This is a genomic window from Winogradskyella litorisediminis (genome assembly GCF_042675765.1).
Classification (GTDB): Bacteria; Bacteroidota; Bacteroidia; order Flavobacteriales; family Flavobacteriaceae; genus Winogradskyella; species Winogradskyella litorisediminis.
Genome location: NZ_JBHTJL010000016.1, coordinates 461374 through 519044, shown reverse-complemented (window position 1 = coordinate 519044; position 57671 = coordinate 461374). Strand labels below are relative to the sequence as shown.

General features: G+C 32.7%; 60 protein-coding genes, 1 other RNA gene and 1 riboswitch (2 of these 62 only partly in view). Of the genes, 33 read left to right on the top strand and 28 right to left on the bottom strand.

Annotation, left to right across the window (positions count from 1 at the left end):
• On the top strand, positions 1–1042 hold the 3' portion of the coding sequence (locus ACFQ1Q_RS13530) for a TlpA family protein disulfide reductase (RefSeq protein WP_386132567.1). It extends 407 nt beyond the left edge of the window; 1042 of the gene's 1449 nt are visible here — the last part of the coding sequence; the start codon falls outside the window, past its left edge; its stop codon occupies positions 1040–1042.
• A 32-nt stretch (positions 1043–1074) separates the two neighbouring features.
• Here ACFQ1Q_RS13530 and fsa read toward each other — a convergent pair whose 3' ends face one another.
• The 4 genes from fsa to ffs form a co-directional block, all read right to left on the bottom strand.
• Positions 1075–1728, bottom strand: a complete 654-nt coding sequence (gene fsa / locus ACFQ1Q_RS13525; RefSeq protein ID WP_386132564.1) for a fructose-6-phosphate aldolase — start codon at positions 1726–1728, stop codon at positions 1075–1077.
• 172 nt (positions 1729–1900) lie between these two features.
• Positions 1901–2314 (bottom strand): hypothetical protein, encoded by a 414-nt coding sequence (locus ACFQ1Q_RS13520; RefSeq protein ID WP_386132561.1) that lies wholly within the window; start codon positions 2312–2314, stop codon positions 1901–1903.
• Between the two features lie 44 nt (positions 2315–2358).
• Positions 2359–3162: an SDR family oxidoreductase gene (locus ACFQ1Q_RS13515; protein WP_386132558.1), complete on the bottom strand. Its 804-nt coding sequence runs from the start codon at positions 3160–3162 to the stop codon at positions 2359–2361.
• Positions 3163–3245: 83 nt separating this feature from the next.
• Positions 3246–3344, bottom strand: an RNA gene (gene ffs, locus ACFQ1Q_RS13510) — signal recognition particle sRNA small type.
• 88 nt (positions 3345–3432) lie between these two features.
• On the opposite strand from ffs, the gene ACFQ1Q_RS13505 reads away from it, so the two are divergent.
• The 5 genes from ACFQ1Q_RS13505 to ACFQ1Q_RS13485 all read left to right on the top strand — a co-directional run bounded on the left by ACFQ1Q_RS13505 (position 3433) and on the right by ACFQ1Q_RS13485 (position 8174).
• Positions 3433–4458 carry a glutaminyl-peptide cyclotransferase gene (locus ACFQ1Q_RS13505; RefSeq protein WP_386132555.1) on the top strand — a complete coding sequence of 342 codons (1026 nt, stop codon included), beginning with the start codon at positions 3433–3435 and terminating at the stop codon, positions 4456–4458.
• Positions 4459–4461: 3 nt separating this feature from the next.
• Complete coding sequence (locus ACFQ1Q_RS13500) at positions 4462–4845, top strand: acyl-CoA thioesterase (RefSeq protein WP_386132553.1); 384 nt, start codon at positions 4462–4464, stop codon at positions 4843–4845.
• 83 nt (positions 4846–4928) lie between these two features.
• A complete protein-coding gene (locus tag ACFQ1Q_RS13495) occupies positions 4929–5684 on the top strand; it encodes a hypothetical protein (protein ID WP_386132551.1) in 756 nt (251 codons plus the stop codon).
• A gap of 63 nt (positions 5685–5747) precedes the next feature.
• Complete coding sequence (locus tag ACFQ1Q_RS13490; protein WP_386132548.1) at positions 5748–7325, top strand: hypothetical protein; 1578 nt, start codon at positions 5748–5750, stop codon at positions 7323–7325.
• Between the two features lie 360 nt (positions 7326–7685).
• Positions 7686–8174, top strand: coding sequence for a hypothetical protein (locus tag ACFQ1Q_RS13485; RefSeq protein ID WP_386132545.1), 489 nt, complete (start codon positions 7686–7688; stop codon positions 8172–8174).
• A 278-nt stretch (positions 8175–8452) separates the two neighbouring features.
• On the opposite strand, the gene ACFQ1Q_RS13480 is transcribed toward ACFQ1Q_RS13485, so the two are convergent.
• Positions 8453–9727, bottom strand: coding sequence for a serine hydroxymethyltransferase (locus tag ACFQ1Q_RS13480; protein WP_386132542.1), 1275 nt, complete (start codon positions 9725–9727; stop codon positions 8453–8455).
• Positions 9728–9839: 112 nt separating this feature from the next.
• Between ACFQ1Q_RS13480 and fahA the strand changes: the two genes are divergently transcribed.
• The 6 genes from fahA to ACFQ1Q_RS13450 all read left to right on the top strand — a co-directional run bounded on the left by fahA (position 9840) and on the right by ACFQ1Q_RS13450 (position 17418).
• Positions 9840–11129, top strand: a complete 1290-nt coding sequence (gene fahA, locus ACFQ1Q_RS13475; RefSeq protein ID WP_386132684.1) for a fumarylacetoacetase — start codon at positions 9840–9842, stop codon at positions 11127–11129.
• 105 nt (positions 11130–11234) lie between these two features.
• On the top strand, positions 11235–12410 hold the full coding sequence (locus ACFQ1Q_RS13470) for a hypothetical protein (RefSeq protein WP_386132540.1): 1176 nt from the start codon (positions 11235–11237) through the stop codon (positions 12408–12410).
• A gap of 36 nt (positions 12411–12446) precedes the next feature.
• A complete protein-coding gene (locus tag ACFQ1Q_RS13465; RefSeq protein WP_386132538.1) occupies positions 12447–13022 on the top strand; it encodes a non-canonical purine NTP diphosphatase in 576 nt (191 codons plus the stop codon).
• A 150-nt stretch (positions 13023–13172) separates the two neighbouring features.
• Positions 13173–14279 (top strand): hypothetical protein, encoded by a 1107-nt coding sequence (locus tag ACFQ1Q_RS13460; RefSeq protein ID WP_386132536.1) that lies wholly within the window; start codon positions 13173–13175, stop codon positions 14277–14279.
• Between the two features lie 389 nt (positions 14280–14668).
• On the top strand, positions 14669–16498 hold the full coding sequence (locus tag ACFQ1Q_RS13455) for a DEAD/DEAH box helicase (RefSeq protein WP_386132533.1): 1830 nt from the start codon (positions 14669–14671) through the stop codon (positions 16496–16498).
• Between the two features lie 128 nt (positions 16499–16626).
• Positions 16627–17418, top strand: a complete 792-nt coding sequence (locus ACFQ1Q_RS13450) for a carboxypeptidase-like regulatory domain-containing protein (protein WP_386132530.1) — start codon at positions 16627–16629, stop codon at positions 17416–17418.
• Positions 17419–17448: 30 nt separating this feature from the next.
• Here the strand turns inward: ACFQ1Q_RS13450 and ACFQ1Q_RS13445 are convergent, their stop codons facing one another.
• Positions 17449–18108: a TrmH family RNA methyltransferase gene (locus tag ACFQ1Q_RS13445; protein ID WP_386132527.1), complete on the bottom strand. Its 660-nt coding sequence runs from the start codon at positions 18106–18108 to the stop codon at positions 17449–17451.
• Positions 18109–18141: 33 nt separating this feature from the next.
• On the opposite strand from ACFQ1Q_RS13445, the gene ACFQ1Q_RS13440 reads away from it, so the two are divergent.
• Together ACFQ1Q_RS13440 and ACFQ1Q_RS13435 are read left to right on the top strand one after the other, a co-directional pair.
• On the top strand, positions 18142–19335 hold the full coding sequence (locus ACFQ1Q_RS13440; RefSeq protein WP_386132524.1) for a tetratricopeptide repeat protein: 1194 nt from the start codon (positions 18142–18144) through the stop codon (positions 19333–19335).
• Positions 19335–20027, top strand: coding sequence for an SIR2 family NAD-dependent protein deacylase (locus ACFQ1Q_RS13435; protein ID WP_386132521.1), 693 nt, complete (start codon positions 19335–19337; stop codon positions 20025–20027). Before ACFQ1Q_RS13440 ends, ACFQ1Q_RS13435 begins: the two co-directional genes overlap by 1 nt.
• A 28-nt stretch (positions 20028–20055) precedes the next feature.
• On the opposite strand, the gene ACFQ1Q_RS13430 is transcribed toward ACFQ1Q_RS13435, so the two are convergent.
• The 5 genes from ACFQ1Q_RS13430 to ACFQ1Q_RS13410 all read right to left on the bottom strand — a co-directional run bounded on the left by ACFQ1Q_RS13430 (position 20056) and on the right by ACFQ1Q_RS13410 (position 23192).
• Positions 20056–20256, bottom strand: coding sequence for a helix-turn-helix transcriptional regulator (locus tag ACFQ1Q_RS13430; protein ID WP_386132518.1), 201 nt, complete (start codon positions 20254–20256; stop codon positions 20056–20058).
• A complete protein-coding gene (locus tag ACFQ1Q_RS13425) occupies positions 20256–20702 on the bottom strand; it encodes a hypothetical protein (RefSeq protein ID WP_386132515.1) in 447 nt (148 codons plus the stop codon). Before ACFQ1Q_RS13425 ends, ACFQ1Q_RS13430 begins: the two co-directional genes overlap by 1 nt.
• Before the next feature lie 79 nt (positions 20703–20781).
• Positions 20782–22023, bottom strand: coding sequence for a glycosyltransferase family 4 protein (locus ACFQ1Q_RS13420; protein WP_386132512.1), 1242 nt, complete (start codon positions 22021–22023; stop codon positions 20782–20784).
• Positions 22024–22089: 66 nt separating this feature from the next.
• Positions 22090–22785: a helix-hairpin-helix domain-containing protein gene (locus tag ACFQ1Q_RS13415; RefSeq protein ID WP_386132509.1), complete on the bottom strand. Its 696-nt coding sequence runs from the start codon at positions 22783–22785 to the stop codon at positions 22090–22092.
• The gene (locus ACFQ1Q_RS13410) at positions 22782–23192 is read right to left on the bottom strand and encodes a hypothetical protein (RefSeq protein ID WP_386132506.1); all 411 of its coding nucleotides are present in this window, start codon (positions 23190–23192) and stop codon (positions 22782–22784) included. The genes ACFQ1Q_RS13415 and ACFQ1Q_RS13410 overlap by 4 nt, the downstream gene beginning before the upstream one ends.
• 164 nt (positions 23193–23356) lie before the next feature.
• Between ACFQ1Q_RS13410 and ACFQ1Q_RS13405 the strand changes: the two genes are divergently transcribed.
• The 3 genes from ACFQ1Q_RS13405 to ACFQ1Q_RS13395 all read left to right on the top strand — a co-directional run bounded on the left by ACFQ1Q_RS13405 (position 23357) and on the right by ACFQ1Q_RS13395 (position 25609).
• Entirely contained in the window at positions 23357–23929 is a 573-nt protein-coding gene (locus tag ACFQ1Q_RS13405; RefSeq protein WP_386132504.1) for an adenylosuccinate lyase, read from the top strand.
• A gap of 106 nt (positions 23930–24035) precedes the next feature.
• Positions 24036–25379: an adenylosuccinate lyase gene (gene purB, locus ACFQ1Q_RS13400; RefSeq protein ID WP_386132501.1), complete on the top strand. Its 1344-nt coding sequence runs from the start codon at positions 24036–24038 to the stop codon at positions 25377–25379.
• A complete protein-coding gene (locus ACFQ1Q_RS13395) occupies positions 25379–25609 on the top strand; it encodes a hypothetical protein (protein WP_386132498.1) in 231 nt (76 codons plus the stop codon). The genes purB and ACFQ1Q_RS13395 overlap by 1 nt, the downstream gene beginning before the upstream one ends.
• Positions 25610–25637: 28 nt before the next feature.
• On the opposite strand, the gene ACFQ1Q_RS13390 is transcribed toward ACFQ1Q_RS13395, so the two are convergent.
• The 4 genes from ACFQ1Q_RS13390 to ACFQ1Q_RS13375 are packed head-to-tail and all read right to left on the bottom strand — an operon-like array spanning position 25638 to position 27815.
• Entirely contained in the window at positions 25638–26156 is a 519-nt protein-coding gene (locus tag ACFQ1Q_RS13390) for a DUF4252 domain-containing protein (RefSeq protein ID WP_386132496.1), read from the bottom strand.
• A gap of 34 nt (positions 26157–26190) precedes the next feature.
• Positions 26191–26766 carry a DUF4252 domain-containing protein gene (locus ACFQ1Q_RS13385; RefSeq protein ID WP_386132493.1) on the bottom strand — a complete coding sequence of 192 codons (576 nt, stop codon included), beginning with the start codon at positions 26764–26766 and terminating at the stop codon, positions 26191–26193.
• A 43-nt stretch (positions 26767–26809) separates the two neighbouring features.
• Positions 26810–27316 carry a hypothetical protein gene (locus ACFQ1Q_RS13380; RefSeq protein ID WP_386132490.1) on the bottom strand — a complete coding sequence of 169 codons (507 nt, stop codon included), beginning with the start codon at positions 27314–27316 and terminating at the stop codon, positions 26810–26812.
• The gene (locus ACFQ1Q_RS13375) at positions 27303–27815 is read right to left on the bottom strand and encodes an RNA polymerase sigma factor (protein WP_386132488.1); all 513 of its coding nucleotides are present in this window, start codon (positions 27813–27815) and stop codon (positions 27303–27305) included. Before ACFQ1Q_RS13375 ends, ACFQ1Q_RS13380 begins: the two co-directional genes overlap by 14 nt.
• Positions 27816–28057: 242 nt before the next feature.
• Here ACFQ1Q_RS13375 and ACFQ1Q_RS13370 point away from each other — a divergent pair, with 242 nt between their 5' ends.
• On the top strand, positions 28058–29566 hold the full coding sequence (locus ACFQ1Q_RS13370; protein ID WP_386132485.1) for a S41 family peptidase: 1509 nt from the start codon (positions 28058–28060) through the stop codon (positions 29564–29566).
• 53 nt (positions 29567–29619) lie between these two features.
• On the opposite strand, the gene ACFQ1Q_RS13365 is transcribed toward ACFQ1Q_RS13370, so the two are convergent.
• Entirely contained in the window at positions 29620–31488 is a 1869-nt protein-coding gene (locus ACFQ1Q_RS13365) for a TonB-dependent receptor plug domain-containing protein (protein WP_386132482.1), read from the bottom strand.
• A 63-nt stretch (positions 31489–31551) separates the two neighbouring features.
• Positions 31552–31825: riboswitch (cobalamin riboswitch) on the bottom strand.
• Between the two features lie 108 nt (positions 31826–31933).
• On the opposite strand from ACFQ1Q_RS13365, the gene ACFQ1Q_RS13360 reads away from it, so the two are divergent.
• From ACFQ1Q_RS13360 to ACFQ1Q_RS13340, 5 genes are all read left to right on the top strand, one after another.
• A complete protein-coding gene (locus ACFQ1Q_RS13360) occupies positions 31934–33040 on the top strand; it encodes an ABC transporter substrate-binding protein (protein ID WP_386132479.1) in 1107 nt (368 codons plus the stop codon).
• The gene (locus ACFQ1Q_RS13355; protein WP_386132477.1) at positions 33030–34058 is read left to right on the top strand and encodes a FecCD family ABC transporter permease; all 1029 of its coding nucleotides are present in this window, start codon (positions 33030–33032) and stop codon (positions 34056–34058) included. Before ACFQ1Q_RS13360 ends, ACFQ1Q_RS13355 begins: the two co-directional genes overlap by 11 nt.
• Before the next feature lie 5 nt (positions 34059–34063).
• Positions 34064–34858 carry an ABC transporter ATP-binding protein gene (locus ACFQ1Q_RS13350; protein WP_386132474.1) on the top strand — a complete coding sequence of 265 codons (795 nt, stop codon included), beginning with the start codon at positions 34064–34066 and terminating at the stop codon, positions 34856–34858.
• A gap of 115 nt (positions 34859–34973) precedes the next feature.
• Positions 34974–36296, top strand: coding sequence for a DNA recombination protein RmuC (gene rmuC / locus ACFQ1Q_RS13345; RefSeq protein ID WP_386132471.1), 1323 nt, complete (start codon positions 34974–34976; stop codon positions 36294–36296).
• Between the two features lie 9 nt (positions 36297–36305).
• On the top strand, positions 36306–36842 hold the full coding sequence (locus ACFQ1Q_RS13340; RefSeq protein ID WP_386132468.1) for an acyl-CoA thioesterase: 537 nt from the start codon (positions 36306–36308) through the stop codon (positions 36840–36842).
• Between the two features lie 256 nt (positions 36843–37098).
• Here ACFQ1Q_RS13340 and ACFQ1Q_RS13335 read toward each other — a convergent pair whose 3' ends face one another.
• The 3 genes from ACFQ1Q_RS13335 to rpmH form a co-directional block, all read right to left on the bottom strand.
• The gene (locus ACFQ1Q_RS13335) at positions 37099–37728 is read right to left on the bottom strand and encodes a T9SS type A sorting domain-containing protein (protein ID WP_386132465.1); all 630 of its coding nucleotides are present in this window, start codon (positions 37726–37728) and stop codon (positions 37099–37101) included.
• Between the two features lie 68 nt (positions 37729–37796).
• Positions 37797–40652 carry a carbamoyl-phosphate synthase large subunit gene (carB, locus tag ACFQ1Q_RS13330; RefSeq protein WP_386132463.1) on the bottom strand — a complete coding sequence of 952 codons (2856 nt, stop codon included), beginning with the start codon at positions 40650–40652 and terminating at the stop codon, positions 37797–37799.
• 101 nt (positions 40653–40753) lie between these two features.
• Positions 40754–40915, bottom strand: a complete 162-nt coding sequence (gene rpmH, locus ACFQ1Q_RS13325; protein ID WP_155089503.1) for a 50S ribosomal protein L34 — start codon at positions 40913–40915, stop codon at positions 40754–40756.
• A 156-nt stretch (positions 40916–41071) separates the two neighbouring features.
• Between rpmH and ACFQ1Q_RS13320 the strand changes: the two genes are divergently transcribed.
• Complete coding sequence (locus ACFQ1Q_RS13320) at positions 41072–41650, top strand: DUF2892 domain-containing protein (protein ID WP_386132460.1); 579 nt, start codon at positions 41072–41074, stop codon at positions 41648–41650.
• Between the two features lie 103 nt (positions 41651–41753).
• Here the strand turns inward: ACFQ1Q_RS13320 and ACFQ1Q_RS13315 are convergent, their stop codons facing one another.
• Together ACFQ1Q_RS13315 and ACFQ1Q_RS13310 are read right to left on the bottom strand one after the other, a co-directional pair.
• Entirely contained in the window at positions 41754–42683 is a 930-nt protein-coding gene (locus ACFQ1Q_RS13315; RefSeq protein WP_386132457.1) for a lytic transglycosylase domain-containing protein, read from the bottom strand.
• 44 nt (positions 42684–42727) lie between these two features.
• On the bottom strand, positions 42728–43384 hold the full coding sequence (locus tag ACFQ1Q_RS13310; RefSeq protein ID WP_386132454.1) for an alpha/beta hydrolase: 657 nt from the start codon (positions 43382–43384) through the stop codon (positions 42728–42730).
• A 182-nt stretch (positions 43385–43566) separates the two neighbouring features.
• On the opposite strand from ACFQ1Q_RS13310, the gene ACFQ1Q_RS13305 reads away from it, so the two are divergent.
• On the top strand, positions 43567–43866 hold the full coding sequence (locus ACFQ1Q_RS13305; RefSeq protein ID WP_386132452.1) for an N-acetyltransferase: 300 nt from the start codon (positions 43567–43569) through the stop codon (positions 43864–43866).
• Between the two features lie 71 nt (positions 43867–43937).
• Here the strand turns inward: ACFQ1Q_RS13305 and ACFQ1Q_RS13300 are convergent, their stop codons facing one another.
• Together ACFQ1Q_RS13300 and mtaB are read right to left on the bottom strand one after the other, a co-directional pair.
• The gene (locus ACFQ1Q_RS13300; RefSeq protein WP_386132449.1) at positions 43938–44423 is read right to left on the bottom strand and encodes a hypothetical protein; all 486 of its coding nucleotides are present in this window, start codon (positions 44421–44423) and stop codon (positions 43938–43940) included.
• Between the two features lie 31 nt (positions 44424–44454).
• Positions 44455–45768 (bottom strand): tRNA (N(6)-L-threonylcarbamoyladenosine(37)-C(2))-methylthiotransferase MtaB, encoded by a 1314-nt coding sequence (mtaB, locus tag ACFQ1Q_RS13295; RefSeq protein ID WP_386132446.1) that lies wholly within the window; start codon positions 45766–45768, stop codon positions 44455–44457.
• Positions 45769–45897: 129 nt separating this feature from the next.
• On the opposite strand from mtaB, the gene ACFQ1Q_RS13290 reads away from it, so the two are divergent.
• On the top strand, positions 45898–47526 hold the full coding sequence (locus ACFQ1Q_RS13290) for an ABC transporter substrate-binding protein (RefSeq protein ID WP_386132443.1): 1629 nt from the start codon (positions 45898–45900) through the stop codon (positions 47524–47526).
• Here the strand turns inward: ACFQ1Q_RS13290 and ACFQ1Q_RS13285 are convergent.
• The 4 genes from ACFQ1Q_RS13285 to ACFQ1Q_RS13270 all read right to left on the bottom strand — a co-directional run bounded on the left by ACFQ1Q_RS13285 (position 47480) and on the right by ACFQ1Q_RS13270 (position 50480).
• The gene (locus ACFQ1Q_RS13285) at positions 47480–48382 is read right to left on the bottom strand and encodes a hypothetical protein (RefSeq protein ID WP_386132440.1); all 903 of its coding nucleotides are present in this window, start codon (positions 48380–48382) and stop codon (positions 47480–47482) included. The two genes, ACFQ1Q_RS13290 and ACFQ1Q_RS13285, sit on opposite strands and share 47 nt — an antisense overlap.
• Positions 48383–48477: 95 nt before the next feature.
• Positions 48478–48831 (bottom strand): hypothetical protein, encoded by a 354-nt coding sequence (locus ACFQ1Q_RS13280; RefSeq protein WP_386132438.1) that lies wholly within the window; start codon positions 48829–48831, stop codon positions 48478–48480.
• Between the two features lie 2 nt (positions 48832–48833).
• A complete protein-coding gene (locus tag ACFQ1Q_RS13275; RefSeq protein ID WP_386132435.1) occupies positions 48834–50009 on the bottom strand; it encodes a GlmU family protein in 1176 nt (391 codons plus the stop codon).
• 219 nt (positions 50010–50228) lie between these two features.
• The gene (locus ACFQ1Q_RS13270) at positions 50229–50480 is read right to left on the bottom strand and encodes a type B 50S ribosomal protein L31 (RefSeq protein ID WP_386132433.1); all 252 of its coding nucleotides are present in this window, start codon (positions 50478–50480) and stop codon (positions 50229–50231) included.
• Between the two features lie 217 nt (positions 50481–50697).
• Between ACFQ1Q_RS13270 and ACFQ1Q_RS13265 the strand changes: the two genes are divergently transcribed.
• The 7 genes from ACFQ1Q_RS13265 to ACFQ1Q_RS13235 all read left to right on the top strand — a co-directional run bounded on the left by ACFQ1Q_RS13265 (position 50698) and on the right by ACFQ1Q_RS13235 (position 57565).
• A complete protein-coding gene (locus ACFQ1Q_RS13265) occupies positions 50698–51228 on the top strand; it encodes a DUF4199 domain-containing protein (protein WP_386132430.1) in 531 nt (176 codons plus the stop codon).
• A gap of 43 nt (positions 51229–51271) precedes the next feature.
• Complete coding sequence (locus ACFQ1Q_RS13260) at positions 51272–52222, top strand: glycosyltransferase family 2 protein (protein WP_386132428.1); 951 nt, start codon at positions 51272–51274, stop codon at positions 52220–52222.
• 65 nt (positions 52223–52287) lie between these two features.
• A complete protein-coding gene (locus ACFQ1Q_RS13255) occupies positions 52288–54015 on the top strand; it encodes a phospho-sugar mutase (protein ID WP_386132425.1) in 1728 nt (575 codons plus the stop codon).
• Positions 54016–55839, top strand: a complete 1824-nt coding sequence (locus ACFQ1Q_RS13250) for an ABC transporter ATP-binding protein (RefSeq protein WP_386132423.1) — start codon at positions 54016–54018, stop codon at positions 55837–55839.
• Between the two features lie 160 nt (positions 55840–55999).
• On the top strand, positions 56000–56542 hold the full coding sequence (locus ACFQ1Q_RS13245; RefSeq protein ID WP_386132420.1) for an RNA polymerase sigma factor: 543 nt from the start codon (positions 56000–56002) through the stop codon (positions 56540–56542).
• A 53-nt stretch (positions 56543–56595) separates the two neighbouring features.
• A complete protein-coding gene (locus tag ACFQ1Q_RS13240; protein WP_386132417.1) occupies positions 56596–57099 on the top strand; it encodes a hypothetical protein in 504 nt (167 codons plus the stop codon).
• A gap of 10 nt (positions 57100–57109) precedes the next feature.
• The gene (locus ACFQ1Q_RS13235; protein WP_386132414.1) at positions 57110–57565 is read left to right on the top strand and encodes a sensor of ECF-type sigma factor; all 456 of its coding nucleotides are present in this window, start codon (positions 57110–57112) and stop codon (positions 57563–57565) included.
• 41 nt (positions 57566–57606) lie between these two features.
• On the opposite strand, the gene ACFQ1Q_RS13230 is transcribed toward ACFQ1Q_RS13235, so the two are convergent.
• On the bottom strand, positions 57607–57671 hold the 3' portion of the coding sequence (locus ACFQ1Q_RS13230) for a WD40/YVTN/BNR-like repeat-containing protein (RefSeq protein ID WP_386132412.1). 988 nt of this gene lie beyond the right edge of the window; only the last 65 of its 1053 coding nucleotides appear in the window; its start codon lies off the right edge, out of view — the gene reads right to left on this strand; the stop codon is at positions 57607–57609.

Below are 57671 nucleotides of genomic sequence, written 5' to 3'. Positions count from 1 at the left end.
TAAATATAGCCAGCAAAAAGACCCTGAAGAATTTGATGCTTTTATTAAAGTTCGCCATAATCAGGAGCTCGAAAATTTTAGACGTTTTAAAGAAAAAGCAAATATTTCTGACTATGCGACTTCAATAATTAAGGCAAATATCGATTACCATAACTATGCTGATAAAGAAATTTATCCGTTTGCATATTATGGCGAAAATAAGCTTGTTCACATTAAAGATTTACCTGAGAATTTTTATGATTTTAGAAACAACGTTGCTTACAACGCATCAGAATTAAGTGAAATTTTTGCTTATAGCAGATTTCTATTTTTCCATTTCGATAACATTGCTGTAACTGATTTTTATAAAAACAATGAGTTTCATAGTAAGTTTAATCGTTATGAATTGTCATACAACAAATCAAAACTAGCATTGGTGGATAGTTTGGTAAAAGACAAAACTATTAAAAACAACCTCCTAAAATATAAAACAAGAGAGTTTATAAATAATAGCAAAAGCCAAGACGAAATCAATGACATGATGGCGTCTTACCTTTCAAAAACAACTAGTGAAGAAGATATAAAGTACATGAATAAGCTTATTGCTTCTCTAGATAATTTAAAACCAGGCAAAGGATTACCAGATTTAAAACTGATAGATATTAATAATAATGAAGCTACCATTGCCGATATAGTTGACAAACCTACACTAATGTATTTTTGGTCTGCAAACACCAAAACACACTACAAAAATAGTCATTATCGTGTTAAAGAGTTACAAGCAAAATTTCCTAAAATGGGATTTATGTCTATAAATATAAACGACAATCCTGAAAAATTCTGGAAAGAAACTATTAAACAATACAACTTTAATTTAGACAACGAATATCGCTTCGAAAATCCTAAAGAAGCACTAGAAACATTAGCTGTTTATGATTTATACAAAGTAATTATTGTTGATAAGGACGCTAATATAATACATCCAAAAGCAAACATTTTTAGCAAGGATTTTGACCGCGTAATGGAAAATTTAATAATAAGAAAGGAGCTCGTATTAAAATAGAGCTCCTTTTATTTTTTAAGATATTTATACTCTTAATTTCCTTTTTTGTAATCCGCTAAAAACTTTTCTAAACCAATATCTGTTAATGGATGTTTTAACAATCCAGAGATAGAGCTTAAAGGTCCAGTCATGACATCCGCACCTAATTTAGCACAATCAATAACATGCATTGTATGACGTACTGAAGCTGCTAATATTTCAGTTTCAAAGGCATAGTTATCATATATATGACGAATCTCTGCAATTAGGTTTAAACCATCAGTAGAAATATCATCTAAACGCCCAATAAATGGAGACACATATGTTGCGCCAGCTTTCGCTGCTAATAAGGCTTGACCTGGAGAAAACACTAAAGTTACATTGGTCTTAATTCCTCTATCTGAAAAATATTTACAAGCTTTTACACCATCTTTTATCATTGGCAATTTTACCACGATTTGGTCATGTAGTTCAGCCAAAGCTTCGCCTTCTCTTATCATACCATCAAAATCTGTTGCAATAACTTCTGCAGAAACATCGCCATCTACAATATTGCATATGTCTACGTAATGTTTCATAATATTGTCATGGCCTGTAATGCCTTCTTTTGCCATCAAAGACGGATTGGTGGTTACACCATCTAAAATACCCATGTCTTGTGCTTCTTTAATCTGCTCAAGATTGGCTGTATCGATAAAAAATTTCATAAAAGTTAAGTTTGAATTGTTGAGTTTCAATTTTGATGCAAGTTACAATAATTGAATACGTTTCGGTTTAATAAAAATGAAAAGTAATTCACTATTCGTTAACAGCTAAAAAATTACAATTTTGTATCAAATTTTAAGATAAAATGTTCTTTCGCATGCCAAACTTTGAAGATTACTCAAAAACTTCAATAGTAAAATTCTTACTCACTTCGTTTGAGCATGTTGGACTTCGGTCATAAAAACCTGTTTCAAAATCGAAACGTTCAACAGATAAAAAGACTCTAAAATTAAAACGACCAGTTTCTATTGGGCGACCAGAAAATTCTATTTCTCTGGGATAGAAGAAAATATCAATTCCCGCAGGAATATCGCCTTCAATTCTAAAGAAATAATCGTAAGCATTATCATTGGCGGCATTATCTACCTCAGCGGTTATTAGTTGAAAATACTCTTGATCTAATTGCGCATTGGCAACAGAATTTTCATTGATTTCTGGGTCAATACCAAAGGCACATTCTAGCGCATTATCACAGGAGAAGACAGTAATTAAAAGAAGTAATACTAATTTGATGTAATTTGATTTCATGATCAAAGGTTTAAAATCTCTATTCACAAAAAACATACCAAATGCTAAAGATTGTAATGATTCATTAGTAATTTTTCGTACATCTTATCTGGAAGAATTCGTTTTAAAACCACAGAAAATTTTTGCATAAATGCTCCAACTTTATAATGAATTTTAGGATGTTTCGTTTCAATAATTTTTGCAATCACTTTAGCAACGTCATCAGGATTTCCACCTTCATCAACGTGCGCGTCCATGGTTTTTAAAGACTCACTATAACTTTTCTCATAAGCCGAACCGCTTAAAACTGGCGCATGATAACGACCCGCAGCAATATTGGTTGCAAAATCGCCCGGCGCCAAATTACACATCTGCACATTAAACGCTTTTAATTCCATTCTAAAAGCTTCCGTCACCAATTCTAAAGCACCTTTGCTGGCGCTGTAAACACCACGATACGGTAAACCCATATAACCAGCAATCGATGTAATGTTAATCACCAAACCTGATTTTTGCTCTCGCATGGTTGGTAAAACGGCTTTTATGACGTTTATTGGACCGAATAAATTGGTTTCGAAATTTCGTTTTATTTCTTCATCAGGAATTTCTTCCATCGGACCAGTAATTCCAGCACCTGCGTTATTGATTAACACGTCTAATCGGCCTTCTTTTTCTAAAACTTTGGCAACACAACTTGTAATGGTTTCTTGCTTTGTTACATCTAAAGCGACTAATGGAAATTTACTATCAGAATAATTATCAGGATTTCGGCTTGTACCATAAACAGTATAGTTTTTATTAGAAAGGTACTCACCAATTGATTTTCCTATTCCTGAAGAACCGCCAGTAATTAAAACAACTTTAGACATAATGTAATTAAATTCAGTGGTGCTAAAATACAAATTCCAAAAACTAAAGTTATTAGAAGAAAACCTTGACTTTTGGGTACAAAAAAAGGCAAGCTACCTACATCACACCGCTACGACCATTTACCTTTGCTTCGTTCCCGACCTGGAGGATTCAACAGGAGCTGGTTGTGTAGGACTTGCCGGCTGCAAAGATACAACCTTTTAATACTTTCACAATATTTTTTTAATCCTATTTTTTATAAATATCTTGCAGCAAATTCAATTGATATTATGATTAGAATTAAACATATAATTTTCACAAGTTTAGCGGTTTTTTTATTGAATTGCGGAAGCGAAAAACCTCAGCTTAGCATAAAGACCTCAGCAAAAAACAATACGGCAATTGTTGGAGAGAGCGTAAAATTATCACTTAACAATCCTGATGGCGTTTCTATAAATTCTATTACATACTTATTAGAAGGCGAAAAAGTTTCAGAAAATTTAAGTTTGAAGAATGTAAAACTCGGCAAGCAAGACTTAGTTGCTGAAGTCATTTCAGGAAATGATACCATAATTGCTGAAAGTAAACTTATTGTTTTAAACGATAAACGACCAGAATTGTACACTTTTGAAATTATAAACACTTATCCGCACGACCCAACATCTTACACGCAAGGTTTAGAGTTTTATAAAGGCGAATTATACGAAAGCACAGGACAGTTTGGCGAATCTAAATTGCGAAAAGTCGATTACAAAACTGGAGAAGTATTAAAGAGTATCGATTTAAAAAACGGCTATTTTGCTGAAGGTTTAACCATTCTAAATGATAAGATTTACCAATTGACTTGGCAAGCCGACACAGGAATTATCTACGATGCTAACACATTTGAAAAACTTGGCATCTTTAGATACAATCAAAGTAAAGAAGGTTGGGGTTTGTGTAACGATGGTAAAAATCTCTATAAATCTGACGGAACCGAACAAGTTTGGACACTCAATACAAACACATTTACCGAAGATGACAAAATTGAAGTTTATACCAACAAAGGAAAACTTGGTCGTTTAAATGAATTGGAATGGGTTAACGGAAAAATCTACGCCAACATTTACGAAAATACAGGTGTTGCCATTGTAAATCCTGAAAATGGTGCTACAGAAGCTGTTATCGATTTTACGCCATTAACAGAACAAATTGCAAATTACTCATCTAACGACAATGTACTTAACGGCATTGCTTACAATCCTGAGACCGAAACGCTTTTTGTTACAGGAAAACGCTGGGATAAGTTGTTTGAGGTACGTGTTTTTAAGAAGTAGAAATTGCAGATTTTCACTAAAGAAATAATAGTTTCAGAATCTGATTTAGACCAGCTTAATCACGTGAATAATGTCACTTACGTGCAATGGGTACAGGATATTGCTGAAGCACATTGGCTTCAAAACGCTTCCGATTCAATTTTAGAAAACTATTTCTGGGTTTTAGTAAAACACACTATTGAGTATAAAGGGCAAGCATTTCTTGGCGATAGCTTAATCGTTAAGACCTTTGTAGAATCTTCCGAAGGCGTGATTTCTGTTCGTAAAGTTGAAATTTTTAAAGACGAAAAGCTTATCATTTCTTCAGAAACCAAATGGTGTTTTATGGACATGAAAACCAAACGTCCCACACGAATTACTCCACAAATAGCAACACTTTTTAATTAACAAAGTCTTAGGTTAAAGTTTTTTTAATTTGAGACTGCACTTAAATAAAAAAAGCTTTATTGCAGTTTACCTAACTATCAATCATGTTAAAAAAAGGACTTCTACTCGCTTCTATTCTAGTAGCTCAACTTTCAACTTCGCAAGACGTATCTGGAATTGTATACGATGCCGAAGCTAGAGTCAGCGGCGTTAAGGTTTTAAATATTTCAAAAAAAATATTAACTAAAACTAATGAGCAAGGCGAATTTCAACTTAAAGCAAATATTGGAGATACGCTCTCATTTCAATCTATATTTTACAAACCTATTTTTAGTATCGTAAAACCTAAATATTTTGAAGGTACTTATGTTTTTGAATTGCAAAAAATTATAAACGAACTCGATGAAGTCAATGTTAAAGGTAAAACCAAAGAAAAACTTTTTGGAAAAGCTGCCTTTAATGCAAACCTTAAAGAGATAATTGCCATTGATAAAAAGAAAGAACCGCAAAAGTATACTCCTGCTCCAAAATACGGACTTGATTTTATTTATGTTGCTAAACTTATCGGTAAACTTTTTAAAAAGAAAAAAGTAGAAATCCCAAACACGCTTAGCTACAAGCAATACGAATTGCTCTTTGAAAAAAACAATTTTTTTACAAAAAAAATGCTGACTTCAGATTTAAATATTCCAGAAAAATACCATTCGCTGTTTTACGAATTTTTGGAAGAAAAACAAATCCCAGAATCAAAACTTAATTATAACCAACGTTTACAACTGCTTAATGATTTTACGACCTATAGCCAAGAATTTCTTCTTATTGTTGAAATGGCTGAGGAAGAAGTAAAAAACAAGAATTGAAGGTGAGATACTAAATCATAATTTGAAAAGTTATATTTTTAACCTCTAAACTATTTTCATTTTATGAAGCGCCTCTTATACTTTTTTGTTTGTTTTGGATTGCTGATTTTTTGGAGTTCTTGTCGTAATGATTTTGAATTTTCTCCAAGCACAGGAAATCTAGAATTCGCTAGAGATACTGTTTATTTAGACACCGTTTTCAACAACATTGGTTCTAGTACGTATAACCTAAAAGTTTATAATCGTAGTGATGAAGATATTGTTATTCCGACCATACAATTAGAACGTGGCATTAACTCTTTTTATAGATTAAATGTTGATGGTGGAACAGGAGACGAAGGCACACCGCAAGAAGGCAAAATTTTTGAAAATGTTGAATTACTAGCCAACGATAGTTTATTCATCTTTATCGAAACCACAATAGATATATCAACTCAGCCGTCAATGGACAACGAGTTTTTATATACAGACCGTATTTTATTTGATGCTGGCAGTAACCAACAAGATGTAGATTTAGTGACATTGGTTAGAGATGCTGTGTTTATTTATCCCGATTTTCAAGGAAATAGCACCGTGTTTGAAAATTTAAATTTCGATGTTGATGGTGATGGTATTGTAGATGAAACTTCACTTCCAGGTCGTTTTTTAGATAATACCGAATTAAACTTTACCAACGAAAAACCTTACGTTATTTACGGTTATGCCGCAACACCAGAAGGAGAAACACTAACTATTGAAGCTGGAGCACGATTACATTTTCATGCCGATTCTGGATTGTTAATTACTAATAATTCTACTTTAAATATCAATGGAACAGCAAGTGCAGACCAAGACCTTTTAGAAAATGAAGTAATTATTGAAGGTGACCGATTAGAGCCAATTTTTTCTGATGTTCCTGGTCAATGGGGAACGATTTACCTCTTTAACGGCAGTACAAACAACAGTATTAATTACGCCACAATTAAAAACGCAACAATTGGAATTTTGGTTGAAGGCAACGATGATGCACCAACTGATAAATTGACAATTACAAACTCTCAAATTTACAATACAAGTTCATTTGGTATTTTAGGTCGTGCAACAAGCATTACTGCAGAAAATGTAGTAATAAATAACTCAGGGCAATCTTCTTTTGCAGGTACTGTGGGCGGAAAATACAACTTTACGCATTGCACCATTGCCAATTATTGGAACAATAGTTTTAGACAATTTCCTGCCTTATTGCTAAACGATTTCACACAAGTTGACGAAAGTACAATCGGCACAAATCCGTTGACTGAAGCTAATTTTAATAACTGTATCATTTACGGAAATGATAATCCTGAATTTATATTAGACCAACAAGGCACCGATTTCAACTTTAAGTTTACCAATTGCCTATTACGATTTGATAATCAGAATTTAGAAGGCTCAGAAAACTATATCTTTTCTGATGCAACATTTTACGAAAACAACATTTTTAACGAAGACCCAGATTTTAAAGCACCTTTTGATAATCTAATGAATATTGGTGAAGATTCTGGAGCAAATGGTATTGGAGCAAATCCTTTTGCTAGCCAAGTCCCTTTTGATTTATTGGGTACTTCTCGTACGGCGATGCCAGATGCTGGTGCTTATGAAAGTGTGGTTTTGGATGACTAACCAATGAACAAAAAAGGCCTTAAGCATATTATAATCTTTTTAAGCATTTGGATACTCATACCGATATTTTTTAGGCTAGTTAATTTTCCTTTGGATTCACTAACTATAATTTTTATCCCTGTTTTTTATGTAATTCATCATTTATTCAGAACTTTTGAATATTCTAAGACTTGCACAGTTTCTCTATTTTCAGCCCTTTTATTTTTGTTCATCAGCTTTAAAATTGACTTTAGATTATACAACATAATTTTACACTTAATTTTAATAACATTCAGCATATTTATATACAAAAAGTACCAAAGTAGTTCTGAAAATAAAAAATCTTTTATTTTAAAAAGTTTAATCGCTTTGAACATAATTATGCTTTTAATTCCAAATAAATTGATTCTTGACTCTTTTAATCACGAAAAAGTACCATACACAGGAAGCCTTGAGTGGAAAAACTTCAAAGGTGTGCCTGATGAAAACTATTTTGCTGACGCAATTATTTCTAATGGATATCAGTACAAAATTAATAGAGTTTATAATTTTCCAAAGATTGTAATTGGGAGCTATATGAATCCTTATAAATCTTGGAAAAAAGAAATTAAAAGTGAATTAGGCTCTAAATTACTTTTAAAACATGAGCAAGGACATTTTGATATTAGAGAAGCATTCCGCATTAAAATATTGGATAGTATAAGTTCAAACTATTTTCATAGTGCAGATGAATCCGAAAACATAGTTGAACATTTTTCTGGAATTCAAGTTAAAACTGATGAATTATATGACGAAGAAACCTATCACGGCTCAATATTAGAAAAACAAGAAATATGGAATACTAAAATTGATTCTATGTTAGGCAACTAATATATTTCAATAATCAGCTTGCTCTGCCGTCCGAGTAAGCGCGTTAGCGATTACTCATCGTTTATATTTAGAAAGAAATCGTGATTGTTTCGCAGTTGAGGTTTTGTTGGAGCTCATCTTTGATAGCGACTACCAAAAGCGCGACCAAGACAATGCTTTTGGCATGTCTTGGTAACGCCATAATTATTTTACACATTAAAAAAGTCCTTCAAAAATTCAATTGAAAGGCTTTCTATATTTATGTGACTTGGCTTCGACTGAGCTCAGCCGTCAACTATCTATCCATTAAACAAAGGTCTTCCGCTCATAAGTTTATTCACTTTTTCGGCAACAGCTTTGAGAACAGTTTCGTTTTCGTGATTGGTTAAAACCTCATCGATTAAATCGACGACGTAAGCCATGTCGTCTTCTTTGAGTCCGCGAGTGGTAATTGCTGGTGTACCAACTCTAATTCCTGAGGTTATAAACGGACTTTCGGTATCAAACGGCACCATGTTTTTATTCACAGTAATATCTGCTTTTACAAGCGCTTGCTCGGCAGCTTTTCCTGTGATGTCTTTGTTCCTTAGGTCTATAAGCATCATGTGGTTGTCAGTTCCGCCAGAAATAAGGTTGTAATCTTTAGCTACAAAAGCTTTAGCCATTGCATCTGCATTGGCTTTAACTTGTAGCATGTAATGTAAAAAGTCATCCGTTAAACATTCACCAAAAGCAATGGCTTTAGCTGCTATAGTATGCATCAATGGACCACCTTGATTACCAGGGAAAATTCCAGAGTCTAGTAATCCAGACATCTTACGCAGATTTCCGTTTTTTAATTTTAAACCGAATGGATTGTCAATATTTTCACCCATCATTATTAGTCCGCCGCGTGGTCCACGTAAGGTTTTATGTGTTGTCGTAGTTACTACGTGGCAATGTGGCATTGGGTCATTTAAAATCCCTTTTGCAATTAATCCTGAAGGATGCGAAATATCAGCTAACAAAATAGCACCCACATTATCAGCAACTTCTCTAAACTTGGCGAAATCTATATCGCGAGAATAAGCTGAGGCTCCAGCAATAATTAATTTTGGTTTTTCTTTTTCGGCCACGTCCGATAACATTTCGTAATCTATTAAGCCTGTATCTTTTTTTACGCCGTAAAATGTAGGATTATATAAACGACCAGAAAAATTTACTGGCGAACCGTGTGTTAAATGTCCACCATGAGACAAATCAAAACCTAAAATAGTGTCACCAGGCTTAATGCAGGCATGAAAAACAGCAGTATTTGCCTGACTGCCTGAGTGTGGTTGTACGTTGGCATAAGCCGCACCAAATAAAGTTTTTGCACGGTCAATGGCAATAGTCTCTACTTCATCAACAACTTCGCAACCACCGTAATAACGCTTGCCTGGATAACCTTCGGCATATTTATTTGTTAAAACAGAACCGCAAGCTTCCATGACTTGTGGACTTGTAAAATTTTCAGAAGCAATCAGTTCAATTCCGTCAGTTTGACGTTCTCTTTCAGCTTCAATTAATTCAAATATTTGTTCGTCGCGTTGCATATCGTTAATGAGGTGTTAAATGAATTTCAAAAATACGAATAACATTAGTTTTAATTTGAAAAAACGTGTAGATTTGAAAGTAAATAATCAACATTTAATCAACACAACACTTATGCCTCTTTCAGCAAATAATCCTGACCGTACTTCGTGGTTACACGTTAATAAAGATTCTGATTTTCCTATTCAAAATATACCATTTGGTGTATTTTTAACCAAAGACGATATCATAACTATTGGTACTAGAATTGGCGATACAGCTATAGACCTAGGCGCTTTACATCAGTTGGGTTATTTTGAAGGCATTCCGTTAACGGACGATATTTTTCTTCAAGATACGTTGAATGATTTTATAGCCGATGGTCGTAAAACATGGCGATTGGTAAGAAACCGAATTGCTGAAATTTTTGATGCTGAAAATTCAATTTTAAAAAACAATACGGCGCATAAGGAAACAATTTTATTTCGCCTTGATGAGATAGAAATGCAGCTTCCGATTTTTGTTGGAGATTATACTGATTTTTACGCGAGTAAAGAGCATGCAACAAATGTTGGTTCAATGTTTCGTGACCCAGAAAATGCTTTAATGCCTAATTGGTTACATTTACCAGTTGGCTATCATGGTAGAAGTTCTTCTATAATTCCTTCAGGTATTCCTATACATAGACCACAAGGACAAACCATGCCAGCTGATGCTACAAAACCCGTTTTTGGCCCATCAAAATTGGTAGATTTTGAGTTGGAAATGGCATTCATTACTACAGACGCTAATGATTTGGGAGAACCAATTCCTATTTCAGAAGCAGAAGAATATATTTTTGGACTGGTACTATTCAACGATTGGTCAGCAAGAGATATTCAAAAATGGGAATATGTGCCACTTGGTCCATTTTTAGGAAAAAACTTTGCATCATCAATGTCGCCATGGATTGTAACTTTAGATGCTTTAGAGCCATTTAGAGTTGAGAGTCCTAAACAAGACCCAAAACCATTACCTTATCTTCAATCTAAAGGAAAAAAGAGTTTTGATATAAATCTAGAAGCTTCAATAATGCCAAAAGGCGCTAAAGAAACTACGGTTTGCAAATCTAACTTTAAGTATATGTATTGGAACATGTCTCAACAATTAGCGCACCATACGGTAAATGGTTGCCCTGTAAATTCTGGAGATATGATGGGAAGCGGAACCATTTCTGGCCCAACTGAAGATTCTTATGGTTCCATGTTAGAATTAACCTGGAAAGGCACAAAACCACTTAAGCTTCGAGATGGTTCTGAGCGTAAATTTATTAATGATTATGATACTGTTATCATGCGTGGTTTTTGTAAAAATGACGACGTACGTATTGGTTTTGGTTCTGTAAAAACACAATTATTACCTGTTTTTGAACCGAAGAAAAAGTAATTATTAAATATTAATTTTCAATAAAAAGTCTTGCAATTATGCAGGACTTTTTACATTTGGCACAAGAATTGAAATTGCTTTAATGAAAGCTTAAAACTTACGATTATGAAAAAAATTACTCTATTATTCGTAACAGTTATATTTTTAGCGTCTTGTGGCTCTAAGAAAAAGGTAGAACGCGCATTAACATCTGGCAATTATAATGAAGCGATTGCAACAGCAATTAAAAAGTTAAGTTCTAATAAAGAGGCAAAACGAAAACAAGATTATATTTTACTTTTAAAAGATGCTTATGATAAAGCTAATGCGCGAGATATAAATGCAATTAAAAGTTTAAAAGCGAGTAACAATCCAGAAAATTATAAGCGTGTTTATGAAACTTACATCGCGCTTGATGCAAGGCAGAATGCAGTTAAACCGTTGTTACCCTTAAGCGTTAGAGGTAGAGATGTGTTTTTTAAAAATATTGATTTTTCTAGCAAAATTGCATCAGCTAGAGAAAACGTTTCAGACTATTTGTACAAACAAAGTGAAACTTTATTACAAACATCTGATAAATTCCAAATTAGAGATGCTTATAATACTTTGGCATACATTAAGGATATCAATCCCAATTATAAGCAAACACGAAATCTAATGCAAGATGCGCATAATCGTGGCACAGCTTACGTCATTGTGGCTATTGAAAATAAAACCAATCAAGTCATCCCAAGACGATTAGAAGATGCTTTGTTGGATTTTGACACCTATGGTTTAGACCAATTTTGGACAGAATATCACGCCAATCAAGCTCCTGAAATTAAGTATGATTACGCAATGCAATTGCAATTGGCACGTATTATTATTTCACCAGAACAATTACGTGAGCGCGAAATTTTACGCCAACAACGCATTACCGATGGTTGGGAATATCAATTAGACGCAAATGGAAACGTAGCAAAAGATAGTTTAGGTAATGACATTAAAATTGACAAAATCATTGATGTTAGAGCACGACTTTTTGAAACACAGCAACTTAAACAATCTGAAATGCTAGCAAACGTTGTTTTGACAGACTTAAAATCAAACGAAATTATAGAGCAATTTAATTTAGATAGCGGTTTTATTTTTGAACATTTTTATGCCACTTTTAGAGGCGACAGACGCGCATTAACCCCTGACGACAGAAATCTGTTACGTAATCGTCCGATTCCTTTTCCTACTAATGAGCAAATGGTTTTTGACTCTGGTGAGGATTTAAAAATTAGACTCAAAGATATTATTCAGGATTATAAGCTGTGATAATTAAACTTTCATTTTTTAACTTTTAATTTTAATATGAAACTCGTATTCGCGACAAACAATCTTAACAAACTTAAAGAAGTACAATCTTTAGTACCAAAACATATACAATTATTGAGTTTAAAGGACATTGGATGTTACGAAGAAATTCCTGAAACAACGGGAACAGTTGAAGGTAATGCCAAACAAAAAGCGGAATATTTAGTTAAACATTACGGCTATGACTGCTTTGCAGATGACACAGGTTTAGAAGTTGAATCGCTTAATGACGAACCTGGTGTTGATACTGCGTTTTACGCTGGTCCAAAACGAGACGCTAATGCCAACATGGATAAGTTGTTATTTAATCTAAAAAAAGAGTCTAACCGAAAAGCACATTTTAAAACCGTAATTGCTTTACACCTTAATGGCGAATTGAAAACTTTTACAGGTATTTGTAAAGGTGAAATCACCAAAGAAAAAAACGGTGAAAAAGGTTTTGGCTATGACCCGGTTTTTAAAGCTGAAGGTTTTAATAAAACCTTTGCAGAAATCTCATTGGAAGAAAAAAATAAGATTAGTCATCGTGGAAAAGCGGTGCAACAATTAATTGACTTTTTGAATAAATTATAACACGTGTTAATAAACGTTAGACATCTCAATTACTTAATCTATTGATTTTTAACTATTAAAAAACTAACTTCGCTTAACTATTGATATAGTTCTGTTGCTGAGCGGAGTCGAAGTGTTAAAATGAATCATATCTTTTAAGTTAGCTGCATTATGAATAGATATCTTCAAAAAAGAATTATTGACTATATTTTTAGAAGAAAGTCATTATTAAGCATCTTATATGTTTGTGTTGTATTCTTTTTGAGAGAATTAACAGCGATAAGTTTAAGCGAAAACATTGTGATTCTATGTAATAATATTCAAGAAAATAATGTTGAAAACTGGAAATACTACTCGGCTCAAATTGTTAAAATTTTATTCACTGAAGGTAGTTTAGTAGCCTTAATAACAACTGGATCTTTAATACTATTACTATTAATACTTATTTACAGAGGCAATACAATCAAAGATTCTTTGGACAATCTTAAATCTGAATCAACTAAAGCATCAACTAAAATATCCAAAGATGTTTTAGAATTAAAGGAATTGACCAAAAAAGAACTTTTGCGATTAAAGTATCCTATACCAAGTGAATTATTTCTCACTGGACTTATAATTAAATTGAAGGCTTCAACTTTTCAAGAGTTTTTACCTGAAATAAGAAGTCAATTTAAAGTTGATGAAAGGAAGCCAAAAGACATTAAAAAATTCTCTGCGCATGAACATCAACTACAATACGGAAAATACAATTTAGCACTTCAAAATTTATTTGATAACAAAAAAATACAATTAGGTCTTAGTTTAGGCGATAATCCGTACAAAATTGAAGAATCTCACAAAGCAGTTTTCTTTTGGAACTATAGTGATGTTCTATCATTGGAGAATGATATTAGTCATTTTCATTACAGAATTGAAAATACTGGAAATAAAGAACAATCATTTCGTTTGTTTGTAAATACCAAAGATTCTAATGGCAAACCAAAATTAGGTAATTTAAGGATATTTAATGGATTGTCTTCGGCTTTAGATTTATGTAATAAAAAAGTATGGTTAACATTAGATATTGGTCAAAATATTGATTTAAGACCACCAAATACAACTATTCAATTTATCTCCTTTAGAGATAATAACAGTAAAGATTATGAAATTGAAATAAGTGAACAAAAGACTGTAAAATTGAATTATTTGAAAGATAAGTTTCCAAATCAAGATTTTCCTGATGTTTATATGACTTATATCGGTGGAATTATAAAATGTAGAAGTATGGAAATGCTGTAGCTAATAACCTGTATAATTCATTGCAAGTTCTAGCCTACTTACAAAAATTCCAGCGGATTTTCTATTCGATTTCTATTTGCTAAATTAAGTACTTAAAAAACTCAACAAACCATATACGAACCCATTAAGCGCACCAAAAAAATACCACCAGCTGCTAAAGTCAAATAAAAGTGTATCTTTGCACGCTGAAACGCAAATAGTTAAATTTTAAATTCTGAAATGATTTCGGAATTAATTTAATTAAACTTTGATTTCGCGCTGCGAACTTATAAAAATTGAGTTTCATTAGATTCCTCAGAGTGAGGATGTGTTACAAGCGTCTTAGGTTAAGTATGTCGATTCGCGCTTATGTAACACCACATAACATAATCGAATACTTACAAAAAAGAATGAGCACATTCCAAGAACTCGGTCTTAATAAAGACCTTTTGAGTGCAATTACAGACATGGGTTTTACTACACCTAGTGAAGTCCAAGCACAAGCAATCCCATTATTATTAGAAGAAGAACGCGACTTAGTTGCGCTAGCACAAACAGGAACTGGTAAAACAGCCGCATTTGGTTTTCCGATGTTACAGAAAATTGACATCGATAGCCGCACTACACAAGGTCTTATTTTATCACCAACGCGTGAGCTTTGTTTGCAAATCACCAACGAACTTAAGCAATACGGAAAATATTGTAACGGGTTAAACGTCACTGCCATTTATGGTGGTGCAAGTATCACTGATCAAGCACGCCAAGTAAAACGTGGCGCACAAATTATTGTAGCAACACCTGGTCGTATGAAAGATATGATTAGCCGTAAATTGGTTGATATTTCTAAAATTCAATACAGCGTTTTAGACGAAGCCGATGAAATGCTTAATATGGGTTTTTATGAAGACATTACAGATATTTTGTCTCATACACCAGAAGACAAAAGCACGTGGTTATTCTCTGCGACAATGCCAAGAGAAGTTGCAACCATCGCCAAAAAATTTATGTACGACCCAATTGAAATTACCGTTGGTAATAAAAATGAAAGTACAAGCAACGTGTCACACGAATATTATTTGGTAAACGCTCGTGACAGATACAATGCATTAAAACGTCTGGCAGATGCAAATCCAGATATATTTTCTGTAATATTCTGTAGAACAAAACGTGACACACAAAAAGTAGCCGAAAATTTAATTGAAAGTGGTTATAGCGCAGGTGCTTTACATGGCGATTTAAGTCAGAACCAGCGAGATTTGGTCATGAAGTCCTTCCGTAACAAGCAAATACAAATGCTAGTAGCAACAGATGTTGCTGCTCGTGGTATTGATGTAGATAACATTACACACGTTATCAATTACCAATTACCAGATGAGATTGAAACCTACACACACCGAAGTGGTCGAACTGGACGTGCTGGTAACACTGGTGTGTCCATGGTTATCGTTTCTAAAAGTGAATTGAGAAAAATCAAAAGCATCGAACGCATCATTAAGAAGGAGTTTGAGAAAAAAGATATACCAAGTGGAGCAGAAATAACAGAAGTTCAGTTAATGTCGCTTGCTAATAAAATACATAATACCAAAACTGGTAACGAAATAGACAAGTATTTAGATAGCATTAACGAATTATTTGAAGATACTTCAAAAGAAGACTTAATCAAAAAATTCTTTAGTGTGGAATTTAACCGTTTCCACAATTATTACGAAAAAGCTAAAGATTTAGGTACAGTAGAATCTCGTGGTGGTGAAGGCAGAGATTACGGAAAATCATCTAACGATACACGTTACTTTATTAATGTTGGTCGTAAAGATGGTTACGATTGGATGAAGCTAAAAGATTTCTTAAAAGAACAATTAGACCTTGGTCGTGATGATGTTTTTAAAGTTGACGTAAAAGACAGCTTCTCTTTCTTCAATACTGAAAAAGAAAACCAAGAAAAGGTATTGACATTCTTTACCGATTTTAAATACGACGGACGTTTTGTTAACGTAGAAGTGTCAGAAGATAAAGGTAGAAGTGGCGGTAGTCGTCGCCGTGATGGCGGTGGACGCGGAAAACGTCGTTTTGATGATAAACCTCGTGGCGAAAGACGCTCTAGACGAAGTAGCGACGACAGCGGAAAACGAAGCGAACGCAGAAGTAGATGCTCAGAAGATAAACCAAGAGGAAGACGCTCTGAAAAATCAGAAAGCTTTTCTGGTTCTGATAGACCGAGACGCTCACGCAGAAGAGACTAAATTATTAAAAAGCCTAGAAATATATTTCTAGGCTTTTTTGTAATATTCTTGTTAATATTTAGTCAAATCTAAAACATAAATCGAGATTATGCGTTTTGTTTAGTACCTTTGAATTGTTAAATGATTTCATGAGATTATACGCCGTCTTTATACTTTTATTAATGAGTTTTCTTGGGTTTGCCCAAGAGGACTCAAACGAGCCTACGCGCGTACAAGCTACCATCATAAGCAGCACTACAAAATCACCGCTGGCTGAAGTTAATATTGTAAACTTAAATCAAGTCATTGGCACAACAACAAATGACGATGGTATTTTTGATATTAGAGCAAAAGTTAACGATACTCTACACCTATCCTATTTAGGCTACAAGTCTATTAAGGTTAGAGTTACTAACGACTGGATAAAATTTGGAAACACCGAAATAGAAATGACTGATGAGGCTTTAGCCTTAGAAGAAGTGGTTGTCAATCAATTACAACTTACAGGTTATTTAGAAGTTGATATAAAACAAATCCCTATAACGAGCAACAACCGTTACCGAATTTCTGGTATTCCAAATCAAGGTTATGAAGGCGGACAAACTAACGTTGTCAATAAAGTGTTGGGTGCCATTTTTAATCCTGCAGATTTCCTTTACAAGATGTTTGGAAAAAATCCAAACCAAATGCGGAAGCTCAAGGACATGAAAAAGGATGATGAAATTCGAAATCAATTATCTAAGCGTTTTGACCGTGAAATGCTTACGGTTTTACTTCAAGTAGATAAATACGATTTAGACGAAATAGTTAACCAATGTAACTATTCTCGTGATTTTATTCGTACAGCAAATGACCTTCAGGTTTTAGATGCGATTAGCGAATGTTACGAAGAATACAAAGTTCTTAACCGTAATAATGAACGCAAAAGAAACAAAAGCTAAAATTCTTCTTCTTTATTGCGTTTTCTTGAGTTAAAAATCATTTTCAATATAGTGCTCCACGATGGCATCGTAGTTTTTGATGGTTTTCTTTATCCAATCAAATCGTTTATTAATTTTTTCGGCTTCGTTAAGTTGCCAATCGATATTAGATTTTCGAAGTTTTGAAGTAACGTGTTGTAAAATTATTGCTGCGGAAACTGATATGTTTAAACTTTCGGTAAAACCTACCATTGGTATCTTTAGATAACTATCTGCATGTTCTAAAACATAATCTGATAGTCCTTCAGTTTCGCGGCCGAAGAAAAAACAAGATTTTTGAGTGATATCAAAATCCATCAACTCGCAGTCATTTGTGTGAGGCGTTGTAGCTACAATTTGATATCCTTTTAATTTTAAATCCGTTACACAAGACTTAACGCTATTGTAACGATTTAAATCTACCCATTTTTGTGCACCCATCGCAATCTCGCGGTCAATATTTTTAGAATTTACCTCTTCAATAATATTTAATTGTTGTATTCCAAAAACATCGCATGTTCTCATAACTGCGCTTGTATTATGTAGCTGATAAACATCTTCGGTTGCGACGGTAAAATGGTTTGTGCGCTGAGCTATAACGTCATTAAAACGTTTAATTCTATTTGGAGTTAAATAGCTTTCAAGATAATTTAGAAGTTTTAAATCTTGCATAAAACAGTATATTTATCAAATATAAATATTCTTATGAGATTCCGTTTTTTTAGTACAATTCTTATTTTACAATTATCAATTTTTTCAACAGCACAAAATAAAGAGTGTTTGTGTTCTCTTGTTGAACAGTCCGAAGAAACCGTAAAAAAGATAATTGATTTAGGTACTGAAATTGAAGAATCACTCAACCAACTTAGCACCGAAAAATTTGATAAAAATTTTAACACTGAAGCTTTCATTAAAAACATTTATAAGGACGATAGCATTAATCCTAATGACCCTTTTGTAAAAGGATTTGTCGAAGGTTTGTCAAATTCTGCAAAAACACTTAGCAAAAATTTTGTTGAAGAAATAGAAGCAGGTTCTTACTATAATTTTTACAATTATGAATACAATGTACCTGAGCAAGCTTATTTTATGAGTTTTAGAATTTATTCTGAAGAAACTGGTGTTAATTACCACGATTATAAAGTTTGCTCAGATGGAGAAAAATTAATGTTTAACGATATTTATATTTATTTATCTGGCGAAGATTTGAGCCAAACATTTAGAAGAATATTAAAAGCGGCTGCACCTAAAGAAAATGAAAAGTCTCCATTGTTTAAAAAAGAAGATGGATTTCCAATATTAAAAATTACAAGTGCGCAAAAACTATATCAATCAGGCCTTTATAAATCGGCTTACAACATGATTTCAAAAATTGAAGGAGATTTTGCTAATGAAAAGTTTTTTTTGATACTTAAAGCAAATATTGCTAGCGCTTATGACGCTGACATTTATGAAAAAGAATTAGAAAATTTTGCAAAATTATATCCAAACGACCCAACGTTGTATATGAAGCAAATCGATTATTATTTGATAAAAGAAAATTATAATAAAGCAATAGAAAATATCGACAAATTGATGTTTGAAACTGATGACGATTTTTTAAATCTTTTAAAAGCAAACGTATATTTAATAAAACAAGATTACAAAAACGCCGACTCACATTTTGCCTATATGATTGAAAATTATCCTAACCTAGCAGAAGGTTATATTGGCTTAATTAGCAGTTTTACCTACCAGTCTCAATTTGATAACGCTGTTGAAATCATAGAAAAATTAATTGCAGAAGGTTTTGAAAAGGCAGCATTAACTGAGTTTTTAGAATCTGTTGATGAACAAGGAGATAATGTTCTCAAATCTCTAATAGTTTCAGAAGCATACACCAATTGGAAATATAACTAATGTCAACAAAAAAACACATCGTTATACTTACAGGAGCGGGAATAAGTGCCGAAAGTGGTATAAAGACCTTTAGAGACGCAGATGGACTTTGGGAAGGCCATGACGTTATGGAAGTTGCTTCACCTCAAGGTTTTAGAAACAATCCTGAATTGGTTTTAGACTTTTACAATAAGCGTCGTAAACAACTTAAAGAAGTTGAGCCTAACACTGCGCATTTTACTTTAGCAGAATTAGAAAAACAATTTAAAGTCAGTATCGTTACGCAAAATGTCGATGACTTGCACGAACGTGCAGGTAGTACAAACGTGCTTCACCTTCATGGTGAACTCCGAAAAATTCGAAGTACAGGAAACTATGCAGACATTCAATCTTGGACAGAAGATATTTTTTTAGGTGATTTATGCAAAAACGGATACCAACTTAGGCCACATATTGTTTGGTTCGGAGAAGATGTACCAATGATAGAAAAAGCTGTTGAAATTTGTGAAACTGCTGATATTTTAGTCATTATCGGAACAAGCATGCAAGTCTATCCAGCAGCAAGTTTAATAAATTTTGTAGAACCTAAAACTCCAATTTTTTATATTGACCCAAAACCAGCAGTTATACATAACGCTGATGTTACTGTGATTGCTGAATCTGCGACTATTGGTGTTCAAAAATTAGTTACCGTTTTAAAACAAAAGTTGTAATACAAAAATTACAAATAAAAACACCAATTTAATCATCATTAGAAAGCTTAAAAAATTCGTTTACAGGTTTTGAAAAGACCTTAGATAACTTTAAAGCCAAAACTGTTGAAGGCACATATCTATTAGCCTCAATAGAATTTATAGTTTGTCTTGATACACCAATTTTTTTGGCTAAATCATCTTGAGTTAGACTTAAAATTGCGCGTTCAACTTTTATAGTGTTTTCCATTATCTATTGCGTTTTAAGACCTCAAAAAACAAAATTTGAGTAGACATCATGTAAAACAGAATCTCAAAATAACTGAAGGTATTTTCAGGATTTGGGTCATACACAAAATTATGAACCATCAACTCTGCTAATGGCTGAATTAAGGCATAACCAACACCAAAAATAAACGCTAGAACCAATGACTTGGCGCGTAATGAGGTTATCATTTCGTCTTCAATTTTTTCTTTAGATAAAATGATAATTATTAAACCAAGTAGAATTAAACGTCTACCAATTTCAACAATATATAAAGGTCTTTCTTCTATAGTATATTTAGAAACCACCATAACTACTATTGAAACCACTGCGAGAATAATTCCTATGTTTTTCCAATAATTAGGCAATCGAAATTGAGATAGCTTTTCAATTTTAGTGCGTTCGCACTCTTGTATCTTCTTTAAATTCATGACAAATATATTTTATATTAAGTAAAATTATTTTTACTTAATGACAAATATACTTTACATTATGAAGTAAAAAAACTATTTAACTATTTTTATTCTTTTCCTCAATCCACTTGCTCATGTATTTGGTGCTTTGCATAGTATGATGAGAAAGTAATTGACCTATAAAATTCTCTTGACGATGCACTTTTAAATTATCTTTTAACGAAATTATTTTATTTTGAAATTGAGCTTCAAAATTTAAAGCATTAAATCGTTCATTTAGAATTTTGAAACCGTTTGAATGTTTCTGATTCCAAAGCATTTCATTTTGATATAAATCAACTGCTTTTTGCACAAAAACTTCTACATCATCTACTATTATTCCATTTGGTTCTAAATCGCCAAACATACCTTCGGCTGCAATTGAAGACATTGCACAAGGTGTACCGTTTTTCATGGCATCGATGAGTTTTCCTTTTAAACCAGCACCAAAACGTAATGGTGCTAAAAGAACTCTAGAATTTTGCATTGCAACATTGACATCTTCTACAAAACCTTTTATTAAAAAACCGTTTTTTTGATTATGAAGCTGTAATACTTTTTGAGATGCATAAGCTCCAAAAATATGAAGCTCTGCTTTTGGCAATTCTTTTTTGATTAATGGCCAAATAGAGTTCTTCAGATACAAAACCGCATCATAATTTGGCGCGTGTAAAAAATTACCAATGCTTATAAAATGTTGTCTTTCTTCAAAACTTGGTAAATTCGCGATTTCATCTTCAGTAATAGACTGTTCTAAAAATGGCAAATAATGTAAAAGGGATTTATCAATTTTAAACTGATTTGTGAGAATTTCCATTTCAGCTTCAGAAATAATTAAACTTAAATCACTTCTGTAAATACTGGCAACTTCGCGTTTTGTAGTATCGTTTTGCAAATATTCTGTAGAAAATTCAACACCTTTTTTTAGCGCTTCTGCTCTACCCTTTCGTAATCCGTGAAAATCTTCAGTATCTAAAATTTTTAATGCATTTGGACATTCTTCAGTCACACGCCAACCAAATTGTTCTTCGGTCATAAATCGGTCAAAGAGGACGACATCTGGATTTAATTCTCTTACAAAATCATTAAATGAAGAGTCGTTAATTTTAATTTGAGCGATATTAATGTCGATTTTATTTAAATCAAACGCATTCTCACTATCATTTGCAGTCGTAGCAAAAGTAATTTTAAAGCCTTGTTTTTGGAATTGCTGCATCAGCTGCAACATACGACTTCCAGCTGCTGAACTTCTAGGTTCTGGCCAAACAAACCCAATAATTAAAAGGTTGCTATGAGACATAACAACCTTTTATTTGAAAACTACGTACTTCAAAAAAATACAATTTGTGAAGCATTAATTATAATGTTAGTTATCTTTTAAATATACCAGACGCTCTAAACGCTTAAGTTCATTATCGTCTACATATTTACCAATTTCTTTTCTGAATTGAGCCATATTTTTGTAAGGTCTGTATTCTTCGAACTCATGAGCCATTTTATCGCCAACTCCTGGTAAAGCTTTAATATCTTCTTCTGTAGCCGTGTTCAATTCTACAGGAACAAACACATAGTTTAAGTAACGTTTTACCTCATCTTCATCAACGTATTTACCAATTTCTCTTTTAAATTGTTTAACGCTAGTGTAAGGTCTGTACTCTTCAAATTCGTGAGCCATTTTTTTACCAACACCAGGAATCATCATAAAGTCAGCTTCTGCTGTAGTATTAAGATTAAAAGGAACAAACAAGGTTTTGTAAACTTCCTCTTTGTTTTCAACTTGAAGTAAAGCATCTAACTCTAACATGCTCAAAAACGGTCTTTTTTCTACAATCTGAGAAACAGTCTCAGCGTTTAATCCTAATGCGCTTAAATCTGCCTCTGTTGCTAAATTAGCGTTAAAAACTGTTTTAATAGACATAGGTGCTACTTTTTCTTCTGATGGATTTTCAGTCGTTTCAACGTTATACGTAATTATTTCTTTTTCTTTTTTTTCATCTTTACAAGACACAAAACACATTCCTGCTAAAGCGAATACAACTATTGATTTTGAAATTTTTTTCATGGTTTATTTTGATTTATAAGTATTAAATATGAATATCCTATTAAAGCTAAAACTACCATACTAAATGGTGCTAAAACTGGTAATGCGCCTGTAAAACTTTCGATAATTAAATCCAAATTTGTAGCTGTTGGTTGCATTTCAATTTCAAATTCAAAATTTGAAGACAAATGCAGATATGCACCATAAAGTCCACTAATAGCGGTAATTATTAATATAATCTTGAAAATTTGTTTCAACACTTTAGTTCTTAAAAAATATAAAATTGCTGAAATTATAATAACTAAAGCAATACAACTTATTGGGATGAGTTGGTACACATCTTCGTAATGCCCAAGTAACAGCAACTCTATCATGGTGCCAAAAACCATTAAAGTAAAAGCTAAAAAAATAATGCGTTTTATACCCAAGTTTTTTAATTAATATGATACTACAAAATTAAGGCGCACAAGTTGGAAATAAAAATTATTTAGAAAAATTCTAAATAAATATTTTCACTTTTTTTAGATAAAAATTTGTTTGACAGAAATTCATTAAATTCATTTTATAAAAGTCATAAATTTTAAAAACTAATTTGATAAAAGACCAACTATACAAAGAACTAAAAAGTGTTAGCGCACTGAGAACTAGCAGACAAAAATTTGCCAATAGAGTTTTGGAAGATATTAACTTGGTTGAGCCTTTAATTGACTTGCTTTTTATAAATGACAAAAAGATATCACCTCGAGCAGCTTGGATTTTAGAGTTTGCTTTCAAAGATAACTATAAAATAATTTTGCCTTATTTCGATATTTTTATTTCAAATATTTCCGAATTAAAATTAGATTCTTCAATAAGACCTTGTGCAAAAATTATTGAAATTTTAATTGATTTGTATTATAATAAAATGAATCCTGAAATTCGACAAACACTTACCCAAACTCACAAATCTCAAATTACAGAAACTTGTTTCGACTGGATGATTACCGAACAAAAAGTAGCTGTAAAAGCGTATTCTATGAATATTCTTTATGATTTAGGCACAGAATATAATTGGATTCATCCAGAACTCAGAACTATTATGCAACGCGATTACACGTCTCAAACTGCAGGTTATAAAGCAAGAACACGACATATTTTAGAAAAAATTAAAAAGCGAAATAGCTAAGTTTTAAATTAAAAACGATTTCATATTTCTAAAAACTCTTGTTCAATATCTCCTGTGTTTTGAGAGGACTTTGTTATATTTGATGCTTTCAAAATTCTGAATAAATATGGCACTTTCATCACTGAATGCAATCTCTCCAATTGACGGTCGATACCGCTCTAAAGTTGAATCTCTAGGTAATTATTTTTCTGAAGAAGCGCTTATAAAATATCGTGTTTTAGTAGAGATTGAATATTTTATTGCCCTTTGCGAAATTCCATTGCCACAACTAAAAGGTGTTTCTGATACCATATTTGAAGATTTACGTAAAATTTATACTGAGTTTTCATCAGCAGATGCAACAGCCATCAAACACATTGAAAAAGTAACAAACCACGATGTAAAAGCCGTTGAATATTTCATCAAAGAAAAATTTGATGCTCTGGGCTTATCTGATTATAAAGAATTTATTCATTTTGGATTAACCTCTCAAGACATCAATAATACCGCGATACCGCTAAGTATTAAAGATGCAATGAATGATGTTTACGTTCCAAATTATCTTAGGGTATTAGAAAAAATTGAAGCTTTAGCCGAAGAGTGGAAAGACATACCAATGTTAGCTAGAACGCACGGTCAGCCAGCATCTCCTACCCGATTAGGAAAAGAAATTTTGGTCTTTGCAGTAAGATTAAGTGAGCAATTTAATTTGCTTAACGATATACCAAGCGCGGCAAAATTTGGTGGTGCTACAGGTAATTTTAATGCACACCATGTGGCATATCCTAATATTGATTGGAAAGCTTTCGGAGCTAATTTTGTGCAAGAAAAATTAGGTTTACAACACTCTTTCCCAACAACACAAATTGAACATTACGACCATATGGCAGCTCTTTTTGATGCCCTAAAACGTATCAACACTATAATTATAGATTTAGATAGAGATATATGGACGTATGTGTCTATGGACTATTTTAAGCAAAAAATTAAAAAAGGTGAAGTTGGTAGTTCTGCAATGCCACACAAAGTCAATCCCATAGATTTTGAAAATAGCGAAGGAAACTTAGGTATCGCCAATGCATTGTTTGAGCATTTGTCGGCAAAGCTTCCTGTGTCTCGCTTACAACGTGATTTAACAGATAGCACAGTGTTAAGAAACGTTGGTGTTCCATTTGGGCATACATTAATTGCATTTGCTTCAACCCTAAAAGGTTTAGACAAATTATTATTGAATATATCTAAATTTGAACAAGATTTAGAAAATAATTGGGCAGTAGTTGCTGAGGCTATCCAAACCATTTTAAGACGAGAGAATTATCCAAACCCTTATGAAGCTTTAAAAGGATTAACACGAACAAATACTGCTATAACAAAAACTTCTATTTCAGAATTTATTGATACCTTAGAAGTCTCAGATGTTATTAAAACAGAACTAAAAGCAATTTCACCAAGTAATTATACAGGTATATAATGAAGCTGTGGTTTCCATTAAATAAGAATACAATTTCGCTCTCTATTGCTGGGATGATTACGATATTGTTTTTTATTTCTGGAACTTTAGATATACTAGATTATGTTATTGTAAAGATTTTATTAATTATACTTACCGGCGGATTAGCTCTCATAGTTTCGGTAATTTTATTTAAAAAAAGCCTAACAAAAAATCGCCCTGAAGACGAGCTTCAAGACGATTTAGATTAACATTTTAATCCTCTAAATAACGGTCAGGTTATTTAAAAAAATCGGTTAGACCAGTAAGGTCTGTATCTTCAAATTTAATTTTGTCCATCACTGTTTGTAGAGACATTAAGTCCGAAACATTCATGTCGTCACCTAAAATACGAACAACAGCAAAACCTTTATCATTAGCATTTCCTAAAATGATTACCTCGTCTATAGCTTCTACTTCACCAAGAAATTTTACCAGAAATTTTCCATCGGTAGAATTTCCGCCGCGCATTAGCTCATCGTATTTCTTGTCTTTAAGAATAGATTTTAATTTAGCAAGTTCTTCATTATAAGCTTTTGAATTTGCCTCGTCAGCTTTAAAAAGTAATACATTTAACTTGTCAACAGATTTATAAGCTTTTTTTTGCTGGTCTGTTAGCTCAATTTCATCTACATTTATAAAACTTGCAGGCACGTCGTAAGTTGTGAAATTTGGCTTCAACTCGTTGTCTACGTAGTATGTTTGTAATGTTGGCCCATTGTTACAGCTTAAAAAAGCTGTAACAATTAAGACTAACATTGTCAGTTTTTTGATTGATTGATTGTGCATATTCTTAGTTTTTCTTGCCAGCTTTTTTAAGTTGGTCGCCACCAGGTAAATTCATCTGATTTGTTAATTTAGAAATCTGACGTAAATCGATATCACCAGTTAAGGATAATACTACGGTTTCAACTTCGCGCTTTTTACCGTTAATCTCAATGTCTTGTCCTTTAGTGACTTCTCCCAATCCGCTAATAAACATTAAAAGCTCTTTTACGTGGTTTTCATCTTTACCTTCTTTTACATAGAAAAATACAGATTGGTCTCCATCTTTAATGCGCATTAACTCTTCTAAAGATGAGCTTTTAAGGTAACGTTTTACAGTACTATTCATATCTGCAGAAATAGCTTCATCACCTGTAGCAAATACTTTAAAACTTGTAATGCTTTTTGCCATATTTACATACTCTTGGGTTTCTTTATCTTCGATGTCAATTCCCATTGTGGCTAACATCTGAAACATTTTTGGGTTAAGTACAACAGATGTTACTTCTTCGATGTCTTCAAATTTATCAAACACGCCTTGTGCAAACGAGAAGGCTGATGTTAAGACAAACGCCACTGCTAAGATTAAATTTTTACTTTTCATAATACTTGTTTTTATTGTTTTTGTGTTCATTGTTTTTGATTGATTATTTAATAAATTGATTGGTTGTTTTTCCGAATTGGCTTACAAAACTTGCTTTGTAAATACCTGCATTTAAATTTTCTGATGCCATGTCTAATACGTTGATACTAGATGCGCCTTTATTAAAGTTAGCCGACAACATTGTTAAAGCATTTTTTGTTTTTAAATACATTTCTTGCTCTTCAGGTGTGTAGTCTGCTAAGGTTTTTGGCGCGTTGTTTACCAAATTAGGTATGGTAATGCCTAACATAAGTACTGCTACTGCGGCAACCGAAATCCATTGATACAATTTTGATTTTGATTTTGTTTTAGTGCTCGCTAGTAAATTTACTTCCTTAGTAAATGTGTCATTTTGCGTTTTAGAAAAATATAGAAACATTGGCTTGTAATGCTCCAAATGTGCTGCTACATCATCACTTGCAAAATATGCTCGCAACTTTGCTTCTTCTTGCAACGTGGTTTCTGCCAAGTCGTATTTTTCTAATAACTTTTCAATACTATTTAATTCCATAATTATGTGTATTGCTTAATTGTTCTCTTATTGTTTTTCTGGCCCTTGACAAAGCAACACGTATTGCGGTTTCATTCATATCTAGCATTTTGGCTATCTCCGCAAAATCGTACTGCTCAACATCTCTAAGCTGCACTATAATTTTTTGTTGTTCTGGTAATTTTTCAATAATACTAGAGACCCAGTCAACACTATCTCTAGCTTCAATTTGTGTTTGTAATGACGAGTGACCGTTATCTTGATAATTACTGTGCACTATCTTAAGATTTTGCGCTTGCTTCGACTTTAAACGGTCTAAACAAAAATTCTTAGTCATGGTCATAGAAAAGGCTTCTATATTTTTGTACTCGCCAATTTTCTTTTTATTCCGCCAAAGCTTTAAAAGTATTTCTTGCGTCGCGTCTTCAGCTTCTTCACGAGAAACTAGTAATCGTTTTGCTAAACGAAACACTTTATCCTTAAACGGCATCACTAAGCTTGTAAAATCTGCCTGTGTCATTACTTGGTTGTTTGATTGGTCTATAAACGTTTATTAGGCGTTTACATTATTACGACGAGTCAGTATAAGTTTTGTTACATGAGAAATAAAATAATTCGTAATTAATTGATTTTCATTTGGTTATTTTTAAAATAATTTAAAATAAAATCGATGAACACAATTTTCTTTTCAATTCTACAATATTGTAAGTAAATTTAAGGTTTTACTACCTAAAAGGTATTGCTATAAAAATTGAAGAAAAAATGAAATATTTAAAACCACTATTACTCCTACTTATAATTGCATTTTCTGCAACAAGTTGTTTTGAAGATGCTGATGATAACGTAATTTTAAATGGAAATAATCTTGAAATACAGGATTTTGTATGGAAAGGTATGAATCTATTCTATGTTTATAAAGATGAAATAGGAAATCTTGCTGACGATAGATTTTCAACAAATGAAGAATACACTACATATTTGAATAGCTTCTCTAATCCAGAAGACTTGTTTGCTTCATTACTCTATTTACCAGACAATGTAGATGAGTTTAGCGCTATTACATCAAATTATTTAGAACTTGAGCAACAATTACAAGGCACAAATTTAGACAGCGGAATGAAATTTGGATTAGTAAGAATTGGTAATAGTAACAATGTTTTTGGATATGTGCGCTACGTACTGCCAAATAGCAGTGCTTCTGCAAACGGAGTACAACGAGGTATGATTTTTACGGGAGTTGATGGTACATCGCTTACGGCTTCAAATTTTGGAAACTTACTTTTTGGAAGTAATACGAGCTTTACAATAAATCTAGCAGATTACGACGACAACGGTACTACAGACAATAGCGACGATACAATTACGCCGAATGGAAATTCTATTAGCTTAACTAAAGAAACAATAACAGAAAATCCAATTTTTAGAAGTAACGTCATTGAAACCAATGGTTTTAAAATTGGTTATTTAATGTATAATGGTTTCAGAATTTCTGACGCAAATGTTATAGAATTAAATAATGTTATTGGAGATTTTAACTCTCAAAATATCGATGAGTTGGTCTTAGACTTACGCTATAATGGAGGCGGTTCTGTTAGTACTGCAATTTGGTTATCATCAATGTTAACTGGTCAGTTCGAAAATCAATTATTTTTTGAAGAAAAATGGAATAGCGGTTTCCAAGCATTTTTTGAAGAAAACTCTCCCGAAAGTTTAATTAACAATTTTGTTTCAAATGCAATAAAAACAAATTCCAGCGGAGATGAAACATTTAATTTGCCACTAAACAATTTAAACCTTACAAAACTCTATGTACTCACAACAAGAAGTACAGCATCTGCAAGTGAACTCGTTATAAATGGATTAAGACCATATATTGATGTCGTACAAATTGGTGTAGATACACGAGGTAAGCCACAAGCTTCTACAACAATATATGATTCAGAAGACTTTTCGCGAAATAACGTTAATGCTAGTCATACCTATGCAATGCAACCATTGATTTACGAATCAGCTAATGTTGATGGCTTCTTTCAATATTACGATGGACTTTCTGCTTCAGCAGGATTTGAATTATCAGAAAATTTCGGGAATTTAGGAATTTTAGGAGATGAAAATGAACCACTTTTAGAAAGAGCAATTATGGACATCACTGGAAACGGAAGATTTTTAGATAGTTTTGAAAATGATTATTTTAAACCTATTCCCGACGAATCATTTCTTCCTCCTTTCTCAACAGATATGTTTGATTATCGAGTTAAACTTAATAGATAAAAAAATGCCGCTTAAAATAGCGGCATTTTTTAATAATTATATAATCTAAACTATTACAACTTCAAATTAAAGCCCAAGCTTACATTACGCCCCAAAGTAGTGTAGCCAATAATTTCAGCATAATCCTCATTTAACAAATTATCTACAGTTGCAAATAACTTCAGCTTGTTGTTAATGATTTTATGGCTAACATATAAATTTAACAACGTATAAGCGTCTAAGTCTACATTTGTAAAGGTTGTAAAATCTGTATCTTCTCTTTCGCCTACATATTGAACACCCAAAGATGCATAAGTAGATTTTGAAAAGTCATAACCTAAATTAGCATTTGCTCTGTGTTTTGGCAAACGAATGCGCGTTCCAACTTTCAATTCTGTAAATGTATAGTTTGCTGAAATTGATAAATCTTCAATAAGATTAACTTCCGTTTCAACTTCAACGCCCTGAACTGTAGCATCAGCAGCAGCATTTTCAAAACCGTTTTGACCAAAAACTATTGTATTTTCTTCATCTCTATTAAAGTAAACAGCATTTATTCTAAAACCATTTTTAGTATTGTATTCTAAACCGCCTTCAATCGTTCTGTTTTCTTCAGCTTCTAAATCAGGATTTGGACCAAAAAAACCGAACAACTGCGATAAGTTAGGTGCAATGAATGATGTGGCATAACTACCGAAAACTTTTGCATAACCTTCGTTTACATCAATTTTATAAGAAGGGTTTAGATTATATACAAACTGAGAACCATACTCGCTATGATTATTTAAACGTCCACCTGCATTTAAAGTCAAACCAAAGTCAGAAACATATACCACATTGGCATACGGGTCAGTATTAGTAAAGCTTTCTTCAGAAGCAAATTCACTTTTATAATCTCCAAAATTTAAACCAACTATAGTGTAAAAATTAGTATTAAATGTGTATTTATTAAATGCATCAAACACAAAACTTTCAGCCTCATTTACTGCACCAAATGCCGAAATGGTTTCGCGTTCAATATCTGTAAAAGCAGCATTAACTTGAATGCTACCATTTTTATAATTAAATTTTGGTGCAATTCCTACACGTTTTTGCTTTGAGATAAACTCATCATTGGTATCTGCAAACGCAAATGTTGGCGCAGGAAAGCCATCTATATCTGTTTTAAAATTATCAATACTTCCGTATGCCGTAATATTAAAATTTTCAGAAAATTCGTAACCCAGCTTTAAATTTACATTATACCTGGAAAAAGGGTCAGGCTCAGGATTTGCAGATGCTGCAGCCGACAAACCTTCTGCATATTGATTCCCAAAACTTGCTACATAATTCAACTTGTCTACTGTTCCGTTTATAGAAACGTTATTTGTAAACTGTTCTGCTCTATAATCGTCAGTATCTTGGGATTGGTTGGTACCAACAACAGTTAAAAAACTACCAGAAATTGGTTTTTTAGAGGCTTTTTTTGTTGTAATATTTATTACAGCAGTAGCAGCAGAATTACCATAAAGCGTACTCGATGCACCTTTTACAATTTCAATAGATTCAATGGTATTAACATCTAACAAGCGTAAATCGAACTCGTTATTTGGTAAAGACGGATCATTAACCTGAATACCATCAATAAGCACCAAAACCTGGCGATTGTTTCCACCACGTACAAAATAGCCTAAGTTTTGACCAGCAACACTTCGCGTGCCGTTTATTTCAAACCCACTTTTTGTGTTGATGAGTTGCGCAATGGTACGACCTTGATTGTTTTCAATTTCTTCTCTAGAAATTTTAATGACTGTTTTACCAGAATTTTCACGCTTTAATTCAAAACGCGAATCGGTAATTACAACTTCTTCAAGTTTTTCAACTTTTGTCGAGTCTTGACTTTGTGCAGCAATTGCATTTAACATACTTATAGCAAGTATGCTAAAACCTTTAAGTTTTTTCATTTTTTTTTTAATTGCTCGAGAACATACAGCGAACCATACGTAAACTTTTATCCCGAAAGTTTTACTTATTTGTTGAAATTGGCAGGTCTCCTGACTTGCGTCTTGTTGTTTGTCTTCCCACTCGTGCTGAACTTGTTTCAGCATCTTAACTTAAAGACAGAATTGTCTTTTTTAATTTACAGATACCGAAACAAGTTCGGTACAAGCAGTGACTTTGAAGGTAACAACAAGCTTATTAGCTTACAGTTGCGGGAACAGCTCTGGAATTACACCAGATTCCCTTTTAATCAAAGGCGAAAATAATTTCGCCCTCGAACCAGATTTCGATGCGAAATTAAACAATTACTCTAATCTAAACCTTAATAACTTAAATAATTCTTAGTTTTGATTTATGAATATATTCAGTTTCAAATTAAAACCAATTTTATTTTTTTTTCTGTTTTGCTTGCTTTCTTGTAAAGAAAAAAAAACAGAAGAATTACCATTTTCAAAATCAAAAACACTTCAGCTTAAATATGCTGAAGGTTTTACAGTTTCAGAAAATAATGGCGTCAAAGTAATCACTGTTACTAAACCTTGGCCAAAAGCCTCGAAATCATATAAATATTTAGTTGCTTCAAAGGAAACATTGTCTAAAATGACATTTCCGGCAGGATATTATGATGGTGTAATTACTGATGAAATTGAAAAAATCGTAGTGACATCTACAACACATATTCCGTCATTAGAACTTTTAGGCGAAGAGCAAAAACTCGTAGGTTTTCCTGGTACAGATTATATTTCTTCAAAAAAAACAAGAGAATTAATAAATAATGGTAATGTTAGAGAACTAGGAAAAAATGAAGGTATTAATACCGAAGTTTTGCTAGACATAAATCCTGATGTTGTGGTTGGCTTTGGCATTGATGGTGTTAACAAAACCTTTGAAACTATTAAAAAAGCGAATATTCCTGTAATTTATCATGGCGGTTGGGTAGAATCTACAGCCTTAGGTAAAGCCGAATGGATAAAATTTTTTGGAGTTTTGCTGAATAAAGAAAAAGAAGCAGATTCCATTTTCAGTAAAATTGAAGCGGATTATTTAGAAGCAAAAGCACTCGCTAAAAATGCCAAAAACAGACCAACAGTTTTGAGTGGTGCCATGACTAAAGATGTTTGGCATTTACCAAACGGTGATAGTCCTGAAGCTCAGTTTTTAAAAGATGCTAATGTTAATTATCTATGGAATGACAGTAGTGGAAACGGCAGCTTATATTTAAGTTTTGAAGCTGTTTTAGATAAAGCAAAAGATGCAGATATTTGGTTAAGTCCTTCTTACTACAGAAGCTTAAATCAACTTGAGGAAGCTAATCCGTTATACACTAAATTTGATGCTTTTAAAAATAAAGAAATCTATAGCTTTACAAATACTGTTGGCGAAACTGGCGGAAATTTATATTACGAACTTGGTGCAGCACGACCAGATTTAATTTTAAAAGACCTTATTAAAATTTCGCATCCGGAGTTGCTAGAAAATTATCAACCTTATTTTTTTAAAAAATTTGATAACTAAAAAAACATATAGATTTCAATTTTTATTATTGGTAGTCATCTTATGTTTATGTTTTTTGGTAAACGTAAGTTTTGGTTCTGTAGACATTCCGCTAAAAAGTATTTTTAAAAGTTTTTTCGGAACTATTGAAAATGAGACGTGGCAAGTTATTGTAACAGAATTTAGATTACCAAAAGCCATCACAGCAATTTTAGTAGGTTCTGGTTTGGGTGTTTCTGGCTTATTGATGCAAACTCTTTTTAGAAACCCATTGGCTGGACCTTTTGTTTTAGGCATCAGTTCTGGTGCAAGTTTGGGTGTGGCTTTGGTAATATTGGGTTCAGGACTATTTGGCGGAAGTTTAGCATTAGCCTTAACCGCAAAATGGAGCATTGTAATTGCGGCCAGTTTAGGAAGTTTTTTAGTGCTTTTGGCTGTTTTGGCCGTGTCTAACAAAGTACGAGACACGATGGCAATATTAATTATTGGTTTAATGTTTGGCAGCATTACAGCGGCTGTTGTGAGTGTTCTCTCCTACTTTAGTTCAGCCGAACAATTACAACAATATATTTTTTGGGGTTTTGGAAGTTTAAGTAATCTGTCTTGGAACGAGCTTTTAATCTTTGCTTGTATTTATTTTGCTGGTTTAATACTCAGTGTCTTCTCAATTAAAGGATTAAATAGTTTGTTGCTTGGCGATAACTATGCAAAGAGTTTGGGAATTAATATCAAACAAAACCGCCTCATAATTATTATAGCTACAAGCTTACTAGCAGGAACAATTACAGCGTTTGCAGGACCAATTGCGTTTATTGGGTTGGCCATTCCGCATTTAACACGCCAAATATTCACAACTTCAAATCATAAAATTTTATTACCAGCAGTTTGCCTATTTGGTGCAATCGTTATGCTTGTTTGCGATAGTATTGCCCAAATACCTGGAAGCGATTATATTTTACCAATAAACGCTATCACCGCTTTAGTTGGTGCACCAGTAGTTATTTGGTTATTGGTAAGACAACGAAAAATGATGTTTTAAAAAATTTGAAAGAAGACAATAAACATATCATCCTTGAAGCAGAAAATCTTTCTATTGGTTATAAAACCAAAAAGGAAACAATTCCTGTGGCCTCAAACATTAATTTTAAGCTTGAAAAAGGGCATTTAATTGGATTGGTTGGTGAGAATGGAATCGGAAAATCAACTTTACTTCGCACTTTAATAAAAGTACAAACGCAATTATCGGGCAATATTTTATTAAACAAAAAAGACCTTAAAGACACCTCAGCCGAACAGCTCGCTATACAACTGAGTATCGTTTTAACAGAGCAATTAACCTCTAAAAACCTATCGGTAAACGAGCTGGTAGCACTCGGAAGGCAGCCTTATACAAACTGGATTGGAAACCTCAATACAAAAGATATAAGTAAAGTTAATGAAGCTCTAGATTTGGTTGGCGTAACCCAATTAAAACACAAAAAGTGTTTTGAACTCAGTGATGGGCAATTACAAAAAGTAATGATTGCTCGTGCTTTAGCTCAAGATACCGACATTATTATTTTAGACGAACCAACGACGCATTTAGATATGTACCACAAAGCATATATCTTAAAATTGCTTCAAAAATTAACCAAAGAAACAGGAAAAACTATTTTGTTTTCTTCTCATGAAATTAATTTAGCTATTCAGCTTTGCGATACCATGATAGTAATGACTAAAAACAATGTTATTACCGACCAGCCATGTCATTTAATAGAAAAAGGTGTTTTTAATGTTTTGTTTCCAAAAGATATGATTGCTTTTGATGAAAAAACAGGAAGCTTTAGAGTCACAAAATAGTTTTATTAATTTTCAAAAATTAAAAATTTTTGATTCAGTTTAGTTGAAAACTTCTCTATTTGAAGTGACGTCTTCGAGCTGAAAAATTTATCTTTGGTAAATTTCAATTTATATCATGAACGACACGCTTATTCTTTTAATCACCATAATAGTTTCTGCAAGTATTGGGGCTTTTATTGGGCTAAAATTCGCCCAACTGAAAAGTAAAAGTGAAAGCAGTACTTTAGAAGAAAGACAACTTCAATTAAATAATTCTATCTCAGATTTAAAGCAAACTATAAATAAAATTGAAAGCGAACGTGAAGACATTCGTCGTGAAAAAGAGTTTTTAAATACCGAGTTATCCCGAAAAAACACGGAGCTTGAAAACGTTCAAATTCAGAATAGAAAACGAGATGAGGAATTAGCCAAACAACAGGAGCAACTCCGTAAAGATTTTGAATTAATGGCTTCTAAAATTCTGGAAGAAAAATCAGAAAAATTCACACTTCAGAATAAAGAAAATATAAAGAGTATTCTTGAGCCTTTAGATAAGAAAATTCAAATTTTCGAGAAAAAAGTTGAAGACACACAATTTAAAAGCGGACAAATGCATTCAGCATTGGCAGAACAACTTAAAGGACTTAAAGAGTTAAATCTTCAAATGACGGAAGAAGCCAGCAACCTTACAAAAGCGCTTAAGGGTGACAGTAAAATGCAAGGTAATTGGGGAGAATTAGTGTTGGAACGTGTTTTAGAAAAATCTGGGTTAGAAAAAGACCGCGAGTATTTTGTACAGCAAAACTTTCAGCGCGAAGATGGTTCTCGAGTAATGCCAGATGTGGTACTACACTTACCTGACGCCAAAAAAATGATTATAGATTCCAAAGTATCTTTAGTAGATTATGAGCGCATGGTCAATGCCGATGATACGGAGCGTGCACTATTTTTAAAGGCTCATGTTAATTCTATAAACAAGCATGTAGACCAACTTTCATCGAAAAATTATCAAGATTTATACGACATAGAATCGCCTGATTTTGTATTGATGTTTATACCCATTGAGCCTGCTTTTGCGGTGGCTATAAATGAAGACAATTCACTTTATAACAAAGCGTTTGAGAAAAACATTGTTATTGTAACGCCATCTACTCTATTGGCCACTTTACGTACTATTGATACAATGTGGAATAACGAAAAACAACAACAAAATGCTATTGAAATTGCCAAACAAGCTGGCGCATTGTATGATAAATTCGAAGGTTTAGTAACTGATTTAACTGGCGTTGGTAAAAAGATAGATTCTGCTAAAAATGATTACTCAGCTGCGATGAATAAATTGGTTGAAGGCAAAGGAAATCTGATTTCGCGTGTTGAAAAAATTAAAAAAATGGGAGCTAAAGCCAAAAAAGCTTTACCAGAAAATATCATAAAACGAGCTAACGAAGATTTTGAATAAACTTTAATTATGTATAAAACCGTAAAACAATCTCGTATAGAAATTTCGCAATTAATGTTACCATCTCATACCAATTTTGGAGGTAAAATTCACGGTGGTTATATTTTGAGTTTAATGGACCAAATTGCTTTTAGCTGTGCTTCGAAACACTCAGGTTCTTATAGTGTTACGGCATCTGTAGATAAAGTTAATTTTCTAAATTCTATTGATGTTGGAGAACTTGTTACAATGAAAGCCTCAGTGAATTTTGTAGGTAATTCATCAATGGTTATTGGTATTAGAGTTGAAGCGGAAAACATCCAAACAGGTAAAACAAAACATTGTAATTCTTCATATTTTACAATGGTTGCTGTGGACAAAAAAAGTAAACCTGTAACTGTTCCTGGTCTTCATATTTTAAATAATGAAGAATTAAGACGTTATCTAAAAGCTATACAACGTGCAGAAGAAAGTAAAATAAGAAACGAAGTATTTTCAGACAAAAATTTTTCTCATGAAAAATACACTGAAGAATTAAAAAACTATAGAGTTAAGCTAGATTTATAAGAAATTAATTATTTTTTCCAAGTGCCACCATAACGATAGTTTGGATTATTAGGCTTAACTTTAAGTAAACAAGATTCACATACAAATACCCAAACTTTTGACTCTTTGTATTGAATACGAAACATAGTAGAAAAATCTTTTTTACAAATGTCACAATATTTGATTCTCAACTTTTGTTATTTTAAATGATTAAAAAATATTAAAAAAGCCCTCTAAAATGAGAGCTTTTATTAATTAATAATGTTTAAAAGATGTTTTACTGTTTCATAAAACGTTTTGTCAACGTAGTTTGGTCACTAGATAATTTTACTAAATAAACTCCAGAACGCCAATTAGATACATTTATATTAGTAATATTTCTTTTTAATTGTGTTTTAAATATTTGTTTTCCAAGTACATCATAAACTTCAACAAAATAATCATTTTCAGAATTATAATTTATTTCTACATTCAAGTTATTTTTACTTGGATTTGGTGACAGTTTAAATTTATTTAATTCTAATTCAAAATCATTTATACTTAAAGCTCCTTCTGGTACAACTGTTATAGTTCCAAACATAATACTTGCATGAGGTGAACAAACATAATCATTTGTTCCTACTGAGTTAAATGTATGAGAAAAAGTAGAACCTTGACCTACTGTTGAGCCGCTATTGAAGGCATCAGAACTAGTTCCGCCATTGCGCACAACATTATGGTTGCCTGAAGCATACCAAACCCATGTTACTGTATCTCCAATTTCTATTGTTCTGCTTGAATTTGCATTACCTGACGATGTTGGTGTAGAGTTAAAACTCCAATCTATAGATATAGTTTCTGTTGTTTGGGCTATGCTGAGTTTAGCAAATAAAAAAACTAATAATAAAGCAAGTAATTTTGTTTTCATAATTTTTATTTGTCTCTAAATTACAAAACAATATGGATAAAATGCGTTTTTTATCGATTAAATATAAATTATTTACTTAAATACATTTTTCGTCTTGAGTACAAATCGTAAAATTCATCATCTTTTAAGCTATCAATAAACAAGATACTTTCTCCTGTACTTTTCATTTCTGGCCCTAACTTTTTATTCACATTTGGAAACTTATTAAATGAAAACACAGGTTGTTTAATAGCGTAACCTGTTAACTGCGGATTGAAGGTAAAGTCAGTCACTTTCTTTTCGCCTAACATTACCTTTGTAGCATAATTTACATAAGGTTCTTTATATGCCTTTGCAATAAACGGTACTGTACGAGAGGCTCTTGGATTGGCTTCAATAATGTAAACTTTGTCGTCTTTTATAGCAAACTGAATGTTAATTAAACCAACCGTATTCAATGCTCTTGCGATTGTGTGTGTATGGTCTATAATTTGTTGCATTACTAAATCGCCCAAATTAAATGCTGGCAAAGTTGCGTTGCTATCTCCAGAATGTACTCCGCAAGGCTCTATGTGCTCCATAATACCAATGATGTAAACGTTTCCGTCTGCATCGCAAATAGCATCAGCTTCTGCCTCAATAGCACCATCTAAATAATGGTCCAATAACAATTTATTTCCAGGAATTGATTTTAATAAATCAATAACATGAGATTCTAACTCGTCTTTATTGATAACTATCTTCATTCCTTGACCTCCAAGAACGTAAGAAGGTCTTACCAAAATTGGGAAATTTAATTTATCTGCAATTGCCAAAGCTTCGTCAGCAGTTTCTGCAACATCGAACTCTGGATATGGGATATTGTTTTCTTTTAATATGTTTGAAAAACTTCCGCGGTCTTCAGCTAAATCTAAAGATTTAAAGCTTGTACCCATAATTTTTACACCCCATTTTTCTAGTTTCTCAGCAAGTTTTAAGGCGGTTTGTCCACCCAATTGCACGATTACACCTTCTGGTTTTTCATGCTGAATGATATCATAGATATGTTCCCAGAAAACTGGCTCAAAATAAAGTTTGTCTGCAATATCAAAATCAGTTGAAACAGTTTCAGGATTACAATTAATCATTATGGTTTCATAACCACATTCAGCAGCAGCTAAAACACCATGTACACAACAGTAATCGAACTCAATACCCTGACCTATACGGTTTGGACCAGAACCTAAAACAATTATTTTCTTTTTATCGGTGACTACACTTTCGTTATGAACGGTTACCGTGCCATCTGGTAGTTCCATTTCACTTTCAAACGTAGAATAATAATATGGTGTCATTGCTTTAAATTCAGCCGCACATGTATCCACCAATTTATAGACACGATTAATTTTTAAATCTTTACGTTTTTTATAAACTTGACTCTCTAAACAATCTAGCATATGCGCAATCTGTCTGTCGCCATAGCCCTTTTGCTTTGCTTCTAGTAAAAGTTCGCGGTCAATGTTATCTATACTAAACTTAGAAATTTCTTTTTCAAGCTGAAACAACTCTTCGTATTGTTTGAGATACCACATATCTATTTTGGTTATCTCGTATATTCTGCTTAATGGAATTCCCATTGCAATGGCATCGTAAATAACAAATACTCGGTCCCAACTTGCATTTTTAAGTTTATCAATAATGGTATCGTAGTCTTTATAACCTTTACCATCAGCACCTAAACCATTTCTTTTAATTTCTAAAGATTGTGTCGCTTTATGTAATGCTTCTTGGAATGAACGACCGATACCCATAACTTCTCCGACGGCTTTCATTTGCAAACCTAACGTACGGTCAGAGCCTTCAAACTTGTCAAAATTCCATCGTGGTATTTTTACAATTACATAATCTAATGTTGGCTCAAATAACGCAGACGTCGATTTAGTAATTTGGTTATCTAATTCATCTAATGTGTAACCAAGCGCTAATTTAGCAGCTATTTTTGCAATTGGATATCCTGTTGCTTTACTCGCCAATGCCGAAGAGCGAGATACGCGAGGATTAATTTCTATAGCTATAATTTCTTCTTGGTCATCTGGACTAACCGCAAACTGTACATTACAACCACCAGCAAAATCGCCAATACTACGCATCATATGTATGGCCATATCACGCATTTTTTGCTGTGTTTTATCTGACAAGGTCATTGCTGGAGCAACTGTGATTGAATCTCCTGTGTGAATACCCATTGGGTCCATATTTTCGATAGTACAGATAATAACAACGTTATCGTTTTTATCTCTTAAAAGCTCTAACTCATACTCTTTCCAACCCATCATGGCTTTATCAATCATAACTTCATGAATTGGAGAAATCTCCAAACCACGCGTTAGGGCTTCATCAAAATCTTCTTCGTTATAAACAATAGAAGCACCTGCACCACCGAGAGTAAATGATGCTCTAATGCACAAAGGAAAACCAAATTCTTGAGCAATTTCTTTTCCACGTAAAAAGGAAGTAGCTGTTTCTTGCGGTGCCATGCCGACACCGATTTCTAACATTAATTCGCGGAATTTTTCTCTATCCTCTGTTATATTAATTGCCTCAATATCAACACCGATAATCTTAACACCAAAATCATCCCAAATCCCTTTTTCATCTGCTTCAATACATAAGTTTAAAGCCGTTTGTCCACCCATAGTTGGCAAAACCGTATCTATTTGTGGGTGTTCTTTAAGAATTTTTATAATTGACTTTGTTGTTAACGGCAGCAAATACACGTGGTCTGCCATCGACGGGTCAGTCATTATTGTTGCTGGGTTAGAATTGATAAGAATAGTCTCTATTCCATCTTCGCGAAGCGAACGTAAAGCTTGAGAACCTGAATAATCGAACTCGCAGGCTTGCCCTATGACGATTGGACCAGAACCGATAAGTAAAATGGATTTAATGTCTTTGTTTTTTGGCATGTTGTTGTGTTATATTGAGTTACAAAAATAGTTATCTGTTGGGTACAAAAAAAGGCGATACACTTAAGTAACGCCTTTAAAATATTAACAATTGTTAATCATTATTTTTTATGTCTTAATTCTGAAGATACAGACAATCTTTTTCTTCCTTTAGCACGACGACGTGCTAAAACTTTTCTTCCGTTAACAGAAGCCATTCTTTCTCTGAAACCATGTTTGTTTCTTCTCTTTCTTTTTGACGGTTGAAACGTTCTTTTTGGCATGTCTTATATATTTAAAATCGTGTATTAATATCTAAGTTTTAGTATTTCCCAAAACTGCGTGCAAATATACAACAACTTTTTACTTAACCAAGTTTCAAATAAAAATAATTTTCAATTGTTTTTAGTAACTTTGCCAACCTTAAAAAAACTATAAATATGTTCAATAAAAATATAAAGTTAGTCATAGCTGCAGGTATTATAGCTTTTGCCGTTTATCAGTTTACTGAAGGCGAAATTGGTAATGGCATTATGTATATCTTATTATCCTTAATATTTATTTTTCTATACTTTAAAAACGAAATGATTTTGTTAGCTTTTTTAAAACTAAGAAAGCAAGATTTTGAAGGCGCTAAAAAATGGTTGGATAAAATTAAAAATCCTGAAGCGGCTTTGGTTAAAAAACAACAAGGTTATTTAAATTATTTAAATGGCGTTATGGTTTCTCAAACCAATATGAACGAAGCTGAGAAATATTTTAAAAAAGCTATTAATTTAGGATTATCAATGGACCATGATTTAGCTATGGCAAAATTAAATTTAGCTGGAATTGCTTTTTCTAAACGCAGAAAACAAGAAGCGCAAAAATTACTAGCAGAGGCACAAAAATTAGATAAACGCGATATGTTGGCTGACCAAATTAAAATGATGAAACAGCAGATGAAGCAAGCATCAATACCAAAGCAACATTATGGGCAACCAACATCTTCCAGACAAAATAGACGTAGTAGAAGATAAATTGACAAACGGTTATTAATTGACGATTACTAATCTATTATGAAAAAAGAGCATTTTCAATCACTTTGAAAATGCTCTTTTTTTTGCTTTTTACTATTAAAACTTATTTGTAATATCCCTCTTTAGGAATTTCAATTTCATATAATTTTCGAGATTTATTATTTAAGTGTGGCTCTCGTAACCAAGGATTATGAATTTTTAAAATCTTATAATTTATCCCAAATTTTTCAGCAAATTGTGTAAAATCTGTAACGGCCGTATCTACTTCAACCTTTGTGGTTGGCACCGGTTTATATAAATCATCGTCAGTAAAATTAAAACCGTATTTTTTTGGGTTGTTTAATATCTCTTTTAAGGCTACAATTCTAAACATATATCGACCTGTTTCTTCTCCCAAAAGTAAATCATAATAATCTGAAACATTTTGCTCTTTAAGACGATTACCTATACCTGCTTTACCCGCATTGTATGAGGCAGCAGCTAGCGTCCAATTACCAAATCTATCATAGGCTTCTTTTAGATATTTACAAGCGACCTCTGTTGATTTTTCTAAATTATAACGTTCGTCCACGTTATTATTAATTTCTAATCCATTTTCGCGTCCTGTTGCTTTCATAATTTGCCAAAATCCTTTGGCACCAGCTGGAGAAACCGCATTTGTTAAACCACTCTCAATAACGGCTAGATATTTAAAATCTTCTGGAATACCGTTCTTTTTTAAAATTGGTTCTATAATTGGAAAATACTTTTGTGCTCGCTTAAACATTAACAATCCGTTAGACTGCCAATATGTGTTTACCAAAAGCTCTCGATCCATACGCTCATATATGTCAGGATTTTGTAATGGTAAATCTTCACCTGCAAAATTTAAATCCATTGGTACTTCTAATGCGTAAACGTTGTATCCTTGAGAGTTAAACGTTTTATCTGTTTTCATTTCAACTTCTGATGGTCCTTTTTGCATAGAAAAAATTAGAACACTAGATACTGCGATTAATCCAGCTATAGAAAGTATATTTTTAATCGTTTTCATAGATATTTGTTTTGTTTTAAATGTAGAAAATAAACCGCTAGTTGTCAAGCGGTTTCCAAAATAAGTTTTGGTAAATTTTCGTTAAACCATTTGTACTTATTTATTATCATAATATGTGTGCCACCTTTAATTATTATGCAATCACCTTGGCAAGAATGAGGAAAAACTATATCCTTGTCTCCATGTATGTAAATAGCGTCTTTGTTTGGTTGTTCTTGCTCCCAACATACCACTTGTTTAATGGCCCAATCCAAGTAAGATTTATCACTTACTGAAAGGTATTTTTGATAAAGTGCAACACGTTTTTTAACAGCTTCACCAAACGAGAATTTTGCCAACACATCTATATTACTGACTAATCGTGTCGGTAAAATATTATAAGCCTTAGTGTACTTTAATAGTTTTAATCTTTTTGGCAATTCGTGATGAGATTTTACACTAGAGACTACAAATAATTTTTTCAGCTTTAGGTACTTACTCATTTCTTGTACTAAAATTCCCCCAAAAGATACACCAAGCAAAACCACATTATCATGTTTTATATCTTCAATCATTCGTTTGGCATAATCCGTTAAAGATTCTCTTTTTTTAGGCATTTTCCACTCTAACCAGTGCAATTGAAATTGGTCTTCTGGCAATTTAATATTCTCAAAAATCGAAGGATTAGCCGCCATTCCTGGCATTAAATAAACATGTATCATATTTTGAACTTTTAACAATAAAAAGCTTAAAAATAAAGGAATAACAAGTAATTAAAACGTCTAAAATTCAGCATTTTAACACAAAAAACCCTTAAGTTTACTATATTTTTTGTACATTTGCACAAATCTATTGAAAAAATAGAATCCTTTCTAGCCAACCCTAATTTATTAACAAAAAGATTATGACAGAGACTGCTGAGTTAATTGACAATGAATTTTTACGTCAATTTGAATTAAAGGTTGAAGACGAGATGGCAATTGTTGAGTATTCGTTACAAGAACGCAAGATTTTTTTAACTAAAATGATTATTCCAGAAACCATTAGATCAAAAGAGTTTGAATTAGAGTTTGTGGATATGGTATTTAGCAATATCAAAGAACGCGAAAATTTAAGCGTGGTTCCAACAAGTCCTGAAATTGCAAAATTTGTAAAATCTAACCGAAAGTACAAACGCATGTTACCAGTTGGTATCAGAATTTAAAGTCTAAACAAAAACTATAAAAAAACCGCTAAATTTCTTTAGCGGTTTTTTTATGTCGTTTTATTATTGTCCTACTTTTTCTTATATACCAACGTCAAATTCTTAGTCTCTGAAACTTTAGAATAATCAGAGTTAAATACATTTACTGCTCCTTCAAAAACACGTATTAAATTTCCATCTACAAGCTTATAATTACCGCCAATATCTAGATAGAGTTTGTTATCGTCTAATGTAAATTGATTACTAAAACCTATGCTTCCTTCATTGCACGTTTCTGAAATTTCATAACCAGTAGCGGTTTTTGAGATATTAACAGTAGGATTAAACGTTTTATTAGACTTTAAAATACCATTTGTACTAATTGTTAGAACCTCATTGTTCTTACAATTGGTCTCTTCAATTAGATTTGTTGAAAATTGTCCGTCATTATTTAAATCCATTGGCAAATCAACACTCCAAGATACTAATTGCCACTGACCAAATAATGTGTTATCCTTTTGAGAAAACAAAAAGCTGTGAAAAAAAACAGCTACTATGATAAGATACAGACTTCGCATTTAATTTTATACTGTAAAAGTTAGAGCGAATTTAATCTAAAAAAATAAACCTGACCAAACCATCATCGTCAATTTCTGTAAGTTCAACAAAATGAATTGTGTTTACCAATTCAGGATTCCATGGTGTTTTAACCTTTACGTAATTTTCTGTAAAGCCGTGTATGTATCCTTCTTTATTTTCGCTTTCAAATAAAACATTGCGTTTTGTATGTAATTGAGATTCATAAAAGGCACGGCGTTTCTTAGCTGACAAACCTCTTAACATTTTGCTTCGTTTTGCTCTCTTATTTTTGGGCACGACGCCATCAAAATTTGAAGCTTCTGTATTATCTCTTTCAGAATATGTAAAAACGTGTAAGTAAGAAATATCTAATTCGCTTAAATAATTATAAGTTTCTAAAAACAACTCATCAGTTTCGCCTGAAAAACCAACAATTACATCTACGCCAATACAAGCATGTGGCATGACTTCTTTTATTTTTGAAACCCTATCTGTATACAATTCTCGCATGTAGCGTCGCTTCATTTTCTTCAACAACGCATTGCTCCCACTCTGCAATGGCACATGAAAATGAGGTACAAATGCTCTTGATTTCGAGACCAAATCTATGGTTTCGTTTTTTAGCAAATTTGGTTCTATTGAAGAAATTCGTAGTCGTTCAATACCTTCAACCCTATCAAGTTCTGATACTAAATCTAAAAAGGTATGCTCGTGCTTTTTATTACCGAACTCACCTTTACCGTAATCACCAATATTAACTCCCGTTAAAACAATTTCCTTTATTCCTTTTTCTGAAATTTCCTTAGCATTTTTAAGCACATTTTGCATGGTATCGCTTCGCGAAATTCCTCTAGCTAAAGGAATTGTGCAATAGGTACATTTATAATCACAACCATCTTGAACCTTTAAAAATGCGCGGGTTCTATCGCCAATAGAATAACTACCTACGTAAAAATCGGCTTCCTCAATTTCGCAAGAGTGAACTTCTCCAAAATCATTTTTAGATAAGTCATTAATGTAATCTGTAATTTTAAATTTTTCTGTAGCACCAAGCACCAAATCCACACCATCAACAGCTGCTAATTCTTCTGGTTTTAATTGCGCGTAGCAACCGACAGCAGCCACAAATGCATCAGGATTTACCTTTTGAGCTTGCTTAACAATAGTTTTAAAACGTTTGTCTGCATTTTCGGTAACAGAACAGGTATTAATCACATAAATATCTGCAGGCTCTTTAAAATCGACACGGTCAAAACCTTCATCATTAAAGTTTCGGGCAATGGTCGATGTCTCAGAAAAATTAAGCTTACAGCCTAAGGTGTAAAATGCAACTTTTTTATTCATATTGCTTGAAGGAACTTCACTAAGCTCAAAAACTTGATTATATTTACTTTGAATATTATAAGTCTGCAAATTTAAGTAATTGAAATGCGTTCTGCAACGCCTCGAAGCATCTAAAAAATTTAAGCTTTTATGACCAAATCAACTTACATTTTTAAAAGTTCACTACTCAAATTATGTCTTATAATTCTTAGTTCATTTATCTCCTGTACCGAAAACGAAAATTCCGGAAAAGACCATCTCGTTTTTAAATATAACGAACATCGAAACATTAGCTCATTAGACCCAGCATTTGCAAAGGACTTGGCAGACATTTGGGCGTCTAATCAACTGTTTAATGGTTTGGTGCAAATGGATAATAATTTGAACGTTCAGCCAGCAATTGCTGATAGTTGGAAAATTACAGATAGTGCCAAGACTTACGTATTCAATCTTAAAACTGATGTCTTTTTTCACAAACATGATAAATTTAAAGATTCTACTCGGACTGTTGTTGCTTCAGATTTTGTCTATAGTTTCAATCGGTTGAAAGACGAAAAAATTGCTTCGCCTGGAAGTTGGGTTTTAGGAAAAGTGGATAAATTTTATGCTGAAAATGATTCCACATTTGTAATCAAATTAAAACAATCATTTCCAGCATTTTTGGGATTGTTGACCATGAAATATTGCTCGGTTGTTCCTAAGGAGATTGTTGAGTTTTACGGAACTGATTTTAGGTCGAATCCTATTGGAACTGGTCCATTTAAATTTAAACGCTGGGAAGAAAATATTAAACTCGTTCTTAGACGAAACCAAAACTATTTTGAAAATGATAAAGACGGAAAACAGATACCTTATTTAGAAGCTGTAAACGTTACATTTTTACCAGATAAGCAGAGTGAATTTCTCCAGTTTGCTCAAGGCAACATCGATTTTGTTTCGGGATTAGACGCATCTTATAAAGATGAAATTTTAACGGCGCAAGGCGAATTAAAACTAAATTATAAAACAGACGTTAACATGATTCGCGGTCCTTACTTAAATACCGAGTATCTTGGTTTTTATATGGAAAGTGATATCGAAGAGGTACAATCTGAAAAAATAAGACAGGCCATTAATTTAGGATTTGACCGAAAAAAAATGATTACGTATCTCAGAAATGGTATTGGCGTACCTGCAAATGGTGGTTTTATACCTAAAGGATTGCCTGGTTATAATGCCAAAATTGGATACTCTTACAATCCTGAAAAAGCTTCAGAATTAATTCAATCTTTTAAATCTGAAACAGGAAATACAAACCCAAAGGTGACATTAACAACCACAAGTAATTATTTAAGTTTTTGCGAATATCTTCAGCGTGAGCTTCAAAAAATAGGATTAAATATCGCTATCGATGTAATACCTGCTTCAAGTTTAAAAGACTTAAAAGCCAACGGTCAGCTCGATTTTTTTCGTGCTAGCTGGATTGCAGATTATCCAGATGCTGAAAATTATTTGTCGCTTTACTACAGCAAAAATTTTGTGCCAAACGGTCCAAATTATACGCATTTTGAAAGCCAAGAATTTGATAAATTATATGAAGAATCCTATTTGGAAACTGACGAAAGGAAACGCTCTAATTTATACACAAAAATGGACAGCTTAGTTATGAAATCAGCGCCGATTATTCCTTTGTTTTATGATGAGGTTATTAGATTTACTCGTAAAGAAGTTAATAACTTAGGGATTAATGCAACTAATCAGCTAGATTTAAAACAGGTTTGGAAGACTGAAAACCAGTAAAAAAATAAATGTCATCATCACCTTTTCCGCCACGACGACGCGATGTAAAAAATCCGCGATTACAATCTTCCATCAAATAAAAAGAAAAATCCTCACCAATACTATTTATAGGCTCTGGTAAAAGAACTGGTTTTTGGCTTGTGTCGGTATTTTCTAAATCAAAACTATAAATATCGTAACCACCATTACCACCATCACGATTAGAAGAAAAATACATTTTGTTTTCGTGAGAAACAAAAGGAAACAATTCTGTCCTTGTAGAATTTATTTCATCTCCTAAACGTTCTGGGTCGCCATAATTTTTATGTCCAAAAATTGAAACTTTGAAGATATCTGTTCGGCCTTTAGCTCCTTTATAATTTGAAACAAAATATAATGTTTTCTCATCTGGACTTAATGTAGGATGTGCAAAACTGTATTCTTTATCTAAAAAAGGCAATTCAATTTCATTTGTCCAACCTTTACCCTCAACATATTCTGCACGATGTATTTGCAGGTTAAATGTATTATACTCTTTACGTCTGTTTTCGCCAATTTCATCAGAGTTTGTGGTAAAATACATATAGCGTCCATCTTTTGTAAAAGTTGCAACAGACATATTGGTAAAACCCAATTTGGTACGACTTACAGGTTCTACATTACTAATTTCGCCTTGCGTATCTACATTTGCCTTGTTCAAAGTATAAACATATGTATTCATTCGAGTTTTTATAGGCTTACCTCTATGATTAAGTTTGTTTTGACTAAAATAGATTTTGCCATTGCTCATAACAGGCGCAAAATGATTAAGCCCATTATTAATCTTTACATTTTTTACTTTAAGATTTTGCGCACTCACAGAAAATGCCAAAAACATTGCAAATAAAAGGTTTGAGAAGTAAATAATTTTTAGTTTAGTTATTTTAAATTTTAGGGGAAGAATTCTCATAACTCGTTATATTATATTCTAATCTATTCTTCTTCTTGGTCAATTGGAGAAACGCCATAAACCTTAGTTTTATTTTGCTCTCTAATTAAATTTCGGCGGTATTCTTCCTCCCAATTCGGTTTCAAAATTTTATAAAAAATATAGGTTACTAATAAACCAACTGGGATTGTGGCGTAACCAACCAATTTTGCTTTTTCGTCTGTTATTTCCGTATCTGTCAAACCCATAATAAGTCCAACCATTCCGCCAGCTAACATGGTTCCGATATAATACGAAGCGACACCCAATATTCCGAAAAGCCATTTATTTTTTTCAAATTTTTCCGCTAATCTGTAAAACTCTCTTCCGATGAGAAATATTAATAAAAAACCTAACATATTTACTCTCTTCTAAAAGTTTTAGATAGCTCAAATACATGTTCTAAAATAGCTTTATCTGTTTCAGAAAATTTTAAGCTACGACGATTCATAACAACGTCAGCAACCTCAAACGCTTTACTCGTTTTGTAAGTAACAAAACCCTTACTTCCGCCCCAAGAAAAACTTGGCACAAAATTGCGTGGAAATCCGCTACCAAATATATTAGAACTTACGCCTACTACAGTGCCTGTATTAAACATCGTATTAATTCCACATTTGCTATGATCACCCATCATTAAGCCACAAAATTGTAAGCCTGTTTTAGCAAATCCTTGGGTTTTATAATCCCAAAGTCGAACTTCGGCATAATTATTTTTTAAATTACTATTATTAGAATCTGCACCTATATTACACCATTCACCTAAAACAGAATTTCCTAAAAAGCCATCATGACCTTTGTTAGAATAGCCAAAAATGACCGAATTGTTAACTTCGCCTCCAACTTTACTGTGTGGACCAATGGTTGTTGCACCATAAATTTTAGCGCCCAATTTTAAGGTTGAATGATGACACAAAACAAAAGGTCCACGTACCAAACTGCCTTCCATTACTTCAGCATCTCTACCTATATAAATTGGTCCTGAACTTGCATTTAAAGATGAAAAATTAACCGTTGCTCCTTTCTCAATAAATATATTTTCAGGATTTACGGCATTAACAGAAGGTGGAATTGGCTCAGAAATTTTGTCTTTTGTAATGAGTTGAAAGTCTTCGGCAATAGCTTCGGCATTTTTTGAAAATATGTCCCAAGTGTTTTCAATTTTAAGAATTGGGTTTTGAAATTCAATCGCTTCAAAATCATCAAAACCATCATGCTCTGCTTCTTCTTCAACACAAAATGCAATAACATCTTCGCCTTGAAAAATAGCTTGATTTACTTTGAGTTGCTTAACAATTTCTACAATTTCAGCATTTGGAAGATACGACGCATTTATCATTACATTGGTTTCCATTTCTACCATCGGAAACTTTTCAGACAAATAATCTTCTGTAATTGTTGTTGTGGTTAAATCTAAAAATGATTCCCACTTTTCGCGAATGGTTAAAATGCCAATTCGGATATCAGCAACTGGTCGTGTATATGTAAATGGCAGCAGATTATCTCTGTTTGGGCCATCGAATAGAATGTAATTCATTATTTAAAAATTCAAAAAAAATGGACAAACTCTGTCACATTGAGTGCAGTCGAAATGATTTAAACTCAGAAATGCCAAACTTCTCGACTGCATACGAAGAGACAAAATTTTGAATTTGAAAACAAGCAAGTATATATTTTCAAAATCTTCCGAATACTGTAAAAATAAAAAAGCCTTTCTGTTAAAGAAAGGCTTTTAATAAATATCTAATAACTAAGTTTATTTCTTAAACTTAGCATATTTGTTTTTAAACTTATCGATACGTCCAGCAGTATCTACTAACTTAGACTTACCTGTGTAAAAAGGATGAGACGTTCTTGAGATTTCCAATTTAACTAATGGATATTCAGTACCATCAACATCAATTGTTTCGTTTGTATTTGCTGTAGACTTCGTTAAAAATACTTCGTCGTTAGACATGTCTTTAAATGCTACTACTCTATAATTTTCTGGATGTATACCTTTTCTCATCTCTAAATGCTTTAACTATTATTCGAATTTTTCGAGGTGCAAATTTAATTATTTTTTATAAAACTACAATTTTTTTCAATCTTTATTTTTAAAGTTTTTACACTTTTTTAGCCTCGAGTCAAAATTAATCCTATTTTAGAGATTATCTAATTAAAAATGTAACGTTTGTTTATTTTTATATACTAACTAAAAAATCACTAACTAACACATTTACATTATGGAAAAATCATTGAAATCTAATGCATTAAATTTTGGCTTGTATTTAGGAGTTATTCTAGCAGCAATCAATATTATTGTATATGTTATAGACATTAAACTTTACAGTAGTTTGTGGGTTGCAGCTGTTTCAATCGTAACAATTATTACATTAGGAACTATATCGTGTAATTCATCAAAGAAACTTTTGGGTGGATTTATGTCTTTTAAAGAGGCTTTTACTTCTTACTTTATTACTGTTGCAGTAGGTTTGTTTATTAGTACAATAATTTATTTCGTACTATTCAATTTTGTTGACCCAGAATCTGCACAAGTTCTTGCTGAGATGCAAATAGATGGTCAAGTTGAGATGATGGAAAACTTTGGAGCTCCTCAAGAATCAATTGATGAAGCTGTAGCAAAAATGAAAGAAAACAATCCTTTTTCTATAGGTAATCAAATTTTAGGTTATGCCATTTTCCTTACAATTATGAGTTTAATTGGACTTATAGTTGCGGCAATAACAAAACGCAAAGACCCAAATGTAGCTTAATTATTTTCTTTACTTTTGAAGTCTAAACTTTAGACCAAAACACATGAATATATCTATAGTCATTCCGCTTCTTAACGAAGCTGAGTCGCTAACAGAGTTACACGATTGGATTGTATCAGTGATGCAATCCAATTCGTTTTCTTACGAAATTCTGTTTATCGATGACGGCAGTACTGATAATTCATGGCAAGTTATTTCTTCACTATCACAAAAAAACGAGAATGTAAAAGGCATTCGGTTTTTAAAAAACTTTGGAAAATCTCAAGCTTTGCACGCAGGGTTTGCCAAAGCTACCGGAAAAGTTGTAATTACAATGGATGCCGATTTACAAGACAATCCTGAAGAAATTCCAGAACTCTACCAAATGATTACTAAGCAAAATTACGACTTGGTATCTGGCTGGAAGAAGAAACGCTATGACTCTGTAATAGCTAAAAATTTACCATCAAAATTGTTTAATTGGGCAGCAAGACGAACTTCTGGCGTTAAGCTCAATGATTTTAATTGTGGATTAAAAGCCTATAAAAACATCGTTGTAAAAAACATTGATGTTAATGGCGAAATGCACCGTTATATTCCTGTTTTGTCTAAAAATGCAGGTTTTTCTAACATTGGTGAAAAAGTAGTTAAACACCAAGCACGTAAATACGGAAATACCAAATTTGGTATGAATCGATTTATAAACGGTTTTCTCGATTTAATAACCATTTGGTTTTTGTCGCGTTTTGGCAAAAGACCAATGCACTTATTTGGTGCGTTAGGCGTTATCATGTTTTTGGTTGGTTTTGGTTTTGCATTTTATTTGGGAATTGACAAGTTATTTTTTAACCCAACAGGTCGTTTAATTACTGAACGTCCACAATTTTATATTGCACTTTCAACCATGATTATTGGTTCGCAATTTTTTATTGCAGGTTTTTTAGGCGAACTTATTTTACGTTCAAAAAAAGACAACAAACGCTACCTTATAAAAGAGAATATAAATCTCGATTAAATTCGCCTACATCACAACATCATCAAAACCGTAATTTGTACTTTTGCAAACATAATTAATAAGTTATGCTACACATTGAACCAAAAATATTAGACAAAGTCAACGAATGGTTAACCCCAACTTTTGATGCAGATACGCAGGAAAAAGTAAACCATATGATTTCTGGCAACCCAAAAGAACTTAAAGAAAGCTTTTACAAAAATTTAGAGTTTGGTACTGGCGGAATGCGAGGTATAATGGGTGTAGGCAATAATCGTATTAATAAATATACACTTGGTAAAAACACGCAAGGCTTAAGCAATTATCTGAAGCAAAGTTTCCCAAATGAACAAGTAAAAGTGGCAATTGCTTATGATTGTCGTCACAATAGTAAAACGTTTGGTAAAGTTGTAGCTGATGTTTTTTCTGCAAACGGCATTGAAGTTTTTTTGTTTGAGGATTTACGACCAACACCAGAATTATCTTTCGCACTAAAACATCTTAATTGCCATTGCGGAATTGTGTTAACAGCATCTCACAATCCACCAGAATACAATGGTTATAAAGTATATTGGCAAGATGGTGGACAGTTAGTGCCACCACAAGATGGAGAGATTATTGAAGAAATTAATAGTCTCAATTATTCCGATATCAAGTTTGAAAGTAATGCAGATTTAATTAGATACATAGGTAAAGATGTTGACGATGTTTTTATTGATGCTTCTGTAAAAAATGGAAGTTTTGATACGTCGAAAGAAGCGAAAGCAAATTTAAATATTGTTTTCACGTCGCTTCATGGTACATCAATCACAGCAATTCCTGAAACTTTAAAACGTGCTGGTTATACCAACGTAAATATTGTTGAAAAACAAGCCGAACCAAATGGCGATTTTCCTACGGTTGAATCTCCAAATCCTGAAGAACCTGAGGCTTTAAAAATGGCTACAGATTTGGCCGAAAAAATTAACGCAGATATTGTCATAGGCACTGACCCAGATTGCGATAGATTAGGTATTGCCGTTAGAGACTTAGATGGTAAGATGACACTTTTAAACGGAAATCAAACCATGGTTGTAATGACCGATTTTCTTTTAAAACAATGGAAAAAAGACGATAAATTAAACGGAAATCAATTTATTGGTTCAACTATTGTTTCTACGCCTATGTTGTCTGCTTTGGCTGATGCATATGAAACCGAATTAAAAATTGGACTGACTGGCTTTAAATGGATTGCCAAGATGATTAAAGATTTCCCAGACCTTGATTTTATTGGTGGCGGCGAAGAAAGTTTTGGTTATATGGTTGGTGACTTTGTTCGTGATAAAGATGCGGTCACTTCTACTCTTCTAGCTTGCGAAATTGCGGCACAAGCAAAAGCTAATGGAAGTTCTTTTTATGAGGTGTTAATTCAGCTTTATGTCGAACATGGCTTTTATAAAGAACGTTTAATTTCATTGACCAAAAAAGGAATTGAAGGTTCTGAAGAAATTAAACAAATGATGATTGACGCCAGAGAAAATCCCCTAAAAGAAGTCAATGGCGAGAAAGTAGTTTTAATTGAAGATTACAAATTATCGGTGGCGAAAAACCTTCAAAATAGCGAAGAAACTGTATTAGACGTACCAAAATCTAATGTGCTAATTTATTATACCGAAAATGGAAGTAAAATCGCACTTAGACCAAGTGGTACGGAACCTAAAATAAAATTTTATATCAGCGTAAATACAACGCTTGACAATGTGTCCGATTTTAGCAAAACGGATAAATTGTTGGAATCTAAAATTGATGCTATACTTAAAGACATGAATATTTAGATGAACTATTTCAAGAAAATTTTAAGGTTTGCAAAGCCTTACCGACGATATGCTGTTTTAAATATTATTAGTAATATTTTTTATGCACTTTTCGGAACTTTATCGATGCTTTCATTATTCCCGATGTTAAAGGTTTTATTTGGCAACACCGAACCTTTAAACACAGAACCTATTTGGGAAGGCTTCGGAAAAATAACAACTTATGGCGAACAATACCTCAACTATTTTGTAACGCAAAAACGTACTGAAGGTAATGATGACGTGCTCATATTTATGGTTGGTTTAATTGTAACAACCTTTTTATTAAAGAATTTATTTGGCTATTTGGCCATGTTTTTTATCACATTTTTACGAAATGGGGTTTTAAAAGATATCCGAAATGAGTTATATGAAAAAACTGTAAATCTTCCTATTTCATTCTATTCCGAAAAGCGAAAAGGCGATACAATGTCTCGCATTTCAACAGATGTGCTAGAAATTCAGCATTCATTTCTTTCTATTTTAGAATTGATAGTTCGAGAACCATTGATGATTCTATTTACCATTATTTCCATGTTTTTGATAAGCGCAAAGCTTACGATTTTTGTGTTTATTTTTATTCCAGTTAGTGGTTTTTTAATTTCATTAATCGGGAAATCTTTAAAGAAACAGTCGGACAATGTTCAGAGAGAACAAGGCTACTTTCTATCTATTGTAGAAGAAACACTTTCTGGTTTAAAAGTGATAAAAGGATTTAATGCCGAGAAAATTTTCGCAAAACGGTTCGAAGAATCTACTAATCGCTTTTTCAAATTTTCAAATAGTTTATTAAATCGTCAAAACCTTGCAGGGCCAACAAGTGAATTTCTTGGTATTGCTACAATCGCTGTATTGCTTTGGTATGGCGGACAAATGGTACTTAGAGATAATGCACTCGACCCTGGTTTGTTTCTGGTTTATATGGGCTTAGCCTACAATATTTTAACACCTGCAAAAGCCATAAGTAAAGCAAGTTACAGCGTTAAAAAAGGAAACGCTGCTGCAGAACGTGTACTTGAGATTTTACAGACCGAATCACCATTAAAAGACAAACCAAACGCTAAAACTAAAACAGATTTTACTTCTGAAATTAACATCAATAACATCTCGTTTAAATACGAAGATGATTTAGTTTTAAAGAACTTTTCATTGAACGTTCCAAAAGGAAAAAGTGTGGCACTAGTTGGGCAATCTGGTAGTGGAAAAAGCACTATTGCCAATCTCGTAACGCGTTTTTATGATGTTAATCAAGGTGAAATTAGTATTGATAGCGAGGATATTCGTAAACTTAAAAAATCCTCACTTCGAGGATTAATGGGTTTAGTAACTCAAGATTCAATTCTATTTAATGACACGGTAAAAAACAACATTCTTATTGGTAATGAAAATGCATCTGATGAAGACGTAGTCGAGGCGCTTAAAATAGCCAATGCATGGGAATTTGTTAAAGATTTACCAAACGGAATTGACACCAATATTGGAGATGCTGGTGGAAAATTATCTGGTGGTCAAAAACAACGTTTGAGTATTGCGCGTGCTGTACTTAAAAATCCACCAATAATGATTTTAGATGAAGCCACTTCAGCTTTGGATACAGAAAGTGAACGTTTGGTACAAGTCGCGCTGGAAAACATGATGAAAAACAGGACGTCAATTGTCATTGCTCACCGTTTATCTACCATACAAACAGCAGACCAAATTGTTGTTATGTCTAAAGGCGAAATAGCCGAACAAGGTACACATACTGAGCTTTTAGCTAAAAACGGGGTTTATAAAAAACTAGTAGAAATGCAAAGTTTTGAGTGATTTTAGTATTTAGTGTTCATTATACACTTTTTGCGCTCATTGTAGCTTCGGTTTTAGTTATACCGCTTTTAACTTTTCACTTTAAACTTTACATTTTTTTACAAATAAGAATTAAACCTTTTCTGCTTAACTTAGTCAAAGCTACAAACCCAATCAAAACTTGACGGACGAGTTAGACTTAATTTCAAGGTTAAAAGATAAAGCCACAAAAGACGATGCATTTAGAGAGTTGCTAAAACTCTACAAAGAGCGCTTGTATTGGCATATCCGTAAAATTGTTATTAGTCATGATGATGCGGATGATGTCCTTCAAAACACATTTATAAAAATTTTTAGAAACATTGATAAGTTTAAGGGTGATAGCAAATTGTTTTCTTGGATGTACAGAATTGCAACAAATGAGTCGATTACGCTAATAAATAAAAATGCAAAACGACTTCAAATTTCCAACGAAGAAGTACAAGATAAAGCCATAAATAATTTGGCAGCAGATGTTTATTTTGAAGGAAATGAAATTCAAATAAAACTCCAAAAAGCCATATCCACATTACCCGAAAAGCAGAAATTGGTTTTTAATATGAAATATTTTGACGATTTAAAATATAAAGAAATTGCTGAAATCTTAGAAACAAGCGAAGGTGCATTAAAAACTTCGTACCACATCGCAGTAAAAAAAATTGAAGCTTATCTAACATCAGATTAAACCTTTTAATAAATTATAAGTCAAATAGATACTGAAATTAATTCAGAAAAAAAGTGAAGAACGAAAAATTACATAACATTAAAGAAACTGGTTTTAAAACTCCAGAAGATTACTTTGAGTCTTTTGATGATAAGTTGCTGCAACGTTTAGAAACTAAATCTATCTTAGATAATATTAAAGATGAAGGCTTTAAAACCCCTGAAGGTTACTTTGATACTGTAGAAAATCAAATTTTTCAACTTGCAAAAGCTGAGGATAAAGTTAAAGTTGTCTCTATTTTTAAAAGTAAAAAGTTCTATTACATTACCGGTATTGCAGCTTCGCTCCTATTACTATTTGGAATATTTTTTAATCAATCAAAAACTGAAGAAATATCTGTAGATATGGTAGAAAATTATTTGTTAGAAAGTGATTTAAACTCATATGAATTAGCAGATTTATTAGCAGATGCTAATATTTTGAAAGATGATTTTACTATAATTGAAACCACTTTTGAAGAAGAAAATTTAGAAGATTATTTATTAGAAAACGCTGATATTGAATCTATTTTAGAATAAAAAGAATACAATGAAAAAGATAATTACAATTACACTTCTATTTATTGGTCTCATAAGCTTTGCCCAACCGCAACGTAACGGACAAATGAGAGATAAAATAAAAGCGCAAAAAGTAGCTTTTATTACTGAAAAACTAGAGCTAACTACAGACGAAGCTGAAAAGTTTTGGCCTATCTATAATGCATTTGAGGAATCTACTTACAGAATAAAACGAGAATTTTTCATTCCTATTCGGAAACAAATGCGAAAAAATGCTGATATTTCTGATGCTCAGGCAAACTCTTTTTTAGACGAAGTTATTAAAGGAGAAAACCAAATACATAGAGCAAAACAAAAATTACTTATTGATTTAAAAACTGCAATACCAGCAAGAAAAATTATAAAACTTAAAGGTGTTGAAGACGAATTTAATCGAGAATTGTTGCAGAAACTTCGAGATTACAGAGCTAAACGCAAAAAAAATTAAAATCTTAAAAACCGTAATTATAACTATTAATTGCGATTTTTTTATCGAAAGCTTAATTTAGATATACGCCCTTTTCCAGCAGCGTATGCTATGGAATCATTCAAAA

What these genes read in the sequence shown, in the direction of transcription:
- fsa (WP_386132564.1), bottom strand. Translation starts at nt 1,728, where the DNA reads ATGAAATTTTTTATCGATACAGCCAATCTTGAGCAGATTAAAGAAGCA.
- ACFQ1Q_RS13520 (WP_386132561.1), bottom strand. Translation starts at nt 2,314, where the DNA reads ATGAAATCAAATTACATCAAATTAGTATTACTTCTTTTAATTACTGTC.
- ACFQ1Q_RS13515 (WP_386132558.1), bottom strand. Translation starts at nt 3,162, where the DNA reads ATGTCTAAAGTTGTTTTAATTACTGGCGGTTCTTCAGGAATAGGAAAA.
- ACFQ1Q_RS13505 (WP_386132555.1), top strand. Translation starts at nt 3,433, where the DNA reads ATGATTAGAATTAAACATATAATTTTCACAAGTTTAGCGGTTTTTTTA.
- ACFQ1Q_RS13495 (WP_386132551.1), top strand. Translation starts at nt 4,929, where the DNA reads ATGTTAAAAAAAGGACTTCTACTCGCTTCTATTCTAGTAGCTCAACTT.
- ACFQ1Q_RS13490 (WP_386132548.1), top strand. Translation starts at nt 5,748, where the DNA reads ATGAAGCGCCTCTTATACTTTTTTGTTTGTTTTGGATTGCTGATTTTT.
- ACFQ1Q_RS13485 (WP_386132545.1), top strand. Translation starts at nt 7,686, where the DNA reads ATGCTTTTAATTCCAAATAAATTGATTCTTGACTCTTTTAATCACGAA.
- ACFQ1Q_RS13480 (WP_386132542.1), bottom strand. Translation starts at nt 9,727, where the DNA reads ATGCAACGCGACGAACAAATATTTGAATTAATTGAAGCTGAAAGAGAA.
- fahA (WP_386132684.1), top strand. Translation starts at nt 9,840, where the DNA reads ATGCCTCTTTCAGCAAATAATCCTGACCGTACTTCGTGGTTACACGTT.
- ACFQ1Q_RS13470 (WP_386132540.1), top strand. Translation starts at nt 11,235, where the DNA reads ATGAAAAAAATTACTCTATTATTCGTAACAGTTATATTTTTAGCGTCT.
- ACFQ1Q_RS13465 (WP_386132538.1), top strand. Translation starts at nt 12,447, where the DNA reads ATGAAACTCGTATTCGCGACAAACAATCTTAACAAACTTAAAGAAGTA.
- ACFQ1Q_RS13460 (WP_386132536.1), top strand. Translation starts at nt 13,173, where the DNA reads ATGAATAGATATCTTCAAAAAAGAATTATTGACTATATTTTTAGAAGA.
- ACFQ1Q_RS13455 (WP_386132533.1), top strand. Translation starts at nt 14,669, where the DNA reads ATGAGCACATTCCAAGAACTCGGTCTTAATAAAGACCTTTTGAGTGCA.
- ACFQ1Q_RS13450 (WP_386132530.1), top strand. Translation starts at nt 16,627, where the DNA reads ATGAGATTATACGCCGTCTTTATACTTTTATTAATGAGTTTTCTTGGG.
- ACFQ1Q_RS13445 (WP_386132527.1), bottom strand. Translation starts at nt 18,108, where the DNA reads ATGCAAGATTTAAAACTTCTAAATTATCTTGAAAGCTATTTAACTCCA.
- ACFQ1Q_RS13440 (WP_386132524.1), top strand. Translation starts at nt 18,142, where the DNA reads ATGAGATTCCGTTTTTTTAGTACAATTCTTATTTTACAATTATCAATT.
- ACFQ1Q_RS13435 (WP_386132521.1), top strand. Translation starts at nt 19,335, where the DNA reads ATGTCAACAAAAAAACACATCGTTATACTTACAGGAGCGGGAATAAGT.
- ACFQ1Q_RS13430 (WP_386132518.1), bottom strand. Translation starts at nt 20,256, where the DNA reads ATGGAAAACACTATAAAAGTTGAACGCGCAATTTTAAGTCTAACTCAA.
- ACFQ1Q_RS13425 (WP_386132515.1), bottom strand. Translation starts at nt 20,702, where the DNA reads ATGAATTTAAAGAAGATACAAGAGTGCGAACGCACTAAAATTGAAAAG.
- ACFQ1Q_RS13420 (WP_386132512.1), bottom strand. Translation starts at nt 22,023, where the DNA reads ATGTCTCATAGCAACCTTTTAATTATTGGGTTTGTTTGGCCAGAACCT.
- ACFQ1Q_RS13415 (WP_386132509.1), bottom strand. Translation starts at nt 22,785, where the DNA reads ATGAAAAAAATTTCAAAATCAATAGTTGTATTCGCTTTAGCAGGAATG.
- purB (WP_386132501.1), top strand. Translation starts at nt 24,036, where the DNA reads ATGGCACTTTCATCACTGAATGCAATCTCTCCAATTGACGGTCGATAC.
- ACFQ1Q_RS13395 (WP_386132498.1), top strand. Translation starts at nt 25,379, where the DNA reads ATGAAGCTGTGGTTTCCATTAAATAAGAATACAATTTCGCTCTCTATT.
- ACFQ1Q_RS13390 (WP_386132496.1), bottom strand. Translation starts at nt 26,156, where the DNA reads ATGTTAGTCTTAATTGTTACAGCTTTTTTAAGCTGTAACAATGGGCCA.
- ACFQ1Q_RS13385 (WP_386132493.1), bottom strand. Translation starts at nt 26,766, where the DNA reads ATGAAAAGTAAAAATTTAATCTTAGCAGTGGCGTTTGTCTTAACATCA.
- ACFQ1Q_RS13380 (WP_386132490.1), bottom strand. Translation starts at nt 27,316, where the DNA reads ATGGAATTAAATAGTATTGAAAAGTTATTAGAAAAATACGACTTGGCA.
- ACFQ1Q_RS13375 (WP_386132488.1), bottom strand. Translation starts at nt 27,815, where the DNA reads ATGACACAGGCAGATTTTACAAGCTTAGTGATGCCGTTTAAGGATAAA.
- ACFQ1Q_RS13370 (WP_386132485.1), top strand. Translation starts at nt 28,058, where the DNA reads ATGAAATATTTAAAACCACTATTACTCCTACTTATAATTGCATTTTCT.
- ACFQ1Q_RS13365 (WP_386132482.1), bottom strand. Translation starts at nt 31,488, where the DNA reads ATGAAAAAACTTAAAGGTTTTAGCATACTTGCTATAAGTATGTTAAAT.
- rmuC (WP_386132471.1), top strand. Translation starts at nt 34,974, where the DNA reads ATGAACGACACGCTTATTCTTTTAATCACCATAATAGTTTCTGCAAGT.
- ACFQ1Q_RS13340 (WP_386132468.1), top strand. Translation starts at nt 36,306, where the DNA reads ATGTATAAAACCGTAAAACAATCTCGTATAGAAATTTCGCAATTAATG.
- ACFQ1Q_RS13335 (WP_386132465.1), bottom strand. Translation starts at nt 37,728, where the DNA reads ATGAAAACAAAATTACTTGCTTTATTATTAGTTTTTTTATTTGCTAAA.
- carB (WP_386132463.1), bottom strand. Translation starts at nt 40,652, where the DNA reads ATGCCAAAAAACAAAGACATTAAATCCATTTTACTTATCGGTTCTGGT.
- rpmH (WP_155089503.1), bottom strand. Translation starts at nt 40,915, where the DNA reads ATGCCAAAAAGAACGTTTCAACCGTCAAAAAGAAAGAGAAGAAACAAA.
- ACFQ1Q_RS13320 (WP_386132460.1), top strand. Translation starts at nt 41,072, where the DNA reads ATGTTCAATAAAAATATAAAGTTAGTCATAGCTGCAGGTATTATAGCT.
- ACFQ1Q_RS13315 (WP_386132457.1), bottom strand. Translation starts at nt 42,683, where the DNA reads ATGAAAACGATTAAAAATATACTTTCTATAGCTGGATTAATCGCAGTA.
- ACFQ1Q_RS13310 (WP_386132454.1), bottom strand. Translation starts at nt 43,384, where the DNA reads ATGATACATGTTTATTTAATGCCAGGAATGGCGGCTAATCCTTCGATT.
- ACFQ1Q_RS13305 (WP_386132452.1), top strand. Translation starts at nt 43,567, where the DNA reads ATGACAGAGACTGCTGAGTTAATTGACAATGAATTTTTACGTCAATTT.
- ACFQ1Q_RS13300 (WP_386132449.1), bottom strand. Translation starts at nt 44,423, where the DNA reads ATGCGAAGTCTGTATCTTATCATAGTAGCTGTTTTTTTTCACAGCTTT.
- mtaB (WP_386132446.1), bottom strand. Translation starts at nt 45,768, where the DNA reads ATGAATAAAAAAGTTGCATTTTACACCTTAGGCTGTAAGCTTAATTTT.
- ACFQ1Q_RS13290 (WP_386132443.1), top strand. Translation starts at nt 45,898, where the DNA reads ATGACCAAATCAACTTACATTTTTAAAAGTTCACTACTCAAATTATGT.
- ACFQ1Q_RS13285 (WP_386132440.1), bottom strand. Translation starts at nt 48,382, where the DNA reads ATGTTTTTGGCATTTTCTGTGAGTGCGCAAAATCTTAAAGTAAAAAAT.
- ACFQ1Q_RS13280 (WP_386132438.1), bottom strand. Translation starts at nt 48,831, where the DNA reads ATGTTAGGTTTTTTATTAATATTTCTCATCGGAAGAGAGTTTTACAGA.
- ACFQ1Q_RS13275 (WP_386132435.1), bottom strand. Translation starts at nt 50,009, where the DNA reads ATGAATTACATTCTATTCGATGGCCCAAACAGAGATAATCTGCTGCCA.
- ACFQ1Q_RS13270 (WP_386132433.1), bottom strand. Translation starts at nt 50,480, where the DNA reads ATGAGAAAAGGTATACATCCAGAAAATTATAGAGTAGTAGCATTTAAA.
- ACFQ1Q_RS13265 (WP_386132430.1), top strand. Translation starts at nt 50,698, where the DNA reads ATGGAAAAATCATTGAAATCTAATGCATTAAATTTTGGCTTGTATTTA.
- ACFQ1Q_RS13260 (WP_386132428.1), top strand. Translation starts at nt 51,272, where the DNA reads ATGAATATATCTATAGTCATTCCGCTTCTTAACGAAGCTGAGTCGCTA.
- ACFQ1Q_RS13255 (WP_386132425.1), top strand. Translation starts at nt 52,288, where the DNA reads ATGCTACACATTGAACCAAAAATATTAGACAAAGTCAACGAATGGTTA.
- ACFQ1Q_RS13250 (WP_386132423.1), top strand. Translation starts at nt 54,016, where the DNA reads ATGAACTATTTCAAGAAAATTTTAAGGTTTGCAAAGCCTTACCGACGA.
- ACFQ1Q_RS13235 (WP_386132414.1), top strand. Translation starts at nt 57,110, where the DNA reads ATGAAAAAGATAATTACAATTACACTTCTATTTATTGGTCTCATAAGC.